This window comes from Bacillus sp. BB081 (assembly GCF_008368895.1).
Classification (GTDB): domain Bacteria; phylum Bacillota; class Bacilli; order Bacillales; family Bacillaceae_G; genus Bacillus_A; species Bacillus_A wiedmannii.
This window is the reverse complement of record NZ_QOZX01000016.1, coordinates 1-57671: the sequence shown is the minus strand read 5'-3', so window position 1 is coordinate 57671 and position 57671 is coordinate 1. Positions and strand designations below refer to the sequence as shown.

The window sequence follows — 57671 nt, the reverse complement described above, 5'->3', positions numbered from 1 at the left end:
CATGGAACTAAAGCAACTGTTTTTGGTACCCATCCTAAAGAAATTGCTGTATAAGAAGTAATTACTAATACAACTGGTGTAAGTACGAATGGAATGATTAACGCTGGGTTTAATACAATTGGTGTACCGAAAATAACTGGCTCGTTAATATTGAAGAAACCAGGACCGATAGATACGCGACCTACACCACGAAGTTGCGCACTTTTTGCAACAAGCATTACCGCTACTAAGAATGCTAATGTTGCACCTGATCCACCGATGTATACGTATACATCAAAGAATGGCTTTGTGAAAATGTGCGGTACATCATATGCAGACATACCATCGTTAAATAATTTAATGTTCTTTTCTAGTGCTGGTAAATAGATTGGGTCGATAATACCACCGATAATATTAGGACCATGTAATCCGAAGAACCATAATACATGAATAAGTAATGCGATAATAATTGCACTTGGTAACGTACCTGCTAAACCTTGTAATGGTAATTGAATTGTTTCAAATACGATTTTATGAATACTTGTTCCCGCTAATTTCACAGCTAATTGAATACTTGCTGTTGCGATTAAAATAACGAATGCTGGAACTAATGCTGCGAATGATTTCATTACTGCTGGTGGAACACCATCTGGCATCTTAATTGTAATATCCCTTTGAACAAAGAACCTGAATACCTCGGTTACAAGAAGAGCTACAATGATAGAAACGAATAAACCTTGTGATCCTGTCCAAGCTAAATCAATACCGCCTTCTTTTGGCGTTGTCGGAGATATAATAATTAATGCACCGAATGTAATAATTGCTGCTGACAACGCGTCTACACCGTAAGATTTCGCTAAATTATAACTTATTCCAACGGCGGCTATGAGAGCTAATATTGCAAAGGACCCTGTCCACATACCACCGCCGATATCTTTCCAAACATCCCCAAATGCACCCTTCATAAGTTTTTGGAATGCATCAACCGGTAGATTATTTATAAGTACTGCAAACGATCCAACTAAAATAAGAGGCATAACTGCGATAAAACCATCACGGATTGCAACTAAATGACGCTGCGATCCGATTCTTCCTGCGACTGGAACTAAATATTTCTCCATAAATGCAATAAATTTTTGCATTTCGCTTCCCCCCTAATTATTTTTTAAGTGTTAATGCGTGATCTAAAACTGCCTCTCCATTCATCATGCCGTAGTGCACTGGATTGATAACGTCGATTCCAACGTTCTTCTCATCAGCAAGCGTTTTCATTGAAGAAAGCATGTAACGAACTTGTGGTCCTAGTAATAATACATCTGCTTGATCGATATTGTTTTTTACTGCATCCCCAGATACAGCCCAAATCTTTCCTTCTAGACCGCGAGCTTTTGCAGCCGCTTCCATTTTTGTAACTAGTAAACTTGTAGACATCCCTGCTGAGCAACATAATAAAATATTCATTTGAAAATCCCCCTTGTGTAGTATAAAAAATTTATGTTTATTTATTTTTCTTTACGCTATTTATTAATGCAATTAGCGTGCCAACTTTTTAAAACCACTAAAATCAGCACTTTTTCGACTGTTTTCTTTGTGTGTTAACGCTTTCAATTAGTGTGTCCCCCCAAAAACACACAGTGTGTTATAAAACAAAACGCTTTTAACACATAACTGTATGAAAATAGATTAGTGTTTAGTTGTCTAGTTGTATTTAAAACAAAAAAAACACTAAAAAATTTTTTCACGCGTGAAAATCTAGTAAAAATAAACCTCTCTTGAACACACTCTTCTATCTATTGTCCAAGCCAACTCTACTAAATTACATAGAATAGAATAAAATAACACAATTCGAAAGGGGATTCCTATGCCAAAACATAGAAAACAAAGCAAAATAAAGATTTATAGAATAACAAGCTATAAAAAAGACAAGCGCTCTGAATTAGACTATGACAAATTTGAACTAGAACAACAGGAAATAGAAAACAAACAGGACAAACAGGACAAGCAAGTACAATCGGAAAATGTAATCATAGTACCCACAAATTCACACAGCTTAGATATATGGGATGAAATTTCTCTAAAGGAAATACAAGCTGGTGAACATACAAATTTATTTGCGGAACAAAGTAATTATCAAAATATTACTTTGTTACAAGTAAGCGATGTCCGTTTATATTTGGACAAGCAACTACAATTTAGTTCCGTTGATGAGCAAATTTATCATGAAGCACTTGTACATCCAATTATGTCAAAAGTAATTGATCCAAAACGTGTTCTTATATTAGGTGGTGGCGATGGTCTTGCCTTACGAGAAGTTTTAAAATATGAAACTGTACTACACGTAGACCTTGTTGACTTAGATGGATCGATGATTGATATGGCTCGTAATGTTCCTGAATTAGTTTCTTTGAACAAAAGTGCATTTTTTGATAATCGTGTAAATACACACGTATGTGATGCAAAAGAATTTTTAAACTCTCCTTCCTCTTTATACGATGTCATCATTATTGATTTTCCAGACCCAGCGACAGAGTTGTTAAGTACTTTATATACAAGCGAACTTTTTGCTCGTATAGCTACATTCTTAACAGAAGGTGGAGCATTCGTCTGCCAATCTAATTCACCTGCTGATGCACCACTAGTATATTGGAGTATCGGTAACACAATTGAACATGCGGGATTAACTGTGAAAAGTTATCATACAATCGTTCCTTCTTTCGGAACTGACTGGGGATTTCATATTGCTGCTAACTCTGCCTATGTACTCGATCAAATTGAACAATTATATGTTGTGCCAACCCCTCGAACATTACCTTCTCTTCTTGCTCCTTTGTTTCAATTTCAAGAAGAACATTTAGAACAACGTAATCTCGCTCTTCTAAACTCAGAATCGAATCTTATCCTACATCAATGTTACAAAAAGGAAATGGAGTTTTGACGATATTATAGTGAGGAGTGCTACCTTATGGAATACTCTACTTTCGGTAAGCATATAATAGTAGATTTATGGGGAGTGGACTTTTCTTTATTAGATGATGTTCACTTTTTAGAACATCATTTAGTTAACGCTGCTGCTCTCTCTGGTGCCCATGTTTTAAACGTAAGTGCAAAAGAATTCGATCCGCATGGCGTTACTGTTTTAGTTTTACTGTCAGAAAGCCACCTTTCCATTCACACTTATCCAGAAAAAAACTTTGCAGCCATTGACTGTTATACGTGCGGTACAACCGTTGAACCGCAAATAGCGATTGATTATATCGTAAGTATATTAAAACCAAATGAGATGCATATAAAAAAACTAATTCGTGGTATAGGAGAGATTGTTACTACCGATTAAATATCACTCTTACTCATTTGTAAAAAGGAGGATTGCAAATACCATCAGTGGAACGAACAATCCACTGATGGTACAGACACATACATAAAAAAACCTTGCATACGCAAGGTTCATTCAGTCGCTGACATCTTCCTATATAATTCTACAAATTCACTGGCTAATTCCTTCACCGTAATCGCGTTCATTAAATGATCTTGCGCGTGCACCATTAGAAGAGTAACTTCGGTCTTTTCACCACCAGCTTCTTTCTGTATGAGCTCCGTTTGTACACGGTGCGCCTCTTTTAATTCCTCTAACGCTTCTTGTAATTTCGCTTCTGCTTCTGTAAACTCTCCACGCTTTGCACAATCAATTGCTTCCATTGAACAACTTCTCGCATTTCCCCCATGCAAAATTAAATGAAAAGCTTTCGTCTCTATCGTATCCATTTTAGTTCTCTACTCCCCCTTTTCTTCCGCTACCTTTTGTTTATCCCATATTTTTAAGAACGGTAAATAAATGAAGAATGCAAGCGCAAAGTTAACAAGTTGTAAAACAACGCCTGAAATTTTCCCGCCCGATCCTAAATATCCACTAAATAGAATTGGTGTCGTCCAAGGTACAGCAGCTCCACTCGGGCGAGCAACTAATCCCCATTCCATTGCAAAGTAAGAAACAATTGTTAACACAACTGGAACCAATATAAATGGAATTAATAAAATTGGGTTCATTACAATTGGCATACCAAAAGTTACCATCTCATTAATATTAAATATGCCAGGAGCAATTGACAATCTCCCTAAACTTTTTAATTGCTGACTTCGCGCAAATAGTAACATTCCTACAACTAAAGCAAGTGTTGCACCGGAACCGCCCATATAAATCCATAAATCAAAAAACTGTGCGGTAATCGTATTTGGTACATCTTGCCCTGCTTGAAAAGCAACTCGATTTTGATCCATTAACGATAACCAAACGGGGCTCATTACACCACCAACAATAGTAGCACCATGAATTCCACACGACCAAAGAACATGAACGAGAATAACTGCTATTATTGCGCCCCAGAGACTAGCACCAAGTACACTAAGTGGTTCCTGTAAAATTTGCCCTACAATATTATGGATACTGCCAAAAGAAGTATTTTCTATAATTAAGCGTAAAATCCAAATAACCGTTACAACAATAAATCCTGGAACAAGTGCCGCAAATGAACGCGTCACAGCTGGTGGAACTGTCTCTGGCATCTTTATAATTATCTTTTTTTGTACAATAAACCGATAAAGTTCAGTAGATATAAGTGCAATAATCATTGCTACAAACAACCCTTGGCTTCCCATTAATGCTGCTGGGATAGCACCTTCTACAAGTACACTCTCTTTTGTACTTGGTATAATATATGCGACTTGAAATGGTGTCGCAAGTAAAAACGTCACAAGCGACAATGCCCCGGATGCTAAAGCATCCACTTTATAATACTCCCCAAGCCTGTAAGCGATTCCAAAAACAGCTATTAAAGCCATTATATTAAAAGTTGCACTAACTGGATACCCCAAAGCCCTCTGCCAATTCTCCCCAAACAAACCTGCCATAAAATCATTGTATCCTGGTATTGGTAAAGCACTAATAATAAGAAAAAATGATCCAATAATTAAGAACGGCATCGTCAAAATAATCCCATCACGAATTGCTTGCAAATGCCTCTGTTCTGCAACCTTCCCCGCTATTGGCATTACATATTTCTCTAAAAACTGTATCATCTATCCCACTCTCCTCATTGTTTCATGGACAAAGCTGCTTGTAAGATAGCCTCTCCATTACAAAGTCCGTAATGGACGGATTGAATGACATCAACAGGTATTCCCTTCTCCTTACATAATTCTTTCATTTTCGGTAATAAATAACGTACTTGCGGTCCAAGTAAAAGTACATCAGCTTCATCTATGTGACTATTTACTTCAGAACCTGATACAGCCCAAATCTTTACCTCTATCCCTTTTGCCTCTGCTGCTTTCTCCATTTTTGTAACAATCAAACTGGAAGACATTCCCGCTGCACAGCAAAGTAAAATATTCATCCCTTTTCCCTCCCCCTTTTTCCAAACCTAAGTTACGGTGCATCCTTTGCCACCACTAGGTTACAAATATATATGTCTAGATTTCCTGCTGTATGCCGAGCTTAAAAACAAAAATTTCTCGGTTTTCACGCTATTCCATCTATCATTATTCTCCTAGTAAAGAGGACTCTAACTCGCTATAATAATTCAGTATGATTTTTTTAATTGATAGGAGGATATATTTATGAAGGCATATCGCTTTCCACTTATTTTATTATCTTCTATCCTAATTGGTGGTTTCATTGGTTATTTCATGGGTGCCGATGCAGTTGCTTTAAAGCCGCTTGGTGACATTTTCTTAAACTTAATGTTTACGATTGTTGTACCTTTAGTGTTCTTTAGCATCGCATCATCTATTGCTAATATGGATGGATTAAAACGTTTCGGTAAAATTATGTCTAGTATGGCTGGGACTTTCTTATTTACAAGTATTTTAGCTGCTATTTTTATGATTATTGTCGTGAAAGTATTCCCGCCAGCACAAGGTGTTGTATTAGAACTAACACAACCTGACAAGGCTGACAAAGCTGTTAGTGTTGCTGATCAAATTGTTGGTATTATAACAGTATCTGACTTCTCAAAGTTACTATCTCGTGAAAATATGTTAGCTCTTATTTTCTTCTCTATTTTAATGGGGGTTGCAACTTCAGCAGTTGGTGAAAAAGGAAAGCCATTCGCTACATTCTTACAAGCTGGTGCAGAAATTTCAATGAAAGTTGTATCTTTCATTATGTACTACGCTCCAATCGGACTTGCTGCTTACTTCGCGGCATTAGTTGGTGAATTCGGACCACAACTTCTTGGAACTTACTTCCGAGCAGCAATGGTATACTATCCAGCGTCTCTAATTTACTTCTTTGTATTCTTCACGTTCTATGCATACCTTGCGGGTCGCAAGCAAGGTGTACAAATATTTTGGAAGAACATGGTATCTCCTACAGTTACATCACTAGCAACTTGTAGTAGTGCTGCTAGTATTCCAGCGAACTTGGAAGCAACGAAGAAAATGGGTATCTCTTCTGACGTTCGTGAAACAGTTGTCCTTCTTGGATCTACACTTCATAAAGACGGATCTGTTTTAGGTGGCGTATTAAAAATTGCTTTCTTATTCGGTATTTTCAACATGGAATTCGAAGGACCGAAAACATTAGCAATTGCACTTGTTGTTTCTCTATTAGTAGGAACAGTAATGGGCGCTATTCCAGGTGGTGGTATGATTGGTGAAATGTTAATCGTTTCTCTATACGGCTTCCCGCCAGAAGCATTGCCAATTATCGCAGCCATTAGTACAATCATTGATCCTCCTGCAACAGTGTTAAACGTAACAGGAGATAACGCTTGTGCCGTAATGACAGCTCGCCTTGTAGAAGGTAAGAACTGGATCAAAAACAAATTTGCTTAATAAATAGAAAGAGGATGCTCGTTTGGAGCATCCTCTTTTTTTCGTTATTTGTTGATAAGTCGATATATTGAAAAAATCGTTGATATATTTGAAGTTATAATAGATATATCCGAAAAATCGTTGATATATTTGAAGTTATAACAGATATATCCGAAAAATCGTTGATATCTCCTCCCGCCACAAATTTGTTAAAATCTTCACAAATATTCCACATCCATTATCCATTCTCCGTACTATAATCATGTATGGAAAAGGAGATGGACATAATGACACAAAGCGCACCAGAATTTAAAGTTTTGCAAAGCATTGCATTCCTTGCTGTCGTTTTGCAAAGTTCGTTATTATATACAATGAATCAAGGAAATGTCTTACTTGAGCAATCTCTCATTATGGGCATGCTATTCAACCTTGCAAAATTTTCGGCACCTGCATTCATATTTATCGTTGGATTTCATTTAATTCGTCACTATACAAAGCAATTAGTATACAAAGAATATATTTATGAAAAAGCCGCACATTTACTCATTCCTTATTTCTTCTGGTCTATTCTTTACTTATTAACAACAAACGATATGATTACACTACAAAGCGGAATCAAAAGTTTATTACTCGGAACAGCCGCACCCCATCTTTGGTACGTAATTATGATGTTCCAAATTCACTTATTGTTCCCTTTACTATGTACACTATTTTATTGGTTTCAAAAACGAACAGAAAATAAAAAAGACATATATAAATATATGACCATCTTTGCTTGTCTATATTTCCTATTAATGTGGTATTCTTCGCACTACATTTTTAATGGGGAGAAATTGACTAGCTCAACCATTTTACATTATACAGATCGTTCCTTCTTCTTCTACTCATTCTATTTCGTCATGGGAGGAATCGCTGCTGTAGCGCTAAAAACATGGCGTACATTTGTCATGAAACATATCCCGCTTATCACAATATTATTTTTCATCTTATTTTTATTCATCAATTATGAGTTATTTAGTTTTTACGGAGCAAACTCTATTCATTTAACTGTTTCGACTTATTTAAAACCGTCTATGTTTTTATATATCGTATGCGAAATTATTATACTTTACGTGCTGTCTATTACAATTGTACAGCGACGTGGTTTCTTATATAAAGCTTTACGATTTATCGGGAATTACACGTATGGTGCTTATTTAGCTCATTTTTTCTTCTTGCAACTATGTACAAAATTCCTTTCTTTGTTCACACTGCAAGAAAACACAATATTATATAGCCTATTATTATTTACAATAACGGCCACAATCTCAATTTCAGCAATGGTCATTTGCAGTACACTACCATTTCATACATGGATTACAGGACCTTCTCCTACGAAAAATGTGAAATGGGCTAACATTGTACTTCGGAAAAATCACGAAAAGGTATTCAAACCATATCTTTGATATAATAGAATTCCATACAAGAAAAGAAAGTAGGACACACCTATGATTAATCAAATTGGACAAATTATGTTATATGTAAATAATCAAGATGAAGCAGTACAATTTTGGACTGAGACAGTAGGATTCCAAATTATTGCGGAAGAAAATAACGGACAAGGCTTTCGCTGGATTGAAATTGCACCAACGAAAGAAGGAGGCACAAGCATCGTCCTTCACGATAAAGCGTTAATTGCGAAGATGCAACCTGAATTAAACTTAAATACACCTTCACTTATGTTCTTCTCTAATAACTTAGATCAACTGTATAAAGATCTTTCTGAGAAAAACGTTACAGTTGGACAAGTTGTAGATTTACCTACTGGTAGAGCATTCAACTTTGCTGATAATGAAAACAATTACTTTGCGGTAATGGAGCGTAAATAAAAAAGAAGCTATCCTAAAAAAACGGATAGCTTCTTTCATTTTAAGAAACTTGTTCTGCATTCGTTTCCCTATGTTGTATATGACTCGTGATCCAAGCAATTCCGCCAGCAACAACGAGATAGCATAACAATATTAAAATTTGCATTTGTAATTGTGACCAATCTCCTAAAGAGATAACATCTTGTAATCCTCTAAGAGAATGGGACATTGGGAGAAACTGTCCAATTTTGCTAAGAACAGCTATATTTAATTCTCCTGGGAAAGTACCCCCGCTCGTCGCTAATTGCAGGACGAGAAGCGTTACTGCTAAGAACTTTCCAACAAGACCAAATACCGTTACTAGCATAAGAATAAATGTCATGAACGTAAAGGAAATAACGATACTTGATAAAACAAAGAGTGGCACACTTGCAACTTCTAATTTCATAACTCCTAGCACAGCCACATCCACAAGTAATGCTTGAATAAGTCCAATTAAATATACCAATCCTAGTTTATTAATAAAATGTACTGTTCCGCTTACCTTCATATTTTGTCTACGGCCAAGAGGTAAAATATTCGATGCCATAATTCCGCCAACATAAAATGCAAGGGATAAGAAATATGGCGCAATACCTGAACCGTAGTTAGGTACGTCCGAAACTGTTGACTTCACTAACTGAACTGGCTCTGAGAACATCGTATTACGTGCATCATCATTGCGAACATCCGCTATCTTCTCTGCGCCCTCTCCCAATTTCGTAGAAAGTTCTTTCGCACCATCGTCAAGTTTAACAAGTCCGTTCGTTAACTTATCAGCACCATGATTCAGCTCTGTTCCGCCACTCGCAAGGTGATTTACACCTTCTTGTAATGATGTAAATCCATTTCCCCATTTCGTAAATCCGTCAGCTACATTCGCAGCACCCTCTGCTATCTTTTTCGTTCCAGCAGTAGCTTCGCTTAACTTAACTCCGAATGTATTCATACCTTCTTCAATCTTATTCTGACCGTCAGCAAGCTTCTTCGCACCTTGTGTCAATTGTTGTTGGCCACCATTTAAAGCGTTTGTTGCTTTAGCTAATCCGTTAGAAGTAGCAATGATCTTTTGAAAAGCAGGATCTTGCTGCACTTCCGGATGACTTTTCACGTACTCTTCTAATTGTTGTTTTACACTATTTGCTGCATTGTCCGCTTTCACTTGCCCTTCAGCAAGTTTCTCACTTCCGTTCACCCATTCATTTGTACCAGCACTTAATTCCCTAACCCCTGATTGTAAAGTTTTTTCACCTTGCGCTAATAACTCCATACCACTATGAAGTGAGGTTGCCCCTTCACTCAGCTCATTTGCACCGCCACTTAAGGCAGATTGGCTAGAAGCAAGTTTTTCACTTCCCTCTTTCACTTTTGATGCCCCGTCACTTAAACGATGAATACCATCTGCAAGCTCATTCGTCCCATTTTTTGCATCTGTCGTTCCTTCATGCAGCTTCTCAGCACCATTACTTGCATCACTCAATCCTTGTGCCAAATCTTGAAACTTTGAAAAGACACCTTCTGTATAAGATTTCGTAATACTATTTGAAATTTTTGTTTTCATATTTTCCACAGCCGTCGTTCCAATTTGAGCTGCTACAAAGTTTTTACCCGGATTTACTTTGTACTGAAGCTGCGCTGGCTCTGGTTTCTCATCCATAAGTGTACTTACCTTTCGGGAGAAATTCTCTGGAATCGTAACGACCATATAATACTTATCTTCTTTTAGCCCTTCATCAGCATTTTTTTCTGATACGAAATGAAAAGCCAGTTCCTTATTCTCTTTTAAATTTTTAACAAAATCGTCTCCTGCATGAATTGTTTTTTCATCCATCGCAGCACCCTTATCTAGATTCACAACCGCAACAGGTAATTTATCTAATCGTCCGTACGGATCCCAATATCCAGCTAAAAAGAATCCTGAATAAATTAACGGAACGATTAATAAAAAAATTAAAGCGATACGTCCATGTTTATGGTGCCACATCGCTTTCCAATCTTTAAATATAAGTTGAATTCCTTTCATGAAACATACTCCTCTTCTAATTTAACACCCTTCGAATGGTTTAACAGATTTACTATACACGTCACTTTCCATACTGTATAATACATCTTTAATTATCAATTCATTCCTTTTGGTCTATAGAAAGGAGAGTCAATATGGAACTTCTTCAACTAAAATACTTTCAGACAGTCGCACGATTAGAGCATATGACAAAGGCCGCTGAAGAATTGCATATCGCACAACCTTCGCTCAGCAAAACAATTGCTAGATTAGAAAAGGACTTAGGCGTCCCTTTATTTGATCGCCAAGGTCGACAGATTACATTAAACTCTTTTGGAAAAGTGTTTTTAAAACGAGTAGAGCGCATTTTTCATGAATTAAGTGAAGGCGAAAGAGAAATTAAAGATTTAGCTGAATTACAACAAAGCTCTATTACACTGGCAGTTTCTATCCCGAGAATATTACCAGAACTACTCGGCTCTTTTTTACTAGAACATCCTAACGTTCGATTCCAGCAATTTCTCGCATCTACTCCTTCTATGAAACGACAACTAGATAATATAGAAATCGACTTTTGCATTTCTTCTGTGCCAATTGAAGGCGAGGAAATTATGTGGGAACCACTTATTACAGAAGAAATTTTCTTAGTCGTCCCTTCAGGTCATCGTTTATCAGAACGCGAAAGTATCCATCTGCATGAAGTAAAAGACGAACCATTTATTAGTATGAACACTGGTTACGGATTTCGGCACTTAACGGATAAATTTTGTAAAGAAGCTGGCTTCACTCCACATATCGCTTTTGAAGTAGATGAACCAACCGTGATTAGCGACCTTATTAAGCAAGGTCTCGGCATCGCGTTTGTCCCAAGTTTAACTTTATTAAAAAACTCTACTTTAGCATTAAATAAGTTACGTATTATTGAACCAAATTGCGAGCGAACCATCGGCTTAAGTTGGTCGAAGAAACGCTACTTATCAAAAACCGCTCAGCAATTCCGTAGATTCGTAATTGACTACTTCTCCAATATTAGAACGTAAAATTATATCGACTTAGTAAAAAATAGAAGGTGCCACCTCCAGAGGATAGCACCTTCTATTTCTTACTCTTCTCCAATTCCATTTCCGCTAAAAGCGGCAATACGTTATCGAAAATGTGCGTATTATTATTTTCGCCTGTTACGTATCCACCGTAATATCTACTAAATATATTGTCATTTCGGAATGTGGCCATATGATCATATAATTCCTTTGCAAACTTTGTATCACCTGTTTGTAGTACGTACAAGATCGTTAGTCCGTATGCAGCTGGCGATTCATAATTCACAGTTTGTTTTCCCGTTTCTAAATTGTAACGACCGTATAGCTTTCCATCCTCCTGGAATTTTTTCTTTATAAATTCCATGTAAGCATCTGATGAAAGACCACCTAAACTACGATGATATGCAACGTATGATTGGTCAATAAGATTCACTTCTTTATCGTACGTAAAAGTACCATCTTCTTTATACTCTTTCGGGAATGCCCAGCCATGCCTTGGGTAATCCGCTAAAAATTGAACCACGTCCTGATATTGCTGATCAGAAACTTTCCCGTACTTTTTCATATACGAGAATGCGTGCGGATTTAAGTATGATGTTGTTGCAAAATTATTTTGTTTCCCTGCATCTGCATCATAATAATCAACGTAATAATTATCTTTCTTATTATAACGAATTACAGCGTCACTCAATTGATCTGCCAAGTTTTTATAACGCTCTTCCTTGTACATTTCATAAGCGCGATATAATTGTTCTATAATACGAAGATCATCTATAAGTGCATTTGTAGCTGACTGCATTTCTCCCTTTTCAGAGATTTTCCATAAAACAATTTGGTCCTTATGTACAAAGTTATTTTGAATAACCTTAACTTGTTCATCGAATAACGCTTGATCGTCTTTATCCAATGTATATTGTAGCCACAGTCCTGCCGATTCTGATAAAGCTTCACGGCCCTTCGCTTCACCCGTACCTGCCTTTGTATCTGCTAAACGATATGTAGCAAGCGTCCCATTTTCATTCACCATATGTCTTAAAATAAAATGTTCCGTACGGTTTCCTTGCAAAGCTGACCAAAATACAATTCCACCTAAAGCGATTAAGAGAATAACTCCAATCCCTATATATAAACGTTTCCGCAATCTTTTCACCTCCCTAATAAGGCTAGCCTTAATTTTACCAGAACATACGTAAAATTAAAAAAGACAATCTATTAGATTGTCTCCCTTGCCTCTATCCCTCACAAGCCTCTTTAGAAGGTCTATATAGCGATGCCACAAGTCGATCATATTCACGACGCGTAATCTCTTTATTATACAGCTTCAATAATAAATCTCTATGCTCTTTTGAAAATGCCATCTTTTTAATGACTTCAGGATACATAAAACATCCTCTCCATTTCACATAAACTTCTTCACCTCGAAAAACAGAACTTATGTTCGCATAAAAGATTATAAAATATTCCTTACTAAAAAACAAACAAAATATTATTAAACATTAACTTCTTTCTATTTAGAATATTCAAACATCATATTACCATATCCACTTTTTAAATACATATATATTTTTGGTAGTTTTTCTGAATAAATCTTCCAATTCAATCAGAAAATAATGGCAAAAAGAAGAGGAGTTTACATATGGATACGGTAACATTAGCAAGAGCATTTTTTGGTTCTTCATTAGCATTTCACATTATCTTTGCAACACTTGGTGTCGGACTTTCATTAATGATTTTTATAAGTGAAATACTCTATCACTGGAAGAAAGATTCCGATTACGCCATTATGGCGAAAAGATGGACGAAGGCTTTTGCCATCCTTCTCGGTGTAGCAATTCCAACTGGAACAATTGTTGGTGTGCAAATCTCACTTCTTTGGCCTGGTTTTGCCAAAATTGTTGGGCAGGTTATTTCTGTTCCCTTTCAAATTGAGATTTTCGCCTTCTTTTTAGAGGCGTTGTTCATGTCTATTTATGTATATGCAGCTGACAAACTACCTCCATTCATGAGATTAATCTCGCTATTCTTCGTCATGATTGGTGCCACGGCATCTGCCGTGCTTATTACATCAGCAAATACATGGATGAATACACCCGCAGGCTTTTCAATGGGGCCAGATGGATCAGTTTTTAACGTTGATCCATGGAAAGCTTTCTTTAATCCGAGTTTTGGTACAAGCGCATTCCACGTTGTGATTACAGCCTATACAACTGGAGCTGCCGTCATTGCCTCTATCGCTGGATTTAAATTATTAAAGAAGAACTTAAGTAAACGTGAAATTGCTTATCATAAAAAGGGACTACTGTTAGGACTCGTCGTGACATTTATTACAGGTGCTACGATGTGGCTTTCGGGACACGAATCGGCGATTGCCTTACATAAGCATTCTCCTGAAAAGCTTGCATCTGCTGAAGCTTTATTTGAAACGACATCACATGCACCGTTATCAATTGGCGGAGTTGTAGACCCTAACACACTTGAACTAAACTATGCACTAGAAATTCCGAACATGCTTAGCCTACTAGTGGGACTCGACCCTAGCACCGTCGTAAAAGGACTAAAGGAATTTCCACAAGAAACATGGCCACCATTTTACACACATACACTATTCAACTTAATGGTCGGCACCGCTGCCTTTACTTTTGCAGTTGCAGCAATCGCCCTCTTATATTGGTACTTTGTTTACCGAAAAAAAGGTGCAGAATTACCGAAGTGGCTTCTTTGGGGAGCTGCAGCATGTGGACCAATTATGATGCTCGGTATTGAATTCGGGTGGATTTTCAGCTGTAGTGGTCGTCAACCGTGGACCATTTATGGTATGCAACGGACAGTCGACGCTTCTACACGCGCTGATTTTGTCGGTCCTTTATTTATTCTATTCATCATTTTATATATTGGACTCGGCATTTTAACAGTTTTTGTACTACGGACATTCTTTAAGAAACATCCGCTTACAAATGATTTACATCACGAAGGAGGCGATTCTCGTGCATGAGGAAAGTATTGCAATCATCATCTTATGGGCTCTTATTTTCGTATACAGTATATTAGGGTCCATCGATTTTGGAGCAGGTTTTTGGGGCATGGTATACGCAAAACATCCAACGCTCGCTGCCAAACTTGCCAATCGATACTTATCACCAACTTGGGAAGTAACAAATACATTTCTCGTTTTTGTCGTTGTCGCTTTTCTCGGTTTCTTTCCGAAAGCTGCTTTCACCCTTGCGACAGTGATGTTCGTGCCAGTTATGTTAATTTTAATACTCATTGCAATTCGCAGTACATTCATGGTATTTGCTTACTCTCTGCCAAAGTATCAATTCCTCCTTCGGGTGATTTCAGGTATTACTGGGCTCTTAATTCCAGCCTTATTAATTACCGTTTTACCCGTTACAGAGGGGGCTTATATTACAATCTCTGAAGGAAAAGAAGTACTCCTGTATGGAAAACTTCTTTCTAGCCCCGTTATCTACTGCTATATGCTCTTTGGGCTAACTTCGGAATTATTTCTCTCCTCTCTCTTTCTTGCTGATTTTGCGAGAGAGCAAGGTTCAGAAGATTCGTATAGAATTTATAGAAGAAACGCCATCATCCTCGGTCCTGCAACACTCGTTACGGCGATTATCGCCCTCGTTGTAATGGATCCGGAAACACACTGGCTTATGCAAGGACTAATAAAGCAATTCCCATGGTTTACAGTTTCTATCGTTTTATTCGTTATCGGATACTCTTCTCTTTGGTGGACAAACAAGAAGTATGGCACACTAGGATACCCTCGCATTGCCGTTTTAGCAGTCATCGCTCAATATGCATTTGCAAGTTACGCTTACGGTGTCGCGCATTTACCTTATATTATTTATCCTGATGTAACTGTATTTACAAGTTTTACAACGACAGAAACATTCTATGCATTGCTTATCCTATACGCAATTGGAATCGCAATTTTACTACCAGGATTTATTTTCTTCTGGAATTTATTCTTGAAGGATCGAACTTTTTTGAAGGAAAAATAATATATTCGGGGGAGTCTGTTCCAAAAGGCATTTTGGAACAGACTCCTTTTGTCATGTTTTGTCGATAAGTCGATATATTTTAAAAATCGCTAATATATTTTGAGTTGCGCTGATATATTTCCATAATGGCTGATATATTTTAAGTTGCGCCGATATATCTCCATAATCGCCCATATAAATTTCATTTACTATTTTGCTGCCACTCTAATTTATAGACTCCTCTCTTAATAGTTATTTCACTATTCGTGACACTTGTCCTTTCGCTTGAAAAACACATATTCACTTCATTCCATTATATGCCTAGTTCTTCTTATTTTTTGCTGAATATACTACCAATACAGACCTTGAGACAAGCTACATTGGTTTAAGGAAAAGTAGAAAGGTAGGTAAAATATGAGCATTGAAATATGGATTACTATTATTGTATTCTTCTTAACGATGATTGTTATCTTTTGGCGACCCCGTGGCTTAAATGAGGCTTGGCCGGCAGCAATTGGCGCTGGCATTATCCTGATTACTGGACTTGTATCAAGACCAGACGTCATAGATATTATTAGTAAAATTGGCGGTGCCTCTATAACAATATTAGCGACCATCGTTATGGCGGTTATATTAGAAAGCTTCGGCTTCTTCCACTGGTCCGCAGCGAAACTTGCAAATTTAGCAAAAGGCTCTGGTCACCGTCTATACTGGTATATCCAATTATTATGTTTTCTTATGACTCTTTTATTTAATAACGACGGTAGTATTTTAATTACAACTCCAATTTTAATTCTACTTCTAAAAAACCTTCAATTAAAACCACATCAACAAATTCCTTATTTATTAAGTGGTGCTTTAATCGCTACTGCATCTAGTGCACCAATTGGTGTAAGTAATATCGTAAACTTAATCGCATTAAATATCGTGAATATGACTCTTTACATGCATACTGCTATGATGTTTGTACCTGCAACACTAGGTTTATTATTTATGTCATGGCTCATGTATACAGTGTTAAAGAAAAAGCTTCCGAAAAAATTACCTGTTTCTTCTTATGACATTGAAGAGATTTTCTTCACAAAAAACTTCCATCCACTTAAAGGAACAAAATCTGTTAATACGAAACAAAAACGTACAAAATTCATGTTAAAAGTATTAGGTTTCGTCTTTCTTATGCGCTGTCTTCTATTCGTTGCATCCTTCTTATCGATTCCAATCGAAATTGTTGCTGTACTCGGTTCACTCGTTCTTCTCATCTGGAGATGGTACTACTTACGAACAAACCCAGTCGATATTTTGAAAAAGACACCGTGGCACATTTTAATTTTCGCATTCTCTATGTATGTAATTATTTACGGGCTTCACAATGCAGGGTTAACAGCGGCGCTTGTAAGTTGGCTCGAACCAGTTGTAAGTCAGCATCTACTCTATGCTAGCTTTGCAATGGGCGGACTTGTATCTATCCTCTCTAACGTCTTTAATAATCACCCTGCACTTATGATTGGTACCATTACGTTAACAGAAATGGGCCTAGATCCAGTCACATTAAAAACTATCTATCTCGCAAATATCATTGGTAGTGACATCGGTTCACTATTATTACCAATCGGTACGCTAGCTTCCCTCATTTGGATGTATATCCTAAGACAAAACAAAATTAAAGTGAAATGGAAAGATTATTTAAGCGTATCTCTCATCGTAATCCCACTCACAACAGCCGTCACATTATTCCTCTTATACTACTGGGTACAATTATTCTTCGCCTTATAGAAAATAGAAGCCCCCTTTGCTACCGTCTTAGCAAAGGGGGCTTCTTCTATATTTAAGTTAGGTACTACAGTGTGATCAATCAAGTAAAGAGGTGTAACGTATTATTGGTATAAATGACTACCAGTGTCTTTAAATTCTTTCGCTTTCTCTTTCATCCCTTTTTCAATTGCTTCTGTCGTTTCTAAATCATTGTCTTTCGCATATTCACGAATATCATGTGAAATTCTCATACTACAAAACTTCGGTCCACACATTGAACAGAAATGAGCCGTTTTCGCGCCTTCTGCTGGCAGTGTTTCATCGTGATATTCCATCGCACGTTCAGGGTCTAAAGATAAATTAAATTGATCGCGCCAACGGAATTCAAAGCGAGCTTTTGAAAGTGCATCATCACGCTGATGAGCCGTTTTGTGCCCTTTCGCAAGATCAGCTGCATGTGCAGCAATTTTGTACGTAATAACCCCCGTGCGAACATCATCTTTATTCGGTAAACCTAAATGTTCTTTCGGTGTTACATAACAAAGCATCGCCGTGCCAAACCAGCCAATCATCGCCGCTCCAATTGCCGATGTAATATGGTCATAACCTGGTGCAATATCTGTTGTTAACGGCCCAAGTGTATAGAACGGCGCGCCCTGACAAATATCAAGCTCTTTCTCCATATTCTCTTTAATTAAATGCATCGGTACATGCCCAGGTCCTTCAATCATCACTTGCACATCATGTTTCCAAGCAATCTTCGTTAATTCACCAAGTGTTTCAAGCTCAGAAAACTGTGCTTCGTCATTTGCATCTGCAATCGAACCTGGACGTAATCCATCTCCAAGAGAGAACGAAACATCATACTGCTTCATAATTTCACATATCTCTTCAAAATGAGTGTATAAGAAGTTTTCTTTATGATGGAATAAACACCACTGTGCCATAATTGAACCACCACGCGAAACGATACCTGTCGTACGCTTTGCAGTAATCGGAATGTAACGAAGTAATACGCCCGCGTGAATCGTAAAGTAATCAACACCTTGCTCAGCTTGCTCAATTAACGTATCACGATACACTTCCCACGTTAAATCTTCTGCAATTCCGTTTACTTTTTCCAGCGCTTGATAAATCGGTACAGTCCCAACTGGTACAGGCGCGTTACGAATAATCCACTCACGCGTCGTATGAATATTTTTACCTGTAGATAAATCCATAATCGTATCCGCACCCCAACGCGTTGCCCACGTCATCTTCTCTACTTCTTCTGCAATTGAAGAAGATACAGCAGAGTTTCCGATATTTGCATTGACCTTCACGTGAAAGTTACGGCCGATAATCATCGGTTCTGCTTCCGGATGGTTAATATTCGCTGGTAAAATGGCACGACCTTCCGCGATTTCCTTACGAACAAACTCAGGCTCTACTCCTTCACGAATCGCAACATATTCCATCTCAGACGTAATGATGCCATTACGCGCATAATGCATTTGCGTAACGTTTGCCCCTTGCTTTGCTCTAAGCGGCTGACGATCCATTTGCGGGAAAACAGGCGTATGTTTCAAAGCCACTTTCACACCGTCATCCTCTGGTTTTACTTCGCGCCCTTCGTATGCTTCTACATCTCCGCGCTCCAGGATCCAAGAGTGGCGCGGCGCCTGCAATCCCTTTTCCAGTTCCACTTTATACGCAGGATCTGTATAAGGACCGCTCGTATCATATACACGAATTGGCGGATTCGGAATACCGTTCGTTTCGCTTTGTTCAATCTCACGCATCGGCACTTTCATACCCGCGCGTGGTCCATCCACATACACTTTCTTACTTCCTGGTAAACTCGATTTCAATTCAATTTGCTCAGCTGAAACAGACTGTTTCATAACCTTTGTTGCCCCCCTGTACGTGACAAGGACAAGATATGGCCAGCGTATGCCAAAATAAAAAGAGCCAGGTCCATAAAAAAATAAGGACCTGGCTCATAAAGACATCATTATGTAAAGCCGTTAACTTCCCTACGCTGGTACGAGCCAGATCAGGTCCAAAGGGTTAAGAAGTTCACACGCTTCTCTCTCAGCCTACGCATACGTTAGGCACCCCTAGTTTATCACTGATTTAATTTTCAATACTTTCCCATCATACACGATAATCTGAAAAATGCAAAGTTTATTTCTTTTGTTGTTTATGGAATCATCCACGTTAAATAATATGCCTGTACATACGTCATAATACCAACAATAATTACGAAGAATAAACTATGCTTCACTGTAAAGCGGAATAAATCTGATTCTTTTCCAGCAAGTCCGACTGCCGCACAAGCAATTGCAATCGATTGCGGAGAAATCATTTTACCTGTTACACCACCCGTTGTATTTGCTGCAACGAGAAGTACTTCAGATACACCGACTTGCTGCGCTGTAATCGCTTGTAAATTCGAGAACAGTGCATTCGCTGACGTATCGGATCCTGTTAAAAATACACCGATCCAGCCTAGGAATGGTGAGAAGAACGGGAATAGTCCGCCAGTTCCTGCAAGTGCTAATGCTAATGTAGAAGATAGACCAGAATAGTTTGCGATAAACGCGAATCCTAATACGAATCCGATAGATAGAATTGGCATCTTAAGCTCATTTAACGTTTCTTTAAATGTTACTACTGCATCTTTTGCACTCATTTTCAAAATAAAGATAGAAATGATACAAGCAATTAAAATTGCTGTTCCCGTCGCTGATAAAATATCTAATTTCAAGATTGCTTCATAAGGCGTCGGTTTATTTACAATTGGCTCTGCTTTCATTACTAAATTGTGTAAGCCTGGAACTTCAAACTTAAACACAAGGCTTTCCAAAGCACCGCCTGGAGCAAATAACGCTTTAAAGAAACTTTGGCTCCAAATGACTACCATCACAGTTAAAATAATGAATGGAGACCATGCTTTTACTACTTTTCCTACCGTTAGTTTTGGCATAGATATCGCCGTTGCTGCTACTTCACTATTTGCTTCTTTAGACTGATAGATTTCTTTCGGCTGCCAAACTTTTAAGAATAGCGATAAACTCACTAAACTTACAAGTGCTGACGTAATATCCGGAAGTTCTGGTCCTAAGAACGTCGCTGTAATGAACTGCGTAATTGCAAATGAGCTACCTGCTACAAATAGAGCAGGCCATGTTTGTCTTACTCCTTTAAATCCATCCATTAAAAATACGATAAAGAACGGAACAAATAATGATAAGAACGGTAATTGATGTCCTGCCATTTGTCCAATTTTATGCGGATCAATACCTGTTACTTGTCCAGCAACTGTAATCGGAATTCCCATCGCTCCGAACGCTACTGGTGCCGTATTTGCGATTAAACAAAGACCCGCTGCATATAAAGGATTTAACCCAAGACCTGCAAGAAGCGCGGCCGTAATTGCTACTGGTGCACCAAATCCTGCTGCCCCTTCCAAAAATGCTCCAAATGAAAAACCGATTAAAATAACGAGTAAACGATGGTCATTCGTAATGGATAATACAGATGCACGAATCACATCGAATTGACCTGTTTTCACAGATATTTTATATAAAAATACCGACATAATGATAATCCAAGCAATTGGCCATAGTCCGTATAAGAAACCATATCCCGTCGCTGCCATCGCCATCGTGAACGGCATCTTATAAGCGAATAACGCAACTAAAATTGTAAGTACAACTGTAAGTAATCCTGCCACATACCCCTTCATGCGGAAAACTGCTAAAGCTAAGAAAAAAAAGATAATCGGAATAAGTGCGACCGCTGCCGAAATCCAAATGTTTCCGAACGGATCATAAACTTGTGTCCATGTGTTCATTGTTCTCTCCCCCTAAAGAATCCCCTTTTAAATAAAATAACCTCATCAATAGACTATCAGGTCATCATACCTTTAAGTCTAAAAATAAAAAAACGTCAAAGAAAACGTTTTCATTAATTTTATCACAACAATTTCCATTAAAAAAGATTTTTTTGAAAATTTTATTATTTATCATGGAAATCTTACAAAAACGTCACGTTCTTGTAATGTTCATCGATAGGAAGCTCGCTACATTTCCTGCATAATAAAGGTATAACAACGGATATTATTTATGAGGTGATATATATGAATGGAAACAAAATATTAGCAGCTTTATCATACTTTAGTGTATTATTTGCCCCTATCTTATTCCCTATCATTGTGTGGATTGTGGGCGATTCTGAAACGAAACCGCACGCAAAACGCGCTCTATGGACACACATCATTCCAACCATCGCGTCATTTATTGGATTTATTATTCTAGGAATTATGGGTGTCGGATCGAATCAACCAGACGTAACACTTGGCATTGGAACAATGATTGTCTTATGTATTTGCGGTATTATTAGCTTATACTACTTCATTTGGAACATCGTAAAAGGTATTAAAGTGCTGAAAGCTTAAGTTTAAACAAACGTTTGATTAAAACAGTACGGATCATAATAAATGAAGTTTTATCGGCGATACGACAAATCTTTTAATAAGAAAAAAACCGTCCCAAAATACCTTTTGGGACGGTTTTTTTATCTTCTGCGTTTCTTCTTTTTTCTCATCATTTTTTTGCGGCGCGTATTCACTTTATCCGCTATAATGTGAAGCGTACTTGCCACAACAATTCCCATTATGAACGTTACAATTTCAACCTCATGTTCCTTCGCAATTTCTATTAAATTCCCATCAAGCGCGATTACATTTAATAGGAATAAAAACGGAGAAAACACAATTAACATGTATGCAATACGAATCACATCACCAAGTATAATTGTATGTGTAAAGAAGGATCGATGCGGCATGACCTTCTTATACGGATACCAAAATATACGTAGGAACCCCCATTTATTATACGCATTACTATATGTATCTAAATCCGGCGTTAAAAATGAAGTACCTACTAAAAAGCCAATTGCAAAAGTTAATAAAAAATCCAAGTTTGTTAATCCATACGAAAAGAGCATAAACAAAACAACCGGAAGGGATATTAAGTTTATTTTCGTATGCGTTCTTCCTGATGGCATAATGCACTTCCTCGCTTACGTTCGCCCTGTCACCATATGACAGTTCTCACCTATTGATCTAATTTCTGATCGATAAAGGATGTGTCTATATCCGAACCAAACCATTCTGCCAACTTCACTCGTGCCTTATCTTTCACCTCTTCATTGACGTATAACGACGCTTGTAATAGAGCAGCCATTAACGCCCCTAAATCATCTGTATAACCAACTCCAGCAATGAAATCTGGGATGGCATCAATTGGTGCAATAAAATAAGCAAGTGCTCCAATCACAATAATTTTCACTCGCTTTGGAACATCAGGTCTTTGCAAAACATAAAACAATAATAAACTTGCATAAATGACCGACTGTCCCGCTTGCTTTGCAACATGTTTTGCTTTCTTCCAAAACGCTTCAACTGAAAATTTTTGTTCCATGTAAAAGCCTCCCTATTTTTTTAAAAAAATAAGCTACAATATGTTATCAGTAAAAGTTCATCAAAATTACACATAATCTATCAATGAACTTTCATTGTAACAAACAAACGAAAAAAGAACAAGTGTTCGTTAATTTTTACATACTTCCCTTCATATAATAGGTTTCTAGATAACCACTCACCCATTGTCATTTCTTATTTCTCAACAAGAAAATTTTCACTTTCACTTAACATTCTGCTCTACCTTTGTTATATTTTCTAGTTGACGGACATATAAACGAATGTTAAAGTTTTCTCTGGTAGTGACAAATCTTATACAAAAAATGTAAAATGTTATAGTGTTTCTCAGAAATGAATTTTGTTGTATAATACAGAAATGACGTTATGCTTATGAGCAGCACAAGAAACCAAAAGGGTATGCATAGTTATAGTCGTATATGGGTGAATATAGAACCTCTAATTATGGCCAAGAAAACTATGTATTTTTTATTTTAGCATTTTTCGCTCCAAAATCGACCAAGCCTGATAGAGAAAGGGTGGAAATGAATGAAAGAAACCTTGAAATCACAATTTCAAAATGTGCGTTTCACTGTATTCGTAGCTTTAGCTTTATGGCTGAAGACGTACCTTATTACACGCACAAGCTTTGATTTAAAACTTGAATCTTTCATGCAAGAATTCATTTTATTCCTTAGCCCATTAGCAGCATCATTACTGCTTGTTGGTCTTGCATTATTTGCAAAAGGGAAAAAACGTAACTATATAGCACTTGGAATTAATTTTGTTTTAACAATCGTTCTTGTTGGTAACGTAATGTTCTACGGATTCTACAATGACTTCGTTACTTTACCAGTACTAGGACAAACATCTAACTTTGGAAGTTTAGGTTCTAGTGTGAAAGAATTGTTTAACTACAAAATTATCCTTGCATTTGCTGATATTATTGTATTCTTCATTTTATTGAAGAAGATGAAGAATTTTGCACCGACAGAACGTGTAGCACGCCCAATGCGTTCCCTATACTTCGTGTCAACAGTTGCTATTTTCTTCGCAAACTTAGGACTTGCAGAAGCTGAGCGTCCTGAACTATTAACACGTTCATTCGACCGCGTTATGCTTGTTAAAAACTTAGGTTTATATGTACACCAAGTGTATGATCTTGGCTTACAAGCAAAATCAAGTTCACAAAAAGCTTTTGCTGACGGTAGTAAATTACAGGAAACAGAGAACTACGTAAAAACAACGCAAAGCAAACCAGATCCAAATATGTTTGGTACGGCAAAAGGGAAAAACGTAATTGTTGTCTCTCTTGAGTCATTACAAACATTCTTAATTGGTGCAACAGTTAACGGACAAGAAGTTACACCATTCTTAAACCAATTTACGAAAGAAAGTTATTACTTTGATAACTTCTTCCATCAAACTGGGCAAGGAAAAACATCTGATGCTGAATTCTTAGTAGATACTTCCATGTATCCACTAGACCGTGGGGCTGTATTCTTCACACACGGTAATAACGAATATACAGCAACACCAGAAATTTTACGTGAGCAAGGATATCACACATCGGTATTCCACGCGAACAACGCAACATTCTGGAACCGTAACATTATGTATCCGGCACTTGGTTATGATCGTTACTACAACGAGCTTGACTACAAGATTACGCCAGAAACGAAATTAAATTGGGGATTAAAAGATATCGAATACTTCGATCAATCTATCGATATGTTAAAAGAAGTGAAGCAACCGTTCTATACTCGCTTCCTTACTTTAACAAATCATTACCCATTCACTTATGATGACAGCACGAAATTAATCGATGAATACAATTCTGGTGATGGCGTATTTGACCGTTACATGGTAACTGCTCGCTATTTAGACGAAGCAATGAAACACTTTATTGAACGTCTGAAAGCAGAAGGTATTTACGACAACTCAGTTATCGTATTCTACGGTGACCACTATGGTATTTCTGAAAACCATAACCGTGCAATGGCACAGTTCTTAGGAAAAGAAGAAATCACTGCATTTGACCATATGAACTTACAAAAAACACCGATGTTTATTCACGTTCCAGGTCAAAAAGAAGGTAAAACAATTTCAAAACCAACTGGTGAAATTGACATTAAACCAACAATTCTAAACTTACTTGGTGTAGATTCTACGAATCAAGTTCAATTTGGTCATGATGTATTCTCACCTGATAATAAAGGATTCGTTGTTCTTCGTGACGGTAGCTTCATTACAGATAAGTACATGTACACGAACAGTACATTCTACGACCGTACTACTAGCGAAGTTGTACAATTACCAAAAGAAGAATCTCAACCACTCATTGATCGTGCCCAAAATGAATTGAACATGTCTGACAAAATCATTGAAGGTGACTTACTTCGCTTCTCTGAAAGTAATAAGACCAAAACTGGTGAAGTAAAGACAGCTATTAAAGAAGAAAAGAAGAGCGCTGAGTAATCTCAGCCTCTTTTTTTTATATTTCTCCATACAATCACTTATATTCATTAACTTTAACATTACATAACCTTTACCAAATATTCACATAGAATTAATGAAACATCTCTATAATAAAATATGTAAGCAAGGTTCTATATATTTCTTATCTCTCATCTGTAATAAGATCCCTTAAAGAAATATATGAATCGTTTATTTCTACTTTCTTATAATTGTCTTTCACTATGTTTTGTTTCCATACACAAAACATTCAATAAGACGATGTCCCTATGAAAGATAGCTACCCTCCTTGTGCAGCATTCCATCAGAATGTTGCTTTTTTTTATTCAAAAGCAGGATTCTTATTTCTCATTTTCGAATTTGTATATACAAAATGCTGTAAATCACTACTACTTCTCTACCATTTACAAATACATATACGTCATATGTAAAGAAGTACTCACATAGAAATTACTATAGTGATTTTTATTCCGAATGAAAGCTTCACTTTACTTATGCACTTACGAAAGGATGGGACGGAAATTGGCATATGAAAGATTTGTACTTTGGAATGATGCAGTTATTGATACAACGAAACAAAAAACGTACATAGAACTTGAAGAAAGAGGCTTGCAGTTTGGAGATGGTGTCTACGAAGTTATTCGCCTATATAAAGGAAACTTTCACTTATTAGATCCGCATATCACAAGATTATATCGCTCCATGGAAGAAATAGAATTATCACTCCCTTTCTCAAAGGCAGAACTTATTATCCTGCTTTACAAACTAATTGAAAGTAATAATTTCTACGAAGATGGAACGATTTATTTGCAAGTATCTCGCGGTGTACAAGCTCGTACCCACACATTCTCATATGACGTCCCTCCGACAATCTATGCCTATATTACGAAGAAAGAAAGACCAGCGTTATGGATTGAATATGGTGTACGTGCTATATCAGAACCAGATACGCGCTGGCTACGCTGTGATATCAAATCATTAAATTTATTACCTAATGTATTAGCCGCTACGAAAGCTGAACGTAAAGGTTGTAAAGAGGCTCTTTTCGTACGAAATGGTACTGTAACTGAGGGAAGCTATTCTAACTTCTTTCTCATAAAAAACGGAACTCTCTACACACATCCAGCCAATCACCTTATTTTAAATGGCATCATTCGTCAATATGTCCTTTCTTTAGCGAAAACCCTTCGCATTCCGGTAAAAGAAGAACTGTTTAGTATTCGCGATGTTTATCAAGCAGATGAATGCTTTTTTACAGGAACGACGATTGAAATTTTGCCGATGACTCACCTTGATGGAACTGCAATTCAAGATGGTCAAGTTGGCCCTATCACAAAAATGCTACAAAGGTCATTTTCTCAAAGCTTGTTACAATCCAATATGTCATCTTCTTAAATACGAATAATTTCTAACCTTTCTACATTCAATATATGTATTTAAATGGAAATCAAGGTGTAATTTATGCCTTGATTTTTTCTTGTAATCTTTTTGTCATATTCAGATTCCCGCATAAGTCTTGACAGTAATCGACATGCTCTTTAGAATTTTTAACAGTTGGTAAATATTTCTTAACTACATTACAGACAGAAAGGAATCGACAAATTATGAAAAAATACCTTGCCGGTCTTGCGGCAGTGTCTGTAGCAGGAGGAGCAGCACCTACACTTGATAGTGTTCAAGCTGCCCCTGAACAAAATACACAAAAAGCTGCTACAACTGTCCAAGCTTCTGCATCAAACAGCTCATCTTATACGGTAAACGCTAGCGTATTACATGTTCGTGCAGGATCAAGTACTTCTCACGACATCATCTCTCGCGTTTATAACGGTCAATCACTAAACGTGATTGGCGAAGAAAATGGTTGGTTCAAAATTAATATTAATGGAAAAACAGGCTTTGTTAGCGGTGAATTTGTATCAAAAAATGGTGCAAGCAATTCCAATGTAAGTACAACAGGTGGAAACAATAAAGTTACTGCTGATGTATTACGTGTACGTACCGCTCCTAACACTTCTAGTTCTGTTTCAGGACGTGTATATGAAGGACAAGCATTAAACGTAATTGGTCAAGAAAATGGTTGGGTGAAAATCAACCATAATGGACAAGTTGGCTATGTAAGTGGCGAATTCGTATCTGGTGCTTCTTCTAATGCAGGTTCTTCAAACAACAATACGAATAATAACAACCAAGAATCTGTAAAACCAGCAAGCGGAAACTATACAGTAAATGTATCTTCCCTTCGTGTTCGTACAGGTCCTAGCACTTCTCACACAACTGTAGGGTCTGTTACAAAAGGACAAGTCGTACAAGTTGTTGGCGAAGTTCAAGATTGGTTCAAAATCAATTACGCTGGACAAGCTGCTTACGTAAGCAAAGACTACGTAACAAAAGGCGGTTCTAGCGACAACGTTACACAAGGTAACAAACAAGAACAAAATAATAATGTAACCGTTCAAACTGGTGGTACTTACGTTGTTAACGCAACATCTCTACGCGTTCGTACAGGCCCTGCTGCTTACCATAGTGTAATTGGTGGCGTGTTAAATGGGACTACATTAAACGTAGTTGGATCTGAAAACGGTTGGTTTAAAGTAAACTATCAAGGAAAAACAGGTTTCGTTAGTAGCGAGTTTGTAAAATTCGTTAAAGGTGGCACTGCTACTCCTGAACAGCCAAAACAACCTGATCAAGGTGCAATTGGCAACTACTACATTAATGCTTCTGCCTTAAACGTACGTAGCGGCGAAGGTACAAATTATAGAATCATAGGGGCACTTCCACAAGGACAGAAGGTTCAAGTAATCTCTGAAAACTCTGGATGGAGCAAAATTAACTACAACGGTCAAACTGGTTACATCGGAACACGTTACCTTTCTAAAACACCAGTTGGTGGCGCAGTAGATAATAAGCCTAACAACAACCAAAATAACAATAATAACAATAACAATACAGGTAATAATAGCGGCGACAGTTCTTCCATACTTGCATATGCAAAAGGAATGCAAGGCGTACCGTACGTTTGGGGCGGTACTTCTGCTACTGGTGTTGACTGCAGTGGTTACATCTACCACGTATTTAAGAAATTTGGTCATAACATTAGTCGTCAAAGTGTTGCAGGATATTGGAGTAGCCTACCACAAACTTCAAGTCCACAACCAGGTGACTTAATTTATTTCAAAGATACTTATAAAGCAGGTCCTTCTCATATGGGTATTTACCTTGGAGGCGGATCATTTATCCAAGCCGGAGATAAAGGTGTAGCAATCGCTTCATTAAGTAACTCTTATTGGAAGAGCCATTTCTTAGGATACACAAAAGCACCTTAAGTTATATTTTTAGAGCCTTCTAGATTACTAGAAGGCTCTTTTTAATATATGTCACCTATATCCCCGAAAAAATAATGTATCCATTTCCCTATTTCATACACTATATTCTACAAAAACACTCCATAACGTTATCATAATGTATATTTTTACATAAAAAACATAACCTATTTCATGTTTAATCATTTTATATGTGTTTTTTTAAAGAATTTTCTTTTTATTTAAACTTTTCGTTAGACGTTTGACCTCCGATGTCCATTATGATAAGTTACTTAAGATGTTATATTCGTAAACGTATAGACAACTGGTTTATACACTTTTTTTACTATGAGGAAGGAGCATACACTGCATGAATCTTTTATGGGGAATTGGCGGCGTGATTGGAGTATTAGCAATTGCTTTCTTACTATCTTCCAACCGCAAAGCTATTAATTGGCGCACAATTTTAATCGCGCTAGCATTACAAATGTCATTTTCATTTATCGTATTACGATGGGATGCCGGAAAAGCAGGTTTAAAATACGCTGCAGATGGCGTTCAAGGATTAATTAATTTTTCTTACGAGGGAATTAAGTTCGTTGCTGGGGATTTAGTCAACGCAAAAGGCCCTTGGGGATTTGTTTTCTTCATTCAAGCACTACTTCCAATCGTATTTATTAGTTCATTAGTTGCAATCTTATATCATTTCGGTATTATGCAGAGATTTGTTAGTGTCGTTGGTGGCGCATTAAGTAAACTTCTTGGAACTTCTAAAGCAGAAAGTTTAAACTCAGTAACAACTGTATTTTTAGGACAAACTGAAGCTCCAATCTTAATTAAACCTTACTTAGCACGTTTAACAAATAGTGAATTCTTCACTATTATGGTAAGCGGTATGACAGCTGTTGCCGGATCAGTTCTTGTCGGCTATGCAGCAATGGGTATTCCGTTAGAACACTTATTAGCAGCAGCAATTATGGCAGCTCCATCAAGTTTATTAATCGCGAAACTAATTATGCCAGAAACAGAAAAAGTAGATAATAACGTTGAACTTTCTACAGAACGTGAAGATGCAAACGTTATTGACGCAGCTGCACGTGGTGCATCTGAAGGTATGCAACTTGTTATTAACGTAGCAGCAATGTTAATGGCTTTCATCGCATTAATCGCTTTATTAAATGGCTTATTAGGATGGGTTGGTTCTTGGTTCGATATTAAACTTAGCCTTGATTTAATCTTCGGTTACTTACTATCACCATTTGCTATCTTAATCGGGGTTTCTCCTGGTGAAGCTATACAAGCAGCAAGCTTCATCGGTCAAAAACTTGCAATCAACGAATTCGTTGCATACGCAAACTTAGGGCCACACATGGCAGAGTTCTCTGCAAAAACAAATTTAATTTTAACATTCGCAATCTGTGGATTCGCAAACTTCTCTTCTATCGCAATTCAATTAGGTGTAACAGGAACGCTAGCTCCTACTCGCCGTAAACAAATTGCACAATTAGGGATTAAAGCAGTTATCGCTGGTACATTAGCAAACTTCTTAAATGCAGCAGTTGCAGGTATGATGTTCCTATAAAATGATGTAAAGTCTCCTCTTTCTAAAGAGGGGACTTTTTATTATTATGTTTACTTTTTTGTATATATTAAATACTTTATGCCGAAATATAAGAACATTATGATACAATAATTAGTAAGTCTGTTTATTTTTTCTTACCAAAGAGGGATACTACTTATTGTTGCTCTCTCAAAAAGAATCTAGTCATCCGGTCTATTTCTTAATAATTGTGCATACTACAAGTATCCTTGCATGAATTATCTTTAAGGAGGAAAGTTTTGTGAAAGATAACTTCTATAAAGTTCTCTCTATGTGGATTTTACAAATTTTATTTTATTTTACAACTGTACATGTAACGCAATATGAGCATGCTCTCATTTTTACAATTATATATGTAATTGTTAATGTACTATTTCTATTTTTGCCTGATAAGACTGCATTTGTTCTCTTCATATTAGGAACCATTGTTTCGGTGTTCTACCTATTCTACCAAGCATGGCTTTACTTATGGAGCACATCAGAACAATGGCAATACATTATTACTCACTTCCTAATGGCAGCAAACTTCTTCATCGTATATATCTCAACTCATTTATTAAAGAAGGTTATTCATGAAAATAAAGAATTAACCGAACGTGTGAGAACGTTAGAACAATACATTGGAGAATCAAAATTATTAACAAGACAAGAATTCGAAAGACGACAAGCATTATTAATAAATGCAATGAATCGTCGTAATGAAACAGGCGTTATGATTTATTTTGACTTCACTTCCTTTAGTAAATATACGAAGGAAAGTGTTATGGACCGTGTAGCTTCATTATTAGTTGAAACGGTAAGAGCTGACTTTGACCTTGTTGCTGAATATGATAACAACACATTAGTCATTTTATTACAAAATACAAATGAAGCTGGTACCGATATTGTAATGAACCGTCTACAGCCCAAAATGGAAAAATGGCTTGCAGCTGAGGCAATTCAAGACATTAAGATTCAACGAGAACAAATCGCTACAAAAGGACCGACAGTATTATGATGACACTCGTTATACTTCTTTTATTCCTCCTGTTTTGCGTACTCGTTTTTTGGATCAGCATCACATTTTCAATTAAATATGTACTTATTTTTACAGCCTTTCTGTTCTCTGGCTTACTCGTCTACTATTCTTTCTTAACACTCGCAGGTTTAGTTCACCGAAATAGGAAACGAAAAGATCGTACGCTAGAACATTATCCAAGCGTCGACATTTTAATACCTGCCCACAATGAAGGCGTCGTTATTAAAGATACTTTGGAAGCGATGGCGAAGATTGAATATCCAGGTAAACTAACCGTTTATTTATTAAACGATAACTCTCAAGATGAGACACCTGAAATTGGTGACGATTTTGAAAAAGCTTATGCTCACATTCGTCACATTCGTGTTCCGGCGGGTGAACCAAAAGGGAAATCACGTGTACTAAATTATGGTCTTAGTATTTCAGATGGTGAATACTTCTGTGTGTACGATGCAGATAACCAGCCTGAACCACATGCATTGCGAATGCTTGTAGAACATGCTGAAACAACCGAAGATGCTGTTGGAGCTGTTGGTCACGTTCGTACTGTAAATGAAAACAGAAACTGGCTAACACGAATGATTTCATTAGAATTTCAAATCTTCCAGCTCCTTATGCAATCCGGACGCTGGTTACTATTCCAAACAGGTTCACTAACAGGAACAAACATGCTTCTTCGCCGCTCTGCATTAGAAGAGCTTGGCGGTTATGACCCGTATGCAATTGCAGAAGACGCTGAATTAACATTACGAATTACACAAAAAGGCTATCTCTTACCGATCGTTCCAGAATCGATTACATGGGAACAAGAACCTGAGCATTTAAAAATCCTTATTAAGCAGCGTACACGTTGGCTCCAAGGGAACTTGTACATTTTGGAAAAAATGTTTTCTTCCTTAAGTTTCTTTAAAGGAAAACTTCTCGTCCATTCCTTACAACAAGTTTTAGTGTATGTTGTATTTTGGCTATTCTTAATCATCTCGAACGTTTGGTTTGTAATTGGGTTACTCGGGATATTCCAAATTCAATATAGCATTCCGCTACTATTTATGTGGTATGTCGCATATATTACATATGTTTCTCAATTATTTAGTGCCCAGAGTGTGGAACGAACCTTTACACCAACTAATATTTTTATTAGTGTTATCATGTACTTTACATACGCACAGCTCTTTACGTACTTATTCATTCGCAGCTTAATTTTATACTTACGTGCAAAGAGCAAGAAACAAGTCATTGGCTGGGATAAAACAGTTCGATTCAAAAAAGAAAAGTAAAACTTTAATCAGTGGGAGTTCTCCCACTGATTTTTATTTACAAAATAAAAATCAGCACAGAGCGCCGTATGCTCTGTGCTGATTTATTGCCGTATAAATTATATATATCAGACAATACCCCTTAGCTGAAAGTAATTTCACGTCCATCCCCCAACGAACGATTGACCTTCATTTATATACGAAAAAGTGATTGCTATTTTTGTAGAACCAATTGCTTCTCTTGCTGTTCTTTGCGCGTTTCAGTCTTAGGTTCCGTGCTTTCTTGGACACTACGATGTGCCACACGTTTCAAACAAATATGCTTCCACTTTCTTTCGTAACGTTTCATTATTCTAGATGTCCCCCTTGAATGCGCTTTAAAACTATTTGAAATCGCTTACAGGAAATAATATAGCACATATACATAAACGTGACAACACATTTCCGACAATTTTTTGTCAAAAATACAAATAGAATCCGCAAGATATCGAACATTGTCGAAATTTATCGATTTATCTTCGCATAAAAGGCATACTACTTACATAGTAAAGTATTTTATTTCCCTGACTTGCAGTTAAAATTCCTTCTATATAAAAAGAGCTGATATATAATCAGCTCTTTTTTCTTCTATTATTAATGACGCTTCATACGTCCTTCTTTTTGTAACTCTTTAAATAATGCCGCCATCATAAAGAAGATAACGAAAACGAATGGGAATGCCGCAATGATAGCTGCCGTTTGCAGTGCTTCTAATCCACCAACATATAATAAAGTAGAAGCTATCGCTGCTAAAACGATACCCCAAATCATTTTAATGCGGTTCGGCGGATTTAAACTACCATGTGTCGTTAACATTCCTAAAACAAATGTCGCAGAATCTGCTGATGTAATGAAGAATGTTGCAATAAGTAGAATACCTAATACTGATAAGGCTGATCCAAAGCTTCCCATCTGATCGAACATAGCAAATAATCCTACTTCTGTTCCCATCTCTTTCACTTTTTCAAAGATATGTGCATCACCAAACAGCTCCATATGAATACCAGTCCCGCCGAAAACAGAGAACCAAAGCGCACCAATTACGGTCGGTACGAGTAACACACCAATAACAAACTCACGAATCGTACGTCCTCTTGAAACACGAGCAATAAACGTACCTACGAATGGTGACCATGCAATCCACCATGCCCAATAGAAAATTGTCCACGATTGAATCCATTGATTTCCGCCTTCATCTAATGGACTTAAACGGAAACTCATACTTGGCAATTCTTGAATATAAGAACCGATTGTTGAAGTGAAGTAATTCATAATAAAGTTTGTTGGACCCGCAAATAATACAATGATCATAAGTGCAAACGCCAAAATAATATTCGTATTACTTAAATATTTAATTCCTTTATCAAGCCCTGTTTGTGCAGATAACATAAATAACACTGTTACGATTGCAATAATGACTAACTGAGTCGTTAATGAATTCGGGATAGATGTTAAATAACTAACACCACCAGCAATTTGTTTCGCACCAAGACCTAATGATGTTGCGACACCAAACACAGTTGCGAAAACAGCTAACACATCAAATGAATGAGCAATACGTCCATGTTCCCCGCTTTTGAATAACGGGCCTACTGTCGCACTAATTGTACTTGCTTTTCCTTTTCTAAAAGTAAAGTAAGCAATACACAGCGCTACAAATGCATATAGTCCCCACGGATGTAATCCCCAATGGAAAAATGAAAAACGTAATGCAAGACGTGCACTTTCCTCAGTTGCACCTTCTCCAAACGGAGGTGCGTACAAATGGTTTAATGGTTCAGCAACGCCCCAGAAAACTAAACCGATACCCATACCCGCGCTAAATAGCATAGCAAACCATGTCATATAACTATAATCAGGTTCATCATCATCTTTACCTAAACGAATAGAACCGTATTTCGAAACAATTAAAAAGATAGACACAACTAAAATAATAGAAACAGAAATAATATAGAACCATCCAAACTTACTAACTAATGCAGTTTGAATTGCGGTTGTTACATTTCCTAAGCTACCTTTTCCGATAATAGATTCGGGAATAATCCCCCAAATTGTAAATGCAATACATAATGTTAATGAAACGATGAATGTTTTTGTCAGTTTCCTCATCAAATCCCCCTTCGTAGGTTTCACTTTTGTAAATAACATAAATTCCGATATGTAAAATCGGATAGAAAACTATAATTTTACGGTGATTTTCTTACTTTCACCTTCACCAACTAGAATTCTTATGGACAGCCTTACCTTCCGTATAATCTTTTTACTCTGCAAGAGCTATAAGATCGAAATACTGCTGTCAAATTGTGCGAGAAAAATGCGGATGGGAATGTGTTTTCCCAAAAAAGGATGTGTTACAGATGTAAAAAAGGGCATTTTTCTTCCTTGCAACCCTTTCTGTTTGTAACAATTATGCGGTTTTTTTGCTAGTATATAGCACGTGTTTATAGTTTCACAAACGAAATGTTTATGTTTATATAACTATATTACCCATAAAACGGTAAAATACTCAAGGAATGTAACCGTTTAGTAAACATTATGTAATACTCCTGTAATATTTTTATTTACGCCGAAAACAATATGTTGTATTAAATATTTTGAATATAAGTAGAAACCTACTAATCATATAGAATGAAAAACGCTTTCTTATATTTTTTGCTATATTACAGGATGTTAACGACTGATTACGAATGGTTTGTAATTGTGTGTTTTCCTCAAATCCGAAAAAATCTGTTGCTATAATGAGGACACGAAAACAAACGCAATGGAGGCTATCATGAAAAAATTAATTGGAATAGCAACAGCAGCAGTTTTTGGTCTTGGGATTTTCACATCATCTGCTAATGCAGAAACTGTTGTAACAACAGACGTACTAAATGTACGCGAAAACCCTACTACGGAATCAAAAGTTGTCGGTAAATTACTAAACGGGAATAAAATAGATGTTCAAAATACAGAGAACGGATGGTCAAAAATCACTTTAGATGGTAAAGACGCATTCGTAAGTACAGAGTTTACAAAAAGCATCTACTACGTAACAGCAAACGTATTAAACGTACGTGCTGAAGCGAACACAAACTCAGAAATTCTTGGAACGTTGAAGAAAGACGATATGATCGAAACAACGAACCAAGTACAAAATGAGTGGTTACAATTTGAATATAACGGGAAAACAGCTTATGTTCACGTTCCTTTCTTAACAGGTACAGCACCTGTTATCGAGAAACAAGAACAACCTGCTCCTGCTAAAACTGTAGCACCAGCTAAAGCGCAAGCACCTGCAGCACAAGCAAAACCAGCTGCTAAGCCTGCTGTGAAAGCTGCTGAAACTAGCGAACCTTCTAATGGTCGTGAGTTAACAGTTGTAGCTACAGCATATACAGCTCACCCAAGCGAAAACGGTGGCACATACGGTGGCCGTGTATTAACTGCAATGGGTCATGACTTAACAGCGAACCCAAACATGAAAATGATCGCTGTTGACCCGAAAGTAATTCCATTAGGATCTAAAGTATGGGTTGAAGGTTACGGAGAAGCTATCGCTGGAGATACTGGCGGTGCAATTAAAGGTAACCGTATCGACATTCTACTTGGATCAGATAGCGCTGCTCAAAAATGGGGACGCAAAACTGTTAAAGTGAAAATTTTAAAATAACCAATGACTGCTAAAGCCGGTTCTCTTTGTTGAGAGCTGGCTTTTATTTTTTTATAATAACTATAAGGAGGTTATGTTCATGAATGTACAAGCAAAAGTAGACTGGATCGGTACACCAAAACCGTATATATATAAAGATGAAGTAACATACGACGCTACTTCCATTGACTTTTCACTCGCTGGCGATGACAATCGATATAGATTAATTGTGCTCAGCTTTGAAGAAAATACACATTACAAAATTGTCCAATATGGAATCAAACCCGGCTCACAAAAGCCATTTCCTATCGATATTCCATTCGAACAAAACATGTTACCAATTATAGAGCAAATATTACATGATCCATATGTGCAAGCGATATTAAAGGAAACGCGCTCCTAATTGAAAAAAAGGATATCACCTCGTCGGATTTTTTCGGCTAAGTGATATCCTTTTTATTTTCCCTTCGTAAACACGAGTAGAGAAAAATATATTAACGGTTCGACACGAAATATCTATTTACCGACAAAGATTGACAAGAGAAGTAAACTACAAAAAAGATGCCGTTCAAAAATATTGAAAAACACCTTTCCACCTCCATTCACAGTTACAATATGATAATCCAAATTTCATTTTTTCTGTTTTGAGCATTTTTTGTTTATAATGGTAAAGGAAAGAAATATGTGTACGGAGGAATATTATGCTGCAACACTCAATTACGAAAGATGAAATTATGATGATTGCGAATGAGTTCGTTCAAGGACTAGATCCACAGCAAACAGCTGATCAGGAACATGTCGCTACAGCTCGGCACCTATATCGTAGTGGTGTTGTCTACAACGTTGACTTTGATGGTTATACGCTATCAGGAACTGTAGATGCTGCAGGCAGCGTATATAGCGTCCATATCCCGATTCGTAACGTCGCTGAAAGCTATTGCGATTGCTTTGCACCAACGCAATGTGAGCATATGCTCGCTGTTTTACTATCTGCAGCATCTAGTTTCGGGCAAGTAGGGGATGTATTAACTTTATTTAAAAATAATACGAAACCTTCCCTTCCTCCTATTCGAACTGCAAGACAAGTATTGCAATCATCAGCGTTTGAAGAAACGGATTATAAAAGTTGGCAATCGTATTTTGACAACGAATATGAATCATTTAAAAAAGAACAAGCTCGGCTTACTTATAAACAAATGTATTTTCTTATGAGTATTTTTACAGACTTCTATACGAAACTCGAGCGGAAAGCTCCGCGTATCGTTGCGATACATGAGTTGTTCAGGCTACACGCAGCGCTTTATTGCTTTCAAAAATTATTAGAAGAAATTCAGGACTTCGAAGCAAATAAAACGTATTCTTATCACCAGCCTGTTAACGTCGTTCGCTTATTTGTAGATAAAGTGGAATCCATCGTTCGGGACTTACAATCAGAAGCGATTCCTTCAGAGTCTGAAGCAATTTTGCAAGAAACAGCTCGTCTCGTTCACGAAGTATTCTTCTCCACCGATGCCTATACGCAAGAAAGATTTTTTATTTATCGTCACATATGGAGTGAACTCTTACACAATAAAGAGAAACTGCAAGAAGAAGAAAAGCGAATCGATACGAAAATCAATCCACTTTCCAAAGCATTAGCATCTTCTCACCTACTCTTTTTAAATGACGAAGACCTATTAGCGATGGACTTATTAAAAAAACAGCCTGCTTCTGTTGTAAGTCTGTACTTCTATTGGTTAGAAGAGCTATTAAATACAATGCAGTGGGATCGTGCGAAAAACTGGCTTTCCTTTACGTATAAACAAGTGAAGAAAACGATACATGAGCACGAAAATACGATTTTCATAAAAGATATCGTTCGCTTATTTGTCATCATGTATGAAACGTATGCAACCCATACAAATGAACAAGCCGGACTCGAAATGATTTTGCAAGAGCTACTACCATATAGTTTTGCAAACTATGAGCAATACGTACTCGCGAAAAAGCAATATCGTACATGGGCAGAACTTCAGCTCTTACATGGGTTTGAAGCAATTGAACTTTTGAAAGAGCCGCTGAAAGATATTGAAAAGGAAGCACCAGAAGCAGCCCTTCCTCTTTATCACCTTGCTGCTACCGAGGCCATTGAAGAGCGAAACCGCAAATCATATAGACGTGCAGTTCGTTACTTAAAGAAATTACGTACATTATATAAACGATTAAAGCGCACTGATGAATGGGATGCTTTCATTATTCACATCGCAAACTTGCATTCACGTCTGCGTGCACTACAAGAGGAATTACGGAAAGGAAAATTAATCGATGATCAATCAAACTGAAGTAACAATTAGGCTCCAGCACGTTAGTCAAGGTTGGTTCCTTTGGGGAGAAAATGACAGCGGTACTCCATTATCCGTAACAAGTTGGAAACGAAATGCATTTACGTGGCACTCCACTTCCTTCTACGGCACGTTTCTAAAAGAAGCGACCTTTGAAGGAAAACAAGGTGTTATGCTAACAAACGCACAAGCATTTGAATACATCGCTAATAAACCGATGAACTCCTTTGCCCATATTCAAATGAATGGCCCTATTACAGCACTTACGAAAGATGCGAACGAATTATGGGATGCCTTCACAAGCGGTAGCTTCGTACCTGATATGGAGCGTTGGCCCAAACAACCATCTTGGAAAGTGCAAAATACCCCAATCGAAGATGGCACATTGGCATCTCTTTTCTCGGCCGCGGTAAATGAAAGCATATTACAAGATAACCGTTCAAACGATGGATGGGAAGATGCCAAGAGACTTTATGAACATTACGACTTTACGAAAAGACAATTGGATGCAGCACTACATGAAGAAGATTGGCTTCGAAAAATTGGTTACATTGAAGATGACCTTCCCTTTACAATCGGACTACGGCTACAAGAGCCGCAAGAAGAACTTGAAATGTGGAAGCTTGAGACGATTGTTACACCAAAGCGCGGGGCACATCGCATATATGTATATGAAAGTATCGATTCTTTGCCAAAACGATGGCACGATTATGAAGAACGTATTCTTGAAACACAAGAAGGATTCAGTAAGCTCGTACCGTGGTTAAAAGAAGGCGATACATTCCGAAGTGAGCTATTTGAAACAGAAGCGTGGAACTTCTTAACAGAAGCAAGTAACGAATTACTCGCTGCAGGTATTACGATTTTACTGCCATCCTGGTGGCAAAATTTAAAAGCGACAAAACCAAAATTACGTGTGCAACTGAAGCAAAATGCTACGCAAACGCAATCTTTCTTCGGCATGAATACACTCGTTAACTTTGACTGGCGCATTTCAACGAACGGCATTGATTTATCCGAAAGCGAATTTTTCGAACTCGTTGAACAAAACAAACGGTTATTCAATATAAATGGTCAATGGATGAGACTGGATCCAGCCTTTATTGAAGAAGTACGAAAGCTTATGAACCGTGCCGATAAATATGGACTAGAAATGAAAGATGTCCTTCAGCAACATTTATCAAACACTGCTGAAACAGAAATTGTAGAAGAAGATAGTCCATTTACCGATATTGAAATCGAGCTAGATGGGTATTATGAAGAGCTATTCCAAAAACTATTGCACATTGGAGATATTCCAAAAGTAGATGTCCCTTCTGCACTAAACGCAACACTCCGTCCGTATCAACAACATGGCATTGAGTGGTTATTATATTTAAGAACGCTTGGATTCGGAGCATTATTAGCTGACGACATGGGACTTGGAAAAAGCATTCAAACGATCACTTACTTACTATATATAAAAGAGAACAATCTCCAAACAGACCCTGCTTTAATCGTGGCACCGACATCTGTTCTTGGAAATTGGCAAAAAGAATTTGAGCGTTTCGCACCAAATTTACGTGTTCAGTTACATTATGGAAGTAACCGAGCGAAAGGCGAATCATTTAAAGACTTCCTTCAATCAGCAGATGTTGTATTAACATCTTATGCATTAGCTCAGCTTGATGAAGAAGAACTTAGTACGTTATGCTGGGATGCTGTTATTTTGGATGAAGCACAAAATATTAAAAACCCACATACGAAACAGTCGAAAGCAGTACGAAACTTGCCAGCAAATCACAAAATCGCTTTAACCGGTACACCGATGGAAAACCGACTTGCCGAGCTTTGGTCTATTTTTGACTTCATTAATCATGGATATCTCGGCAGCTTAGGACAATTCCAGCGCCGCTTCGTCTCACCAATTGAAAAGGACCGTGACGAAGGAAAAATCCAACAAGTTCAACGTTTTATCTCGCCGTTTTTACTGCGTCGTACGAAGAAAGATCAAACCGTCGCATTAAACTTGCCTGATAAACAAGAGCAGAAAGCGTACTGTCCACTTACTGGTGAACAAGCTTCCTTATATGAACAACTTGTTCAAGATACATTGCAAAATGTAGAAGGATTAAGCGGGATTGAAAGACGCGGATTTATATTACTCATGCTGAACAAACTTAAACAAATTTGTAACCATCCTGCTCTTTATTTAAAAGAAACAGAACCAAAAGACATCATCGAACGTTCCATGAAAACGAGCACGCTAATGGAACTAATTGAAAATATAAAAGATCAAAATGAAAGTTGTTTAATCTTCACACAATACATCGGTATGGGGAACATGCTAAAAAATGTGTTAGAAGAACATTTCGGTCAGCGCGTCCTCTTCTTAAACGGTAGTGTACCGAAGAAGGAACGTGACAAAATGATCGAGCAGTTCCAAAACGGAACGTATGACATTTTCATCTTATCGTTAAAAGCAGGTGGAACTGGCTTAAACTTAACCGCTGCCAACCATGTCATTCACTACGACCGTTGGTGGAATCCAGCTGTAGAAAACCAAGCAACAGACCGCGCATATCGTATTGGTCAAAAACGCTTCGTTCACGTTCATAAACTTATTACAACGGGGACACTCGAAGAGAAAATTGATGAAATGTTAGAAAGAAAACAATCCTTAAACAATGCCGTCATTACAACCGATAGTTGGATGACCGAACTATCTACAGATGAACTAAAAGAATTACTTGGTGTATAAACAAAAGGAGCTAATCTCAAAAGATTAGCTCCTTTTTCTACTCCAAAACCAATTGCTTATTATAATTCCTGTTAATCCGCCGCACGTATCCAGTAATGAATCTTGCCACATCGGTGTACGATCTCCCGTAGTCCATTGATGAATTTCATCAAATGTTGCATATCCCGCAACGAATAGAAGAGCGTATAGGAAGCACCTTTTTCTCGAATAACCCGATCGATGAAAAGCATAATACGTCAATGAACCGAGCATAAAGAACACCATAAAATGAGCACCTTTACGAAGGAAAAACTCAATAAATCCGCCTACACCTTTATTTGCAATGCTAACAGGTGTACCACCACCATAATCGATAGATACCCACGAAAAATGCTCTTCCACAAACTCAACATTTACATATTGTTCAATATTCGAACGCATATCCTGCTTTTTATATGGTTGTGCCGAGGAATAGAAAATCAACCCCATCCATAGTAAAACAGGAATCCAAAATAACCATTTACGATTCATTCTTCCGAAACCCCTCTCTTAGTCTTTTAAGCGTACCAAAAAAAAGAATAAATTTCACGCCAAAACATGACATTTGCACCCTATTTATAAAGTGAAAGGGGGTGATAAACATGGCAGTCGAAACAATCGTAACGGACTTAACTTTACGTCTTGTCTTAAACAGTGGATTAGATAAGAACGGAAAAACAGCTTTTAAGCAAAAACAATTTAAGCGTGTTAAAACAAACGCAAACTTAGAGCAAGTACAAAACGTAGCACGTGCTCTTGCTTCTTTACAAGCATCACCGCTTCACGCTATACAACTTGTTAGCACATCAGATCTTTCTATCCTATAAGGTGGAACTTTAATCAGTGGCGGGCATCCCCCGCTGATTACACCGATCGCCCTACCCGCATATAACACGATAAATAAAAAGGAGGAAATAAAGTATGCAAGTACTAGAATTAATTTTTGCGAAAGAAGATGGAAAAACAGTTGTTTTTTCTATCGAAAAACCGATCACACCCGTCGATGCACAAGTCGTAAATCAAGTAATGGATACCATCCTTGCCTCATCTGTATTTTCATCAATTAATGAAAATACCAGAAAAAAAGGAGCCCGTCTCGTAGAAAAGAATGTATCTGAAGTTCCAATTAACTTATAAATAAAAAGACGAATCTGCATCATTTTGCAGATTCGTCTTTTTTCTTCGGCATTTCAATCGGAATAAAGATTTTTGAAAAACCGACGCATACATATTTATAGTGTTCTCCGCCTATATCAAACTCGGTCGTATATGTTGAGAAGAAAATATAATCATTTCGCTTTGTATAATTCTCGATTAATAATCCAACTTGTGGCTCAACATATTTTTTCGCCAACTTCTTACCAGCCGATGCTAAATCGCCAAGGAGACCCTCTTCATTTTCCTTTTGAACTTCGTCTAGCTTCTTACTTACATCATTACGTTTCATAAACTGCTTCGCTGCCCAGTCTGTATATTCACCTTTACTCGGATTACTATTTGCTAAATATACTAGAAGCACGACAACTAGAGCCATAATAATATACTTTTTCTTCATACTATCTCACCGCCTACTCTTTTCTATTTTCATATATATGTACAAGCGATGCAAATTAGAAAGACTAACATCTATTGATTGTAAACGAATAGTCAAAATTTACAATATGAAACAGAATATTAATAATTAATTTACTTAATTCGTATATAATTATATTTGGTATTACTATCATTTATAAGGGAGGAATCAAATTTATGAATGAAGAAAATGATATTATTATTTCTAATTCTACAATGATGCTAGAACCTTACAAGCACCCTTATTATCAAACAAAAATTATCGACAGTAGCGGGGACCATCTTTACTCCTGTCAAACCGCTCTCCAACTCATCAAGCAATCTTGTCTAACCAATGTTCATTCTACTTATCAAGGTAGACGTAATGCAGTCCAAACAAACTTTAAATTTAAACAAAATGTCCCAATTCCAATTAATCATCGAGAATATATTTGTGCTTTCCCGACAGAATCTCCTTCTTCTCCAAACTGTATATGGCTATTTTATAACCATATAGATGACATAGAGTTTTTCAAAAAGATTAAAAAAGCTAACATTCATTTCTCAAATGGCACTACTACAACAATACATATCAGTCCCCATAAGTTAAAACAGCAATTATTAAAAGCTGGATACGTATTATCACGTATGAACATGCAAGATTCACTACAATTTAAAAACCTCTTATTACATTTACTACCTTAACAGAATAAGTAGAATGGGAAGCAATATCCATTGCCTTCCATTCTTATAATCATATTTATTCTCTTAAACTATTTCGCATTTTCTCAAGTGCTTGCCGATACACCCACCTCACTTGATAATAAGTCATTTCCATCTCGTTAGCGATCTCCCCCATCGTCTTCCCTACAAAAAAACGTTCGAAAATAATATACTTCTCCTTCTCATCTAATACACTCATAAAATCCTTTGCTCTCATTTCAATATCTTCAAAATGGAAGATATCCTCATATTCTCCTACACATACACACTTTTCTTGCACTGCAAACTCTTTCTTCAATCTTTCTAATATATAACCACGCACAGTTATAACTGCATATGCAGGAAAACTTCCTTTCTCCGCATCATACCTTTCATACGCATGCCAAAGACCAATTAAACCACATTGATAATACTCTTCATGATCTTGATAAATACCTAACTTCTTTATTTGATTTACAATCATTCCTTCATACAACACAACTGCCTCTTTAAAAGTTGCTGGTTTCACACAGTACCCACTTCTAAAAGGTATACCTCTTTGTTATTCCGCCGGTACCTCCACAATATAAAAATAAAGAAGCGATTTCACTGTGAGTAATTTCAAATACTACCGCCGAAATTTGAAATTACACGAAGTAGAATTTGAAATTCTGCTGGTCGTATTTGAAATAAGGGTAAAAATAAAAAAAGGTTCCTTCTATACATAAGAAGGAACCTCTTGTTTATACATTTTCGACTTATACTATTCTGTAAGTATACGTTTGAAAGATCTATCGATTGCATATAGACCTGTAGCTAAAATACAGCTTATAACACCAACAAATATATAAGGATTCTTATTCGGCATATATTCTACAGCTAACAATAATACAACTAACATGAACAAAAAATTTGCTAATAATTTCTTAAACATATGCATCTACTCCTTATAACAAAAATGCAGCAATTACTTTTATAATTGCTGCATTTCTTTCTAGCGACATGAAATATCAAGATTATTGCACTAGTCCTCTTAGCGCACCAAAGCCAATTGTTAAGATGAAGAAAATAACCATAAGAATCGTTGCTTTCTTTTTGCTTAAACCAGCTGTAATTTGAAGACCTAACCATGTGATCACAAATCCCCAAATTGTAAATACTTCAATACTATTTGCAATACCTTTTACAGTACCTCCACTTGAAGCAAAAATCGGACCTAAACCAGTGTAAAATTCTTTCCCTGAACCACCTAGAATAAGTGCTAAAACTGTATTTATTAATAAACCAAGTAATGAAATAATGCTTGAATATACAGTAATCGTTAATAATTTCTTATAAGAAGTATCATTACTCATTAACATCATTAACACTTTGTATACAGCAGCACTAATGAAGAAACCTATTATCATACCGAGAATACCAAATACAAAACCAGCACCGAAAGTCATCACAGGTGTAACATTGACCCCTAATTCTTGATTGAGCTTAATTGATTCAGGTGTTAAAGAATATACATAAGCACCAATACCTCCAGTAATCCCTGATAATAAAGAAAGTATCCAAAACGCACCCCAAACCGCATTACTGTTCTTCATTCTCTCAAACTGTTCACCAGGAGATGTAATCATCCCCAATAATGATGGCTTCTCTCCACCAACTTTTTGTGTATTCAAATTCACTTCCATTATAACGCCTCCTTCTATTTATATAACCCGTTCTAACGGGCGGTTCACTTCCTCATGCAAGAGGCTACGAACCGCCCACTAGAACGGTAATGTGTAGTTCTACTACACTATTAATTACTCATAACGTAATGCTTCAATTGGATCTAATTTCGCAGCTTTGTTCGCTGGAATTAATCCGAAAATAATACCGAGTGTCATAGAGAATAGTACGCCCCCAACGACAACTTCCCATGAAACGAGCGGTGGCCATTTCGCAAATGTGGAAACGATATATGCCCCGCCATATCCAAGACCAATTCCGATCAAACCACCTAGAAGCGTTAACATAACTGCTTCAATTAAAAACTGTAATAAAATTTTACTACGTGTTGCCCCAAGCGCTTTACGTATCCCAATTTCGCGCGTACGCTCCGTTACAGATACGAGCATAATGTTCATAACACCAATACCACCAACGACTAATGAAATACCCGCGATACCACCGATAATCATCGTCATAATACCAGTTACTTTAGAAACATTTTCTTGGAATTCTTTTAAATTCACTAGTTCATATTTACCTGGAATTTCACTTGGCTTACGACTATTTAATACATCAACAGCTTGTTTCCCAGCTGCTTCTAAATCGTCTACATTTTTAGCTTGAATTGCGATATTTTGAATATCATCTGTTCCGAATAAAACAGGCCATAATGTAAGGGGGATTAACGCTTCTTCCATTTCAAATCCCATAAACTCATTATCAGATGTATACACACCGACAATCTGCATCGGTTGTCCTTTCATCTCAATAATTTGCCCAACTGGGTTTACGTCCTTAAATAACGTCTTTTCTGTTTTTGTACTAATCATCACAACGTTATTTGCATGAGAAATATCTGATTCATTTAAAGTACGTCCCTTTACGACCTTTACTTTATTAACCGCAAAATATTCATTATCAAGACCAATAACATTCAGATTTGCTTTTTTATCATTTACATCTAGTATCTCTGTCGTCGAATTTGTCGTAATAACATGTGAAACATCTTTCACTTGTTTTACTTCTAAAATATCCTCTTCCGTTAACTTCGGTATTTCAAATCCGCCTATAGCAAACTCATCATTCATATCTGGTTTAAATTGAATTGGCATAAGGTTATTACCACCAGAACCTGCGAATTTCGACTTCAGCATCGCTTCCCCGCCTTGCCCAATCGCAACGACAGTGATAATAGAACCAACGCCGATAATAATACCGAGCATCGTAAGAGCTGAACGCAGTTTATGAGCTAAAATAGAAGATAGGGCAATTTTTATACTATCTAGTAAACTCATACTGCACACCTTCTATCTTCTGTAATTTTCCCGTCTCGCAGTACAATGCGGCGGGAAGAATACGCTGCTACTTCCTCTTCATGCGTAACCATAACAATCGTTGTACCTTCTGCATTAAGCTTCGTGAAAATATCCATAACTTGCTCACCAGACTTCGTATCAAGCGCGCCTGTAGGCTCATCAGCCATAATGAACGTTGGATTATTCGCAATCGATCTTGCAATCGCTACACGCTGCTTCTGTCCACCTGATAATTCATTCGGTAAATGATGAACCCTATCTGACAAACCGACTTTACCAAGCGCTTCTAGAGCCCTTTGACGACGCTCTGCTTTCTTCACACCACCGTATACGAGCGGAAGTTCAACATTTTCTACTGCTGAAAGACGCGGCAGCAAATTAAAGTGCTGGAACACAAAGCCAATATATTCATTACGAATTAAAGCAAGCTTTGACTCGTCTGCTGTTAAGATATTCACATCATTCAGCATATATTCGCCTTCTGTTGGACGATCTAAACAACCGATAATATTCATAAGCGTTGATTTACCAGAACCAGACGGTCCCATAATCGAAACGAACTCACCACTTTGAATCGTTAAACTAATACCGTGCAAAATCGGCACTGCCAATTTTCCTTGATAATACGTTTTAGCAATATTATTTAACGTAATCATTTCTCTTTCACTTCCATTCCGTCATACACGTCGTCGGAAGGATTTTTAACCACCTTTTGCCCCACTTTTGCGCCTTCAACAATCTCTGTCCAATCTCCATCAGTAGAACCTTTTTTCACATTTTGTTTACGAAGCTTCCCTTTCTCTTCAATATAAACAAATGCATCATCGCCTTTTTCTACAATGCTCTTAGTTGGAACAGCAATCATCGTCTTATTCTCTAAATTTACTTGCAATGAAACATGATAACCTGGAGATAAACCGTCTTGACTATCAAGACTTGCTTTATATGTATATTGGGACATATTTTGAGTCGCTTCACCCATACCACCAGCTTGAGCCATCTCTGCACTCGTTGGGAATTCACTTACCTCTGTAATTTTACCTGTCCACTTCTTCTTATTATTTGCTTTCGCAGTTACAGTAAATGTTTGATCTGATTGAATTTGTGACTTTTGAAGCTCAGTTAACGTCCCTTGAATTTGGAATGGTTCTTTAGACGCCACTTGTAAAAATGCTTTCCCTTGACCACCTAACGCTTGAGATGAACTTTGCGCCGCATCTTTATCTAACTTTTGAACGACACCAGTAAAATTACTATAAATCGTAAGCTCTTTCTGCTTTTTACTTAACTCTTCTTTCTGCAACTTCCCTTTTTCTTTCTCAAGATCAGTTGTCTTTTGCGCCATCTCTAACTCACTTACTTGCTCTTCCATCGGATCTGTTACTTCTTTCCCAGCTCCGCTATCTTTCACCTTCTTAATTTCTTTCTTGAGCGAATCAATCTTCTTCTTCCCTTGATCATAACGCATATCCGCCATCTTCTGATCAAGCTCAGCTTGCTTCATTTGCAAATTAATCTCTTCATTATCATAAGAGAATAACTTCGCACCTTTCTCAACCTCTTGTCCTTCTTTTACCTCAATATCTTTCACTTTTCCTTTAGTTGGATCTGCATAAAAACTTTCAATATTCCCAGGCTTCACCTGACCAGAAATTAACTTCGTATTATTAAGCTTTCGCTCCGTTACTTTCTCAAAGCTTACAGCATCAGCAGATGTTGATGCTCCCTTCTTCTTACCTTGCATAATAAAAATATTAACTGCTGCTACAATAACAATTAGTGCAATAACCCCGATAATAATCCATTTCTTCTTCTTGTTTGGAGTACGAACCGTATTTGGTATCATTTTCTCGCTCCCTTTATAACTTAATAGTTTAATATAAAAATTGTATAAAACTTTCTGAAAATAAATTACATATTATTACATTCTTTTTACAAAGTTTTACACATCCATTTATATTGTAACAAAAATTCCAATGATTAGAAATATGACATATTGTCTTTTAAGATAGATTTAAGGAAAGATTATATTAATATAAAAAAAGCTATCCAAAATAATAATGGGATAGCTTTTTGAACAAAATATTATGCCGCTTTAGGGGCGTTTCTCTCATGTCCACGTTGCACGATGAACAAGAAGATTGTTGATAAAATTGCACCTGTTAATAATAAGATGAAGCAACCGTCCCAGCCAGAACGATCAACAATAACACCGATTGCTGCGTTTGCTACAAGACTTCCGCCTACATAACCGAACAGACCACACATACCAACTGTCGTACCTACTGCAAATTTCGGTACTAATTCCATCGCACTTAAACCGATTAAGAACTGTGGTACATAAATTAAACACCCGATAATAGAAACTGCAATACTTACAACAAGTATGCTAGTTGCTTGCCAATATACAAACGTACCAATAACAACTCCGACCATACTAATGATACATAATGGCATGCGTTTTCCTTTAAATAATTTATCACTTAAAAGACCAACGATTAATGAACTTGGAATTGCCATACCTTCAAAGATTGCGTATGCTGCATGTGCTTCATTTTTTGAGAAACCTTTAACTGTCGTTAAATAAAGTGGAACCCAGTTAATAACACCGAAGCGAATTAAATACACAAATGCATTTGCAATACATAGGAACCATACAAATTTATTTTTCACTACATACTTCATTAAAATTTCTTTTGGTGACATCTTGTTAGCATTATCTGCTTTTTCAAGATTTTCATAGTCATTACGATACTCATCAATTGGAGGAAGACCTTCTGATTCTGGTGTATCCTTCGCATTAATCCAAACAAGAACTGAAATTACCATTGCGATAATCGCTGGGAAAATAAACACGCCGCCTTGCCAATGATTTTCACCAAAAATAGCTACACCAATTCCGACAAGTGGTGGCACAAGCATTCCGCCAACGTTATGTGAAATATTCCAAATACCTGTTTTCGTACCACGTTCTTTCTTCGAAAACCATTTCGTCATAACGATACTACAAGGGGGTGCTCCCATACCTTGTACAATACCATTTAGAACAAGTAGTGTAACAATCATTCCAAATGACGATGCAAAACCGAAACAAATATTTACAAGCCCTGATAAGAATAAACCGACTGCGATAAAGCGCTGGGCGAAAGCCTTATCTGACAAATTCCCCATAAAGAACTTACTAAATCCATAAACAATTGCCATGATTGAACCTAGTAGTCCAATTTCAGCTGTACTAAATCCATATTCTTGTACTAAATACGTACTTGATAACGTAAAGTTACTACGAACTAAATAATAAGCAGCATACCCAACTGAAATTCCCATCAATACACGAATACGTAATAATTTGTATACTCGATCAATCATATCTGCTGGCAATCTCTCAATTGCAGGTGCTGGCTTAAGCCATTTAAACATATTCTTTCGTCTCCTTTTCTCACTTCTGAGAGAGACGCTGTCTATTCCATATCTCGATTATTCCGCTATTTGATATATTTTGGTTTGTTCTTCTAACCGGCTGTCCTTCTATTTCTTTCTCGTTCTTCGCAAACATCGTTGGTACGCCAAACGAAACCTTTTCTAAAATGTGACCCGCTTCTTCTGATAAACAATAATCAATAAATAAATCCGCAATAATACCATTCGGTGCACGTTTTAGTTTCGAAATCGCATTAACAGATAACCCTGTTTGCTCAGGTACAATACTTACAATTGGAAAGCCTTGTTTTTGAAGCATTCTCTGATCTCCCATGAAATTGATGCCTATCATATACTCACCGCTCGCAACAAGTTCTGCCGGTATGTAACCATTCACCGTTACTTCACCAACTTGCCCTGCAAGGTTCTTCACATATCCCTTCGCTTCTACTTCACCTACAGTATCAATAAGTGATTGAAAAAACGTATATGCTGTTCCTGAGACATTTGGATCTGGCATTACAATCTTTCCCTTATATACTGGATTTAATAAATCTTGCCACCTTGATGGATAAGGAAGTCCGAGCGGTGCTATTTCTTCATTCCACCGCTCTTTATTGATCGCAATTGCCAGCTTCTCCACTTCATAACCGTACCAATAACCGTCTTTATCTTTAACAGTTTTTGAAATACGGTTCGCATGCTGACTCATAACAGGAATAGATAGATTTTTTTGCTTCATCATTTGATGCGCGTCTACCGTACCGCCAATAATAATATCTGCTTTCGGATTTCCAGCTTCCTCTTCTACTCTCCGAAGAAGCTCTTCTGTCGAAAGGCGAATAAATTCATACGTACAGCCGCGTTGTTTACAAAATGATGAAAGCAAAGCTTCACCAACTTCCTCACGAGCTGCTACATACGCAACAAGATGACGATCATCCAAAACAGGGAGACCACTTTTATTATATTTAATAGAGGTTGTATCTCGAGAGCAACTAGACATCGCTCCTCCAATTACTAGCAAAAAGAAGAAAAAGGCTATCTTTCTCATGACACATTCTCCTTTACAAATAAATTTGCGAGGGAGCTTTTCATATACATGACATTCCCATTATTATCGCCGAGATATTGCACAACAAAGTACGATGGATATACAGAAATAGTAAGAATGTCTTCCCGCTCATTCTTTATACGCTTCCCTGTTTTATAAGCGGTAATATAAGCAATCGGTTCATTCTGTGATTGTAATAATTTCTGTATTTCTCCGTAATCTGTAATTTGCTTTGCGTACCGAATCGAATCAAGTATGTGCGTAAGATTCATCGCACGTTCTACATCACCTTGGCGTACTATGACATCCTGTGCTGACGCAAAAAAATCACTAATACGTTCTGGTGTATAATACAGGCTTAACAAATACGTTTGAAATGCTGAAATCATTGGATCCGTACCATTCTTTCCGTACATATCAGCCCCGTACTGGAACAAGTCACCTACTGCAAAAGTACGTTTATTTCCATTCAAGTACGTTACTTCTCCAGTAAATACTTGTTCTTGATTCTTAGCTTCTCTCGGTTCTATTTGAATTCGGTCAAAGAATGAAACAATCGTATGCAAACGAACTTCATCCGTTATAACAATTTCTCCCCACTTTTCATGCCTAACCTTCATTTCAGTAGGCAGGGATTCATTCACCCTTTGTAAAACAGTTTGTTTGTCATTCACTATTGTGATTCGATTATATATTTGCTTCTCCATCACATAAAACAAAATAAGAGAAATAATTATACAAAGGACAAACATAAGAATTTGAAATGATAGCCTTTTCATTTCTGCCTACCTCCAAGATAAAAAAACGTTGTTTCGAAAATACCGCATAATTGTTTCATAAATGTATCATTTAACCGCTTTCAAGTTTTTTATGTCTTCCATCCGTCTCGGAAGCAAAAATGTAATAAATATTGTAGTACCAATCTCTTCACTACTCTCAATCCGCATACTTCCGCCCTGCTTATTCATAATCTCCTGGCAAATATACAAACCGTAACCATTCCCGTAACTAGAAGGAAGGACTTTACCTTCTGACGATTCATTCCACTCTGCAAGCACACCTTCATCTATACCAATGCCATCATCATGAACAAAAACCTTTGCCTCGCGTTCATTTACAATTACATTCATACGAATTTGTGTAGCATCGCTATATTTTATCGCATTATCAAGCACGTTTAAGAAAATCTGTTTCGTCTTATCGAAATCTGCAACAACATGTACATCTGTTAACTCATTTATCACTTCAATCTCGAATTTCTGCAGGCGAGGTTTCACAATTGAAACTGCTTCTTCGGCTAATTCCTTTACATTCACAACTGTAGGTGACACTTCAAACGTACTCTTCCCGTACTTTGAAGACTTAAGCAATTCCTCTACAAGTGATAATAAACGCTCACTTTCTACAGCCACATAACGCAGGCTTTCCTTTACATCTTCCTTCGCCTTTAACTTCGGAATTAAATCCACATAGCCAATAATCGCCGTTAGCGGTGTTTTTAGCTCATGCGTAATGCGGTCTAAGAAATCTTTCTGCTTCTCTTTCTCCTCTTTCAATTGCTTAATATGCAGTTCAATTCCATCAGCCATCGCATTAAAAGATGCTGAAAGCTGAGCAATTTCCACATATTCATTTAGCTCAATCTTGCTTTTATAATCCCCATTCGCAAGCCGCTTTGCCATTTGTCTTAACTGATCAATCGGCTTATGAAGAGACTTTGCCAAACGAATTGCAAAGAAAATACCCGCAGCTACTAGACAAAGAGACGTCATTAAGAACGTCCAACCGACATTTGTTAAAACTTCCTTTTCACCCGTTAATTCATTTATAAAGCGAACACTTCCAATGACATCGTTTCCATAATAAACTGGGCTTGAAAACAAAAGAATTGGAGCTGGGTCTCCCTCTTCAAAAACATAAGACTTCTTCCCCTTCAAAGAACTCTCAATATCAATGTTCCGATGAAGAAGTGCTCCTTTTTGCGTATCCGCAACAACATCTCCATTCTTCCCAATCATCTGTACACGGACATCCATGCGCTTTGCTAAATACGAAGCAATTAAAAGTGAATTCGGACCGAGCGTCTCTACCTCTGCTTCCTTCTCTAAATAATTCATCGTATAAATTTGTGCTTCTACACTTAACTTCTCTAAAGAATTTGCCGCGTTATGATACATATTCTTTTCTAACGTAATATAAACAACTGCGTACAAAAGAACAAAAATCGGGATTAACAGTCCCACTATTCCAAACACCATATTCCTTTTTAAAGACATACCATCACCACTTAACAATCTAGTTTATAGCCAACGCCATAAATTGTCTTAATATATTCCCCGCTATTCCCTAGCTTCTTCCGCAGTCTTTGCACCATAATATCAACCGCTCTCGTATTTCCGATATACTCAAACCCCCATACTTTCTCAAGTAACTCATCTCTCATAAATACACGCTGCGGATTGGAAACAAACAACTGACATAAATTAAACTCTCTGTACGTTAACTGAATTTCTTGTCCACTAACATGTACCTTTCTTTCCTTAGGACAAATCGTTATCTCTCCTGCCCCAATTACTTCATGACTTACCGTTACCTCTGCCTTCTTCACACGCCGCGTCATATTCTTGACCCGAAGAATAAGCTCCGCATAATTAAACGGCTTCGTCACATAATCATCCGCACCAAGCTGCAGACCAAGCAATTTATCATTCATCTGACTCTTTGCAGTTAACATGAGCACTGGAATATCCCTATTCTTCTCACGGAACAAGCGAAGCAACTCATACCCATCTGTATCTGGAAGCATAACATCCAAAATCAGTACATCCGGTCCTTCATTCCATTTCGCTAAAGCTTCTCTTCCATCAGCCGCCGTGAGCACTTCATATCCTTCCATCTCCAACTGCATCCGAATCAAATTACGAATACTCGATTCATCATCAACTACAAGTATTTTCATTATTCTCCTCCTTCCATCTCGTATTATAGTACAGTTTAGTATAGCAAAAATCATACAAAAAAAGAGAGGGTATTGTCGAACATATGTTGAACGACAATACCCTCTCTTTCACTTATTATATTTTATTTAGCATACCCGTTAGGTTGCTTCTGATGCCAATTCCAAGCATGCTCAATGATTGTTTTCACATTTACATACTGAGGATCCCATCCTAACTTCTCTTTCGCTTTCTGAGAAGAAGCAACTAAACGTGCTGGATCTCCTGCACGACGTGGCGCTACTTCAGCTGGAATTTCATGATTTGTAACTTCACGAACTGCATCAACGATTTCTTTCACGCTGAAACCATTACCATTTCCTAAGTTATAGAAATCACTCTCTCCGCCGTTCTGTAGGTCTTTAAGCCCTAAGAAGTGAGCTGCCACTAAATCTTCAACATGAATATAATCACGGATACAAGTACCATCTGGTGTATTATAATCCTCACCAAACATCATAATCTTCTCACGTTGCCCTAACGCCACTTGCAGCACAAGAGGAATTAAATGCGTCTCTGGACGGTGATCTTCCCCAATAATACCATTTGGAGTTGCACCAGCTACGTTAAAGTATCTGAAAATCTTATAACGTAAATTAGAAGCTTGGCTATACCAATGAAGCATCTTCTCGATTGCTAACTTCGTTTCTCCATACGTATTCGTTGGATTTGTCATCGTTTCCTCAGTAATAAGGTCTACATCTACCTCACCATACGTCGCCGCAGTAGAAGAGAAAATAAACTTATCTACCTTAAACTCATCCATTACCTCTAATAAGCAAAGTGCACCATACACATTGTTATTGTAATATTGAAGAGGCTTCTCCATACTAACTCCAACTAAAGAATCCGCTGCGAAATGCATAACCGCCTCAATACTCTCTTGTTTAAAAACATCTCTTAAAAATGCTTTATCACGAAGATCTCCATTATAAAACTTCGCACCTTCCGTAATTGCATCCTCATGACCCGTTTGTAAGTTATCTACTACTACTACAGATAAACCTTCGTCTACTAATTTTTTCACAGCGTGAGAACCGATATAACCAGCTCCGCCGCAGATTAGAACTGAGTTCATTGTCTTCCTCCTACATATATTAGGATTTCTTATTCACTCTCTTATTATAAAAGGTATACGATTGCTCGTATACCTTTTGTGTACCTTTATTACTTAGCAACGAAATAATCCGTTACATATTGTGCCCAAACTTCGTGGCCTTTAGCACTTGGGAAACCAAACTCTTCTGTTAAGTATGGCAGGATAGACTTCGTTGCTGCATCAGGCCATGCTCCCCAATGATCCACATATGTATAACCATTTTGCGTCGCAAATTGCTTTAATGCCTCAATTGCCTTCGGATAATTCTTCGCACCATACACTGGGTTTGGTGGTTGAATCATAATCGTAGCACCCTTTGCGCTAGTAGAAAGTGCTTGCACAAACTTCTGTGCACTCACAACAGAGTTTCCATTACCAGTTTTACCATTGTCAGTAATAAACGGCGGCTCGAATAAAATCACATCTGGATTTTCTTTCGCAATCTCTTTATCACGTTTATTCGCAATTAACTCGTCTGTGCTTTCACCCTTATATTCCTTTACCGTCACATTCCATAAACCTTTGCCATAAGCATTTTCTAAATTAGCCGTTAACTTCGCTGCCCAAGCATCTTTTTCAGATGAAGAAGCTTCATCACCAACAATAACAAGATTTACCACCTTTTTATCCTCAGCAGCTTTCTTTAACTTCTCTTTCACTGCATCTGGTAAATTCTTCGCATATGCTTCATTAAAAGATGACTTCGCATCTTGTTTTTTCTCTGTTTTCTTCGCTCCACTATCTTTCACTTCAGAATTCGTTTTCATTACTTCACTCGTCTGCCCCGTCGCATTCGCAATCTTCTTATTCCAGTACAATTTACCGCTCACAACCGAAGCGACAAACAATACAAAAATAACTAGGACAAGTACTGCTTTCTTATTCATCGATTCACCTCATCTATTATTCTCACAACATATAATACTAATATAAATTCACGCAAAAATAAACCCAACTCCTACCAATGGAGTTGGGTTATTACACATTACTTAGTCAATTCAAGATGCTCTCTTAACTTATTCGTAATATCTTGTTTCGCTGCATCCGGAACGTAGTAGTACCAAATACCATCAGCGGCTTTGTGACCGTCACCTGGGATTTGAATTTCTTCGCTGTTCTGCATACAATCTTTATAGTTCTTTTGAATCTCAAACATTTGGTCTTGCGTTAAACTTGTTTTAACATTTTTCTCAATCGCTTTTAACACATCACCGTAACTTGCTAGAGAGGATACACTTGCACCCTTTTTAATTACGGCTTGGATAACTTGACGTTGACGCATTTGGCGACCGAAGTCACCGCGTGGGTCTTCGTAACGCATGCGGGAATATCTTAATGCTTCCGTACCATTAAGATGTATATTTCCTTTAGCGAATTGTGATCCTTCATATTTAAATTCTAAATCATTATTAACATCTACTCCACCAACTGCATCAACAACATCTTTAAAGCCAGCCATATTCACTTCAATATAATGATCAACTGGTACATCAAGGAAATTCTCTACCGTTTTTACAGACATATCAATTCCACCAAAAGCATACGCATGATTAATCTTATCCTTTTTACCTTTACCTACAATTTCTGTATAAGAATCACGTGGAATACTAGTGATTTTCATAGACTTTTTTTGTGGGTTTAGCGTGAATAACATCATTGAATCTGAACGCCCTGTCTCTTCCGCTCTTTGATCCACACCCATTAATAAAATAGATATTGGCTTATTATCTGCAACATCTACTTTCTTATCACGTTTTTCAGACTTATCACGATCTAATGGCTTATGTACTGCATCTAATGTATTTGATACATTAGAATAAACATAGTATGCGTATGCCCCTCCCGCAATTACTAGAAAACCTATTATACCTAAAATCCAAAATAAAATTTTCTTTTTCATATTTTTTACCTTCTTTAATTTTTATTTATAACTAATTATGCATTATTGCTATTCACCATATTACAACAAATACATTTATAAATAAAATCTTTTTTATTTCTTATGGTTGTAATGAAAGTTCACTTTTTATTTGAGTAGTTGATATATCTTCAGTTCTTGGTAAATAAACCACTTCGCAATATTCTTTTAAAAAATCAAATTTCCCTTCCCAATCATCACCCATAACAAATACATCAATTTCATACTTTATGATATCTTCAATCTTTTGTTCCCAAGTATTTTCCGATATTACTAAGTCCACATATCTAATGCTTTCTAGTAGCATTTTTCTCTCTTCAAATTTAAAATAAGATTCTTTTCCTTTTAATGAATTAAATTCATCTGTTGACAATCCAACTATTAAATAATCACCTAGATCTTTTGCTCGCCTTACTAAATTTATATGGCCATAATGTAGTAAATCGAATGTTCCATATGTTAGAACCCTTTTCATAATTCGGCACTCTCCTAATTAAATTATTTCATTACTAATTTTTTTATATCTTTAGATACTGTATTAGGGGTTAATATAATTCCACCTAAATATATTAAAAATATGATTAAA

Annotated in this window: 52 protein-coding genes and 1 riboswitch (1 of these 53 running past the window's edge); of the genes, 23 read left to right on the top strand and 29 right to left on the bottom strand. The window is 37.1% G+C overall.

Translation table 11 applies throughout. The features are described from left to right. Together celB (DN394_RS08205) and DN394_RS08200 are read right to left on the bottom strand one after the other, a co-directional pair. A protein-coding gene (gene celB, locus DN394_RS08205; RefSeq protein ID WP_001168850.1) for a PTS cellobiose transporter subunit IIC crosses the window boundary here: on the bottom strand, nucleotides 1-1121 show its 5' portion. Its footprint begins 187 nt before the window's first position; 1121 of the gene's 1308 nt are visible here — the first part of the coding sequence; the start codon lies at nucleotides 1119-1121; the stop codon falls past the left edge of the window. Between the two features lie 16 nt (nucleotides 1122-1137). Beyond that, a complete protein-coding gene (locus DN394_RS08200; RefSeq protein ID WP_149293729.1) occupies nucleotides 1138-1440 on the bottom strand; it encodes a PTS sugar transporter subunit IIB in 303 nt (100 codons plus the stop codon). A 400-nt stretch (nucleotides 1441-1840) separates the two neighbouring features. Here DN394_RS08200 and DN394_RS08195 point away from each other — a divergent pair, with 400 nt between their 5' ends. Together DN394_RS08195 and speD are read left to right on the top strand one after the other, a co-directional pair. Continuing rightward, on the top strand, nucleotides 1841-2914 hold the full coding sequence (locus DN394_RS08195; RefSeq protein ID WP_149293728.1) for a polyamine aminopropyltransferase: 1074 nt from the start codon (nucleotides 1841-1843) through the stop codon (nucleotides 2912-2914). A gap of 27 nt (nucleotides 2915-2941) precedes the next feature. Then, nucleotides 2942-3313 carry an adenosylmethionine decarboxylase gene (speD, locus tag DN394_RS08190; RefSeq protein WP_149293727.1) on the top strand — a complete coding sequence of 124 codons (372 nt, stop codon included), beginning with the start codon at nucleotides 2942-2944 and terminating at the stop codon, nucleotides 3311-3313. Nucleotides 3314-3423: 110 nt separating this feature from the next. Here the strand turns inward: speD and DN394_RS08185 are convergent, their stop codons facing one another. Genes DN394_RS08185 through DN394_RS08175 form a run of 3 tightly spaced genes read right to left on the bottom strand, consistent with a single transcriptional unit; the run spans nucleotide 3424 to nucleotide 5369 of the window. After that, nucleotides 3424-3741, bottom strand: coding sequence for a PTS sugar transporter subunit IIA (locus DN394_RS08185; protein WP_000379644.1), 318 nt, complete (start codon nucleotides 3739-3741; stop codon nucleotides 3424-3426). 9 nt (nucleotides 3742-3750) lie between these two features. Next, nucleotides 3751-5052 (bottom strand): PTS cellobiose transporter subunit IIC, encoded by a 1302-nt coding sequence (gene celB, locus DN394_RS08180; RefSeq protein ID WP_149293726.1) that lies wholly within the window; start codon nucleotides 5050-5052, stop codon nucleotides 3751-3753. Nucleotides 5053-5066: 14 nt separating this feature from the next. Then, nucleotides 5067-5369, bottom strand: coding sequence for a PTS sugar transporter subunit IIB (locus DN394_RS08175; protein WP_001023536.1), 303 nt, complete (start codon nucleotides 5367-5369; stop codon nucleotides 5067-5069). 223 nt (nucleotides 5370-5592) lie between these two features. Between DN394_RS08175 and DN394_RS08170 the strand changes: the two genes are divergently transcribed. The 3 genes from DN394_RS08170 to DN394_RS08160 all read left to right on the top strand — a co-directional run bounded on the left by DN394_RS08170 (nucleotide 5593) and on the right by DN394_RS08160 (nucleotide 8657). Next, entirely contained in the window at nucleotides 5593-6810 is a 1218-nt protein-coding gene (locus DN394_RS08170; protein ID WP_097915575.1) for a dicarboxylate/amino acid:cation symporter, read from the top strand. A gap of 266 nt (nucleotides 6811-7076) precedes the next feature. After that, nucleotides 7077-8234: an acyltransferase gene (locus DN394_RS08165; RefSeq protein WP_149293725.1), complete on the top strand. Its 1158-nt coding sequence runs from the start codon at nucleotides 7077-7079 to the stop codon at nucleotides 8232-8234. 42 nt (nucleotides 8235-8276) lie between these two features. Next, a complete protein-coding gene (locus tag DN394_RS08160) occupies nucleotides 8277-8657 on the top strand; it encodes a VOC family protein (RefSeq protein WP_046960095.1) in 381 nt (126 codons plus the stop codon). A gap of 40 nt (nucleotides 8658-8697) precedes the next feature. Here DN394_RS08160 and DN394_RS08155 read toward each other — a convergent pair whose 3' ends face one another. Beyond that, on the bottom strand, nucleotides 8698-10698 hold the full coding sequence (locus DN394_RS08155; RefSeq protein ID WP_098704957.1) for a YhgE/Pip domain-containing protein: 2001 nt from the start codon (nucleotides 10696-10698) through the stop codon (nucleotides 8698-8700). A 134-nt stretch (nucleotides 10699-10832) separates the two neighbouring features. Between DN394_RS08155 and DN394_RS08150 the strand changes: the two genes are divergently transcribed. After that, nucleotides 10833-11717 (top strand): LysR family transcriptional regulator, encoded by an 885-nt coding sequence (locus DN394_RS08150; protein WP_149293724.1) that lies wholly within the window; start codon nucleotides 10833-10835, stop codon nucleotides 11715-11717. Nucleotides 11718-11772: 55 nt separating this feature from the next. On the opposite strand, the gene DN394_RS08145 is transcribed toward DN394_RS08150, so the two are convergent. Together DN394_RS08145 and DN394_RS28905 are read right to left on the bottom strand one after the other, a co-directional pair. Next, nucleotides 11773-12858 (bottom strand): transcriptional regulator, encoded by a 1086-nt coding sequence (locus DN394_RS08145; protein WP_149293723.1) that lies wholly within the window; start codon nucleotides 12856-12858, stop codon nucleotides 11773-11775. Between the two features lie 91 nt (nucleotides 12859-12949). Continuing rightward, nucleotides 12950-13099, bottom strand: a complete 150-nt coding sequence (locus DN394_RS28905; protein WP_000283173.1) for a hypothetical protein — start codon at nucleotides 13097-13099, stop codon at nucleotides 12950-12952. 254 nt (nucleotides 13100-13353) lie between these two features. Here DN394_RS28905 and cydA point away from each other — a divergent pair, with 254 nt between their 5' ends. From cydA to DN394_RS08130, 3 genes are all read left to right on the top strand, one after another. Continuing rightward, nucleotides 13354-14709, top strand: coding sequence for a cytochrome ubiquinol oxidase subunit I (gene cydA, locus DN394_RS08140; protein ID WP_000381970.1), 1356 nt, complete (start codon nucleotides 13354-13356; stop codon nucleotides 14707-14709). Then, nucleotides 14702-15727 (top strand): cytochrome d ubiquinol oxidase subunit II, encoded by a 1026-nt coding sequence (locus DN394_RS08135; RefSeq protein WP_046955553.1) that lies wholly within the window; start codon nucleotides 14702-14704, stop codon nucleotides 15725-15727. Before cydA ends, DN394_RS08135 begins: the two co-directional genes overlap by 8 nt. A 393-nt stretch (nucleotides 15728-16120) precedes the next feature. Beyond that, on the top strand, nucleotides 16121-17479 hold the full coding sequence (locus tag DN394_RS08130; RefSeq protein ID WP_149293722.1) for an arsenic transporter: 1359 nt from the start codon (nucleotides 16121-16123) through the stop codon (nucleotides 17477-17479). 101 nt (nucleotides 17480-17580) lie between these two features. On the opposite strand, the gene thiC is transcribed toward DN394_RS08130, so the two are convergent. Together thiC and lldP are read right to left on the bottom strand one after the other, a co-directional pair. After that, nucleotides 17581-19341: a phosphomethylpyrimidine synthase ThiC gene (gene thiC / locus DN394_RS08125; RefSeq protein ID WP_046955552.1), complete on the bottom strand. Its 1761-nt coding sequence runs from the start codon at nucleotides 19339-19341 to the stop codon at nucleotides 17581-17583. 112 nt (nucleotides 19342-19453) lie between these two features. Further along, nucleotides 19454-19569, bottom strand: a riboswitch (TPP riboswitch). Nucleotides 19570-19640: 71 nt separating this feature from the next. Next, complete coding sequence (gene lldP, locus DN394_RS08120) at nucleotides 19641-21296, bottom strand: L-lactate permease (RefSeq protein WP_098109911.1); 1656 nt, start codon at nucleotides 21294-21296, stop codon at nucleotides 19641-19643. A gap of 285 nt (nucleotides 21297-21581) precedes the next feature. On the opposite strand from lldP, the gene DN394_RS08115 reads away from it, so the two are divergent. After that, nucleotides 21582-21899 carry a magnetosome magnetite crystal formation protein family gene (locus tag DN394_RS08115; protein ID WP_149293721.1) on the top strand — a complete coding sequence of 106 codons (318 nt, stop codon included), beginning with the start codon at nucleotides 21582-21584 and terminating at the stop codon, nucleotides 21897-21899. A gap of 119 nt (nucleotides 21900-22018) precedes the next feature. On the opposite strand, the gene DN394_RS08110 is transcribed toward DN394_RS08115, so the two are convergent. Then, nucleotides 22019-22510, bottom strand: coding sequence for a metal-binding protein (locus DN394_RS08110; RefSeq protein WP_001139087.1), 492 nt, complete (start codon nucleotides 22508-22510; stop codon nucleotides 22019-22021). 50 nt (nucleotides 22511-22560) lie between these two features. Then, nucleotides 22561-22926: a YkvA family protein gene (locus DN394_RS08105; protein ID WP_000435500.1), complete on the bottom strand. Its 366-nt coding sequence runs from the start codon at nucleotides 22924-22926 to the stop codon at nucleotides 22561-22563. Between the two features lie 545 nt (nucleotides 22927-23471). On the opposite strand from DN394_RS08105, the gene DN394_RS08095 reads away from it, so the two are divergent. The 6 genes from DN394_RS08095 (at nucleotide 23472) to DN394_RS08070 (ending at nucleotide 32594) form a co-directional block, all read left to right on the top strand. Then, entirely contained in the window at nucleotides 23472-25400 is a 1929-nt protein-coding gene (locus tag DN394_RS08095; protein WP_000665354.1) for an LTA synthase family protein, read from the top strand. Between the two features lie 507 nt (nucleotides 25401-25907). Beyond that, the gene (locus DN394_RS08090) at nucleotides 25908-26792 is read left to right on the top strand and encodes a D-amino-acid transaminase (protein WP_097915565.1); all 885 of its coding nucleotides are present in this window, start codon (nucleotides 25908-25910) and stop codon (nucleotides 26790-26792) included. Between the two features lie 209 nt (nucleotides 26793-27001). Then, complete coding sequence (locus DN394_RS08085; protein WP_149293720.1) at nucleotides 27002-28723, top strand: C40 family peptidase; 1722 nt, start codon at nucleotides 27002-27004, stop codon at nucleotides 28721-28723. Nucleotides 28724-29069: 346 nt separating this feature from the next. Next, the gene (locus tag DN394_RS08080; protein WP_001051033.1) at nucleotides 29070-30281 is read left to right on the top strand and encodes a NupC/NupG family nucleoside CNT transporter; all 1212 of its coding nucleotides are present in this window, start codon (nucleotides 29070-29072) and stop codon (nucleotides 30279-30281) included. 259 nt (nucleotides 30282-30540) lie between these two features. Next, the gene (locus tag DN394_RS08075; RefSeq protein WP_000654296.1) at nucleotides 30541-31296 is read left to right on the top strand and encodes a diguanylate cyclase domain-containing protein; all 756 of its coding nucleotides are present in this window, start codon (nucleotides 30541-30543) and stop codon (nucleotides 31294-31296) included. Further along, nucleotides 31293-32594 (top strand): glycosyltransferase family 2 protein, encoded by a 1302-nt coding sequence (locus tag DN394_RS08070; RefSeq protein ID WP_149293719.1) that lies wholly within the window; start codon nucleotides 31293-31295, stop codon nucleotides 32592-32594. Before DN394_RS08075 ends, DN394_RS08070 begins: the two co-directional genes overlap by 4 nt. Nucleotides 32595-33206: 612 nt before the next feature. On the opposite strand, the gene opuD is transcribed toward DN394_RS08070, so the two are convergent. Then, entirely contained in the window at nucleotides 33207-34721 is a 1515-nt protein-coding gene (opuD, locus tag DN394_RS08065; RefSeq protein WP_001230120.1) for a glycine betaine transporter OpuD, read from the bottom strand. A gap of 664 nt (nucleotides 34722-35385) precedes the next feature. Between opuD and DN394_RS08055 the strand changes: the two genes are divergently transcribed. From DN394_RS08055 to DN394_RS08040, 4 genes are all read left to right on the top strand, one after another. Next, nucleotides 35386-36264 carry a cell wall-binding protein EntA gene (locus DN394_RS08055; protein ID WP_000733337.1) on the top strand — a complete coding sequence of 293 codons (879 nt, stop codon included), beginning with the start codon at nucleotides 35386-35388 and terminating at the stop codon, nucleotides 36262-36264. Nucleotides 36265-36343: 79 nt separating this feature from the next. After that, the gene (locus DN394_RS08050) at nucleotides 36344-36646 is read left to right on the top strand and encodes a DUF3910 family protein (RefSeq protein WP_001102531.1); all 303 of its coding nucleotides are present in this window, start codon (nucleotides 36344-36346) and stop codon (nucleotides 36644-36646) included. 298 nt (nucleotides 36647-36944) lie between these two features. Beyond that, on the top strand, nucleotides 36945-38564 hold the full coding sequence (locus DN394_RS08045; protein WP_000939124.1) for an SWIM zinc finger family protein: 1620 nt from the start codon (nucleotides 36945-36947) through the stop codon (nucleotides 38562-38564). Beyond that, nucleotides 38548-41304 carry a DEAD/DEAH box helicase gene (locus tag DN394_RS08040; protein WP_149293718.1) on the top strand — a complete coding sequence of 919 codons (2757 nt, stop codon included), beginning with the start codon at nucleotides 38548-38550 and terminating at the stop codon, nucleotides 41302-41304. The genes DN394_RS08045 and DN394_RS08040 overlap by 17 nt, the downstream gene beginning before the upstream one ends. A 24-nt stretch (nucleotides 41305-41328) precedes the next feature. Here DN394_RS08040 and DN394_RS08035 read toward each other — a convergent pair whose 3' ends face one another. Continuing rightward, nucleotides 41329-41814, bottom strand: coding sequence for a VanZ family protein (locus tag DN394_RS08035; protein ID WP_098128042.1), 486 nt, complete (start codon nucleotides 41812-41814; stop codon nucleotides 41329-41331). 110 nt (nucleotides 41815-41924) lie between these two features. Here DN394_RS08035 and DN394_RS08030 point away from each other — a divergent pair, with 110 nt between their 5' ends. Then, nucleotides 41925-42149, top strand: a complete 225-nt coding sequence (locus DN394_RS08030) for a DUF1659 domain-containing protein (RefSeq protein WP_149293717.1) — start codon at nucleotides 41925-41927, stop codon at nucleotides 42147-42149. Between the two features lie 94 nt (nucleotides 42150-42243). After that, complete coding sequence (locus DN394_RS08025; protein WP_001197599.1) at nucleotides 42244-42459, top strand: DUF2922 domain-containing protein; 216 nt, start codon at nucleotides 42244-42246, stop codon at nucleotides 42457-42459. Between the two features lie 19 nt (nucleotides 42460-42478). On the opposite strand, the gene DN394_RS08020 is transcribed toward DN394_RS08025, so the two are convergent. After that, the gene (locus DN394_RS08020) at nucleotides 42479-42877 is read right to left on the bottom strand and encodes a DUF4359 domain-containing protein (RefSeq protein WP_000731403.1); all 399 of its coding nucleotides are present in this window, start codon (nucleotides 42875-42877) and stop codon (nucleotides 42479-42481) included. 194 nt (nucleotides 42878-43071) lie between these two features. Between DN394_RS08020 and DN394_RS08015 the strand changes: the two genes are divergently transcribed. Next, nucleotides 43072-43578: a competence protein ComK gene (locus DN394_RS08015; protein WP_046955546.1), complete on the top strand. Its 507-nt coding sequence runs from the start codon at nucleotides 43072-43074 to the stop codon at nucleotides 43576-43578. A 55-nt stretch (nucleotides 43579-43633) separates the two neighbouring features. On the opposite strand, the gene DN394_RS08010 is transcribed toward DN394_RS08015, so the two are convergent. The 14 genes from DN394_RS08010 to tagD form a co-directional block, all read right to left on the bottom strand. Continuing rightward, nucleotides 43634-44104, bottom strand: coding sequence for a sigma-70 family RNA polymerase sigma factor (locus tag DN394_RS08010; RefSeq protein ID WP_002009039.1), 471 nt, complete (start codon nucleotides 44102-44104; stop codon nucleotides 43634-43636). 487 nt (nucleotides 44105-44591) lie between these two features. Then, nucleotides 44592-45260 carry a YknW family membrane protein gene (gene yknW, locus DN394_RS08005; protein WP_000453638.1) on the bottom strand — a complete coding sequence of 223 codons (669 nt, stop codon included), beginning with the start codon at nucleotides 45258-45260 and terminating at the stop codon, nucleotides 44592-44594. 114 nt (nucleotides 45261-45374) lie between these two features. Then, entirely contained in the window at nucleotides 45375-46577 is a 1203-nt protein-coding gene (locus tag DN394_RS08000) for an ABC transporter permease (protein ID WP_000054368.1), read from the bottom strand. Beyond that, nucleotides 46574-47254, bottom strand: coding sequence for an ABC transporter ATP-binding protein (locus tag DN394_RS07995; protein ID WP_000631628.1), 681 nt, complete (start codon nucleotides 47252-47254; stop codon nucleotides 46574-46576). Before DN394_RS07995 ends, DN394_RS08000 begins: the two co-directional genes overlap by 4 nt. Continuing rightward, on the bottom strand, nucleotides 47251-48444 hold the full coding sequence (locus DN394_RS07990; protein WP_098084753.1) for an efflux RND transporter periplasmic adaptor subunit: 1194 nt from the start codon (nucleotides 48442-48444) through the stop codon (nucleotides 47251-47253). The genes DN394_RS07995 and DN394_RS07990 overlap by 4 nt, the downstream gene beginning before the upstream one ends. A 239-nt stretch (nucleotides 48445-48683) precedes the next feature. Then, a complete protein-coding gene (pgtP, locus tag DN394_RS07985) occupies nucleotides 48684-50018 on the bottom strand; it encodes an MFS transporter (protein WP_073517156.1) in 1335 nt (444 codons plus the stop codon). Between the two features lie 19 nt (nucleotides 50019-50037). Further along, nucleotides 50038-51072 carry an ABC transporter substrate-binding protein gene (locus DN394_RS07980; protein ID WP_098128050.1) on the bottom strand — a complete coding sequence of 345 codons (1035 nt, stop codon included), beginning with the start codon at nucleotides 51070-51072 and terminating at the stop codon, nucleotides 50038-50040. Beyond that, the gene (locus DN394_RS07975; RefSeq protein ID WP_088091848.1) at nucleotides 51069-51851 is read right to left on the bottom strand and encodes a DUF3919 family protein; all 783 of its coding nucleotides are present in this window, start codon (nucleotides 51849-51851) and stop codon (nucleotides 51069-51071) included. Before DN394_RS07975 ends, DN394_RS07980 begins: the two co-directional genes overlap by 4 nt. Nucleotides 51852-51917: 66 nt before the next feature. Beyond that, entirely contained in the window at nucleotides 51918-53348 is a 1431-nt protein-coding gene (locus DN394_RS07970) for a HAMP domain-containing sensor histidine kinase (protein ID WP_149293716.1), read from the bottom strand. 11 nt (nucleotides 53349-53359) lie between these two features. After that, the gene (locus DN394_RS07965) at nucleotides 53360-54031 is read right to left on the bottom strand and encodes a response regulator transcription factor (protein WP_070169221.1); all 672 of its coding nucleotides are present in this window, start codon (nucleotides 54029-54031) and stop codon (nucleotides 53360-53362) included. A 122-nt stretch (nucleotides 54032-54153) separates the two neighbouring features. Beyond that, nucleotides 54154-55146: a UDP-glucose 4-epimerase GalE gene (galE, locus tag DN394_RS07960; RefSeq protein WP_149293715.1), complete on the bottom strand. Its 993-nt coding sequence runs from the start codon at nucleotides 55144-55146 to the stop codon at nucleotides 54154-54156. A gap of 89 nt (nucleotides 55147-55235) precedes the next feature. Beyond that, the gene (locus DN394_RS07955) at nucleotides 55236-56054 is read right to left on the bottom strand and encodes an SGNH/GDSL hydrolase family protein (protein WP_149293714.1); all 819 of its coding nucleotides are present in this window, start codon (nucleotides 56052-56054) and stop codon (nucleotides 55236-55238) included. A gap of 98 nt (nucleotides 56055-56152) precedes the next feature. Continuing rightward, a complete protein-coding gene (gene tagU / locus DN394_RS07950) occupies nucleotides 56153-57067 on the bottom strand; it encodes a polyisoprenyl-teichoic acid--peptidoglycan teichoic acid transferase TagU (protein WP_149293713.1) in 915 nt (304 codons plus the stop codon). Nucleotides 57068-57167: 100 nt separating this feature from the next. Further along, nucleotides 57168-57560, bottom strand: coding sequence for a glycerol-3-phosphate cytidylyltransferase (gene tagD, locus DN394_RS07945; RefSeq protein WP_149293712.1), 393 nt, complete (start codon nucleotides 57558-57560; stop codon nucleotides 57168-57170). Between the last annotated feature and the right edge of the window lie 111 nt (nucleotides 57561-57671).

Excerpts from the sequence above, each read along its gene's own strand:
- DN394_RS07980 (WP_098128050.1), bottom strand. The coding sequence starts at position 51,072 with ATGAGAAAGATAGCCTTTTTCTTCTTTTTGCTAGTAATTGGAGGAGCG.
- DN394_RS08115 (WP_149293721.1), top strand. The coding sequence starts at position 21,582 with ATGAATGGAAACAAAATATTAGCAGCTTTATCATACTTTAGTGTATTA.
- lldP (WP_098109911.1), bottom strand. The coding sequence starts at position 21,296 with ATGAACACATGGACACAAGTTTATGATCCGTTCGGAAACATTTGGATT.
- pgtP (WP_073517156.1), bottom strand. The coding sequence starts at position 50,018 with ATGTTTAAATGGCTTAAGCCAGCACCTGCAATTGAGAGATTGCCAGCA.
- DN394_RS08130 (WP_149293722.1), top strand. The coding sequence starts at position 16,121 with ATGAGCATTGAAATATGGATTACTATTATTGTATTCTTCTTAACGATG.
- thiC (WP_046955552.1), bottom strand. The coding sequence starts at position 19,341 with ATGAAACAGTCTGTTTCAGCTGAGCAAATTGAATTGAAATCGAGTTTA.
- DN394_RS08025 (WP_001197599.1), top strand. The coding sequence starts at position 42,244 with ATGCAAGTACTAGAATTAATTTTTGCGAAAGAAGATGGAAAAACAGTT.
- DN394_RS07990 (WP_098084753.1), bottom strand. The coding sequence starts at position 48,444 with ATGATACCAAATACGGTTCGTACTCCAAACAAGAAGAAGAAATGGATT.
- DN394_RS08165 (WP_149293725.1), top strand. The coding sequence starts at position 7,077 with ATGACACAAAGCGCACCAGAATTTAAAGTTTTGCAAAGCATTGCATTC.
- DN394_RS08185 (WP_000379644.1), bottom strand. The coding sequence starts at position 3,741 with ATGGATACGATAGAGACGAAAGCTTTTCATTTAATTTTGCATGGGGGA.
- DN394_RS08195 (WP_149293728.1), top strand. The coding sequence starts at position 1,841 with ATGCCAAAACATAGAAAACAAAGCAAAATAAAGATTTATAGAATAACA.
- DN394_RS08085 (WP_149293720.1), top strand. The coding sequence starts at position 27,002 with ATGAAAAAATACCTTGCCGGTCTTGCGGCAGTGTCTGTAGCAGGAGGA.
- DN394_RS08070 (WP_149293719.1), top strand. The coding sequence starts at position 31,293 with ATGATGACACTCGTTATACTTCTTTTATTCCTCCTGTTTTGCGTACTC.
- yknW (WP_000453638.1), bottom strand. The coding sequence starts at position 45,260 with ATGGAAGTGAATTTGAATACACAAAAAGTTGGTGGAGAGAAGCCATCA.
- tagU (WP_149293713.1), bottom strand. The coding sequence starts at position 57,067 with ATGAAAAAGAAAATTTTATTTTGGATTTTAGGTATAATAGGTTTTCTA.
- DN394_RS08110 (WP_001139087.1), bottom strand. The coding sequence starts at position 22,510 with ATGCCATCAGGAAGAACGCATACGAAAATAAACTTAATATCCCTTCCG.
- DN394_RS08155 (WP_098704957.1), bottom strand. The coding sequence starts at position 10,698 with ATGAAAGGAATTCAACTTATATTTAAAGATTGGAAAGCGATGTGGCAC.
- DN394_RS07970 (WP_149293716.1), bottom strand. The coding sequence starts at position 53,348 with ATGTCTTTAAAAAGGAATATGGTGTTTGGAATAGTGGGACTGTTAATC.
- DN394_RS08150 (WP_149293724.1), top strand. The coding sequence starts at position 10,833 with ATGGAACTTCTTCAACTAAAATACTTTCAGACAGTCGCACGATTAGAG.
- DN394_RS08050 (WP_001102531.1), top strand. The coding sequence starts at position 36,344 with ATGAATGTACAAGCAAAAGTAGACTGGATCGGTACACCAAAACCGTAT.
- DN394_RS07975 (WP_088091848.1), bottom strand. The coding sequence starts at position 51,851 with ATGAAAAGGCTATCATTTCAAATTCTTATGTTTGTCCTTTGTATAATT.
- celB (WP_149293726.1), bottom strand. The coding sequence starts at position 5,052 with ATGATACAGTTTTTAGAGAAATATGTAATGCCAATAGCGGGGAAGGTT.
- DN394_RS08015 (WP_046955546.1), top strand. The coding sequence starts at position 43,072 with ATGAATGAAGAAAATGATATTATTATTTCTAATTCTACAATGATGCTA.
- DN394_RS08035 (WP_098128042.1), bottom strand. The coding sequence starts at position 41,814 with ATGAATCGTAAATGGTTATTTTGGATTCCTGTTTTACTATGGATGGGG.
- DN394_RS08020 (WP_000731403.1), bottom strand. The coding sequence starts at position 42,877 with ATGAAGAAAAAGTATATTATTATGGCTCTAGTTGTCGTGCTTCTAGTA.
- DN394_RS07955 (WP_149293714.1), bottom strand. The coding sequence starts at position 56,054 with ATGAATAAGAAAGCAGTACTTGTCCTAGTTATTTTTGTATTGTTTGTC.
- cydA (WP_000381970.1), top strand. The coding sequence starts at position 13,354 with ATGGATACGGTAACATTAGCAAGAGCATTTTTTGGTTCTTCATTAGCA.
- opuD (WP_001230120.1), bottom strand. The coding sequence starts at position 34,721 with ATGAGGAAACTGACAAAAACATTCATCGTTTCATTAACATTATGTATT.
- DN394_RS08045 (WP_000939124.1), top strand. The coding sequence starts at position 36,945 with ATGCTGCAACACTCAATTACGAAAGATGAAATTATGATGATTGCGAAT.
- DN394_RS08200 (WP_149293729.1), bottom strand. The coding sequence starts at position 1,440 with ATGAATATTTTATTATGTTGCTCAGCAGGGATGTCTACAAGTTTACTA.
- DN394_RS08030 (WP_149293717.1), top strand. The coding sequence starts at position 41,925 with ATGGCAGTCGAAACAATCGTAACGGACTTAACTTTACGTCTTGTCTTA.
- DN394_RS08080 (WP_001051033.1), top strand. The coding sequence starts at position 29,070 with ATGAATCTTTTATGGGGAATTGGCGGCGTGATTGGAGTATTAGCAATT.
- DN394_RS08095 (WP_000665354.1), top strand. The coding sequence starts at position 23,472 with ATGAAAGAAACCTTGAAATCACAATTTCAAAATGTGCGTTTCACTGTA.
- DN394_RS08000 (WP_000054368.1), bottom strand. The coding sequence starts at position 46,577 with ATGAGTTTACTAGATAGTATAAAAATTGCCCTATCTTCTATTTTAGCT.
- speD (WP_149293727.1), top strand. The coding sequence starts at position 2,942 with ATGGAATACTCTACTTTCGGTAAGCATATAATAGTAGATTTATGGGGA.
- DN394_RS08105 (WP_000435500.1), bottom strand. The coding sequence starts at position 22,926 with ATGGAACAAAAATTTTCAGTTGAAGCGTTTTGGAAGAAAGCAAAACAT.
- DN394_RS28905 (WP_000283173.1), bottom strand. The coding sequence starts at position 13,099 with ATGTATCCTGAAGTCATTAAAAAGATGGCATTTTCAAAAGAGCATAGA.
- DN394_RS08040 (WP_149293718.1), top strand. The coding sequence starts at position 38,548 with ATGATCAATCAAACTGAAGTAACAATTAGGCTCCAGCACGTTAGTCAA.
- DN394_RS07965 (WP_070169221.1), bottom strand. The coding sequence starts at position 54,031 with ATGAAAATACTTGTAGTTGATGATGAATCGAGTATTCGTAATTTGATT.
- DN394_RS08160 (WP_046960095.1), top strand. The coding sequence starts at position 8,277 with ATGATTAATCAAATTGGACAAATTATGTTATATGTAAATAATCAAGAT.
- tagD (WP_149293712.1), bottom strand. The coding sequence starts at position 57,560 with ATGAAAAGGGTTCTAACATATGGAACATTCGATTTACTACATTATGGC.
- galE (WP_149293715.1), bottom strand. The coding sequence starts at position 55,146 with ATGAACTCAGTTCTAATCTGCGGCGGAGCTGGTTATATCGGTTCTCAC.
- DN394_RS08175 (WP_001023536.1), bottom strand. The coding sequence starts at position 5,369 with ATGAATATTTTACTTTGCTGTGCAGCGGGAATGTCTTCCAGTTTGATT.
- DN394_RS08170 (WP_097915575.1), top strand. The coding sequence starts at position 5,593 with ATGAAGGCATATCGCTTTCCACTTATTTTATTATCTTCTATCCTAATT.
- DN394_RS08090 (WP_097915565.1), top strand. The coding sequence starts at position 25,908 with ATGGGACGGAAATTGGCATATGAAAGATTTGTACTTTGGAATGATGCA.
- DN394_RS08055 (WP_000733337.1), top strand. The coding sequence starts at position 35,386 with ATGAAAAAATTAATTGGAATAGCAACAGCAGCAGTTTTTGGTCTTGGG.
- DN394_RS07995 (WP_000631628.1), bottom strand. The coding sequence starts at position 47,254 with ATGATTACGTTAAATAATATTGCTAAAACGTATTATCAAGGAAAATTG.